The following is a 55,560-nucleotide window of genomic DNA, read 5'->3' as shown; positions in this document are numbered from 1 at the left end:
AGCCCCCAGCTACTTCCAGAGCGTAGGCGGCCATTTCTTCGATGGCCTCGGCTTTGGGCTGCAGGGGCAGCTCCAGCAATTCGCTCTCGTTGACTTCTACAGAAATGAGCGTGCTGGTGCCCCGGGCCGGCTTTTCCCGAATGACAATGGTAAAGTCGCCAATGTCGGGGGGCGCTTCCCACTTGGTGAAGAACTCGTCGTAAAAGTCATGACCGACTTTGGTAATAGTCTGGTCCATTACCAGCCCTTCAATTTCAGTAGGCCGGAACTGTCGGCGCTGCTGATTCTGGGCGGAGTCGGTGGTAGCTTTCAGCAGCAGTTGCAGGGCCTCTTCCAGCTTCTTGGCGGAAAGCGGAGCGGCTTCCGATTCTTTGGGGGCTTTGGGCTTGCCGGCGGGCTTGGGAGAAGTCTGGGCCTGCGCGGCCGGGACCACCAGGCACAGCAAGAGCCAGCAGCTTAACCCCATCAACCACGGACGCCACCAAAAGATGAGCTTGGGTGGCGCGCTGGCCTGGCCAGATTTGGGAGCGGTTGCCATAGGAATATGCGGTAAACACGAGGGACGCTACACAACCAAGAGGCCACGTTGCGAACGAAAAGAAGAGGAATGGGAGGCCAAGTAGCCACCCAAAGGTCTGCTACCAGTTTAACGGCATAAATATAATTATTTAGAAAAATAATGCAAGTAATCAAGCCGTATATATAACATACTATATTTCAAACATAACTTATCTGTCTCATCTGCCTCTCCTTGCCAACAGAAACGCCCTGCTAGGCGCTAGCAGGGCGTTAGGGCATCAGGCGCAGGCCCGCATTATACTACCACATGCGGAACAAATTCGGAAAGGTTGGTAATGAAGCCGGCTTCCCGGCGGAACCCCAGGGCGCACCCACTGCCGGCCCAGAAGACGCCCGCCTGGTACAGCCGCCCAGCGGCATCGGTGGGCAGCTCCGCGAAGCGTTGGTAGATGACGGGCTGGTCAGCATAGTCGCCGGGTGCGGGGGCCACTGTGCCAGGGGCGCCGCCCAGTTCGGTTACATCCTGCCCTTCGCGGCCCAGTACCGGCTTGCGCACTTGGCGGCCCAGCAATTCAGTTCGGGACGTTTCCAGCAGCAAGGGGTGGTAGGGGAAGCATTGCCAGAGCCAGGCCAGCACGGCTTTACTCTGAAAAAGAAGCGTGTACGCGGGGTTGGCAATAACGACGTCGCGGCTACGGAGCAAGCTGGTCAGGTCGCGGGTGAGGTCGGGCTCTTCTTCGGCCAGCAATTCCCAGGGCACCAGCTTAAACACGAAATTGAAGCGCTGCCACTCCGCCGGACCAGTCTGGGCCCAGGCCCCCCGGTCTTCACCCTGCACCGCTACCTGCATGGCATCAACCGGGCAGATGTGCACGTGCGTGAAGCCAGCTTCCAGCGCGGCCTCGGCTACCACCGCGCAGTTGGTAGCATCCTCGGCGCTGTCGGGCAGGTGTAGGAGTAAAAGGCCAGGCTCCAGATCAGAGTTGAGTTCCAGCCACTGGGCAAGCTGAGCCTGCACCCCTTCGAACAGACCGTTGGCTTGGCGTTCCTCTTCGCTTAGGCCTGCTGCTACGAGGCTGGCCCATTGCACCACCGCCGTTTCGGGCAGGCTGGTGGCTGTGTCGGCGTTGAACTCCAGCAGCTTGGGGCCGTCGGGCGTTTGCACCAGATCGAAGCGGCCATACAAGTGCCAGTGGCGCTCATCGTTCCAGGAGTGGCGCACGGCTTCCCACAACAGCTCCGGAATGGCCAGCTCGCGCAGCAGCGTGTCCGGAATGGGGTCCGGAATGCTTTGCACCAGCAGGTTGTAGAGCGTATCGGCGGCCTGCAGCAGTTCGTCGGCGGCGGCTTCGGGCAGCTGCACGGCCTCGCGGGCTACGTAGTTCTGGCAGGCTTCTTCCACAGCCCACTCCCAGCCCAGGGCCCGCACGGCGGGCTCTACATTTCCGGTAAGGGGCAGCAACTGAATTTGCTGTTTCATTTCTTTTCGTCGATCAAAGGCTGGCACTAGCTTGTATACTGCCGAGCGTTACAGGTAGCAGGGGCAGACCGCAAGGCTGGGCCTGCCTACCCTCCAAACCCGCGGAAACCGCCCCGGCTCCCGAAGCCTGAGCTGCGGCTGGAACTGGGGGCACTGCTCCGGATGCCGCTGCGCCCATAGCCGGTACTGCGCGTAACGGTGGTGCTGGGCCGGATGCCCGAGGAGCCACTGGCGGTGCGGCTGCCGGAAAAGCCCCGCCCGAAAAAGCTGCGGCCCCGGTCCCGCTCATCCGCTACCCGGGCGCGCCAGCCGTTGTTTTGCTGCACCAGGCCGGGGTTGGCATAGGCTCCTACATTGGGCGTCAGGAAGCGGCCGGCCATGTAGCCGATGCCACCCCACATCAGTATATCCATCATGCTAGTGCCACCCACGCGGTTTTCGGGATTTACGCGCGTGTATTCCTGCATCTGGCGCTGCAGGGCCTGGCCCTGCAGGGTGTCCACCTTGCCATCAAAATGATGGAGCACGGCGGCCACCTCCTCTTTACCGGCCGGCCGCTCAGCGGTGATTTTCCACTCGCCGGGCTTTACTTCGGTCATTTCCGTGATAACGCCTTCCGAGTACGAATCGGCCGCGTTTCCCCAGTCGCCCTGGGTGGTTTCGGCCTGGTCCGAGGAGTTGCCGGAACAGGCGGGCAGCAATAGGCCCAGGCTGGTAGCGGCAGCCACCAGCAGCACGTTGCGCCGCCAGTCGCCGAGGGAGTAGTAGGGTTTGTTCATGGCTGAGAAGCTGGGAATATAATGCGTGTGAGCAGGAAACGGGAATTAAAACGCCCGGCTATACGGGTACTTACTCCCACAGGGGGTAGTGTTCCAGGTGTACTTCCTGCCCGAAAAAGATACGGGTACTGTCCTCGAAAGAACGGGTAAAATCGGACACGTAAAAATGATGAACGGGCGTCGTCCCGCCGGGCGCCGCAGCCAGGTTATGCTCGGCCAGGTAGCGCTGCACGTGCAGCGCCACCACGTCGGAGGCGTCCAGCACTTCCGTCTGGCCCTGGTAGAACTCGGCAATTTGCCGCTTGATGAGCGGATAATGCGTGCAGCCCAGCACCAGCGCGTCAATGCCCTCCAGCACCGGGTTGGTCAGGTAGGCTTGGATAATATTGTCGCTGATGTTGTTCTCGAAAAAGCCTTCCTCAATCATGGGAGCCAGCAGCGGGGTAGCCAGGCTCTGCAGTTGCACCCCGGCATCCAGGTCGTCTATCTTCTTCCGGTAGACGTTGCTATTCACGGTTTGCTTAGTACCGATGAGGCCCACCGTCCGCCCGGCGTACTGCTGCCCCACGTGCGCCACAATGGGGTCGATGACGTTGAGCACCCGGGCCTTGGAGCCCACGTACTCGCGCACCAGCTCGTAAGCCGCTGCCGAGGCCGAGTTGCAGGCAATTAGAATGACTTTGCACTGCTGCTTGAGCAACAGGTCGCAGATTTTAACCGAATACGCCTGGATGGCAGCGGTGCTTTTGTCGCCGTAGGGCAGGTGGGCCGTGTCGCCGAAGTAAATCAGGCGCTCATGGGGTAGCACCCGGTTAACGGCCCGGGCCACGGTGAGGCCGCCGATGCCGCTGTCGAAAACCCCGATGGGGCGCGCGGTGAGGTCAGGGGAAGTTGATGCCATAGCCCGGCGAAGGTACGAGGGTTCGGGGGCTCGTGCACGGGGGCGGGCTCCCGAAAAACTCGGGCCGCGGCTTATAATATTACATTATAACGCCTGGATGGCACTATTACAGTGCTAACAACTTCCTATATTTCCTGCCTTCACTTGTCCTACCCTAAGCTATGAGCAGAATTCTGGAAGAAATTGACCAAGCCCTGGCCACCTTCGACTCCAGCCACGGCCACCCGGTTGCCATTGAACTGGGAGAGCGGAAATACACCCAACTGGTTCTCGACGTAGCGCACCTGCACACCGACGGCGGTTCGCTTACTCACAACACCGGCCGACCTCTGGCCTACCGTGGGCTGGAAATCCTGCGCGATGACACCCACCGCGACCGGGTCCGGGTGATATAAACGGCGAGTGTGGCCGCGGCCTGCACGTGGCGGACGTAGAAACCACACTTGCTCCCTCAGCCCAGCGCCTAGCTGGGCCGCTTTGGTCCCGGCTTCTACTGTAGCCAGGCTGCTTGTCCGACTTAGCTTCTATGCCCAAATTCTTTGCTCCTACCTGCCCTGTTAGGAGTTGGCTGCTTTGGCCGGGGCTGCCCCTGGCTTTAATCTTAGCATTTCGCCTGTGGGCTCTACAAGCCGGCGGCGCTCTGTCTTTTCCCGATGAGGAAAGGCACCTGAAATCTATTGAGGCTGTGCGGGCCCTGCTGGCGGGCAATCCGGAGCAGGCCAGCCTTCACCTAGCGAACACCCAGGGCCGCCCCGCCGATGCGCTGCTGCGCCTGCCCGTGGCCGCCGCGCAGGTAGCCCTGGAACGCACCGGGCAGCTGCCGGTCACCTCCCCGGATTCTTTGCTCCTGCCCCAGCTGATGAACTGGCTGGTGCTGCTCCTGAATATGGTGTTGCTATGGCGGCTGGCCCGGCGCTGGCTGCCCACCTCCGGGGCGGCTACGGTGCTGCTAGTATACTCCGCGCTTGGCAGCACGAACCTGTATGTACGCCACTTGCTCCCCTATGATACGGCCCTGGGGGTAACGCTGTTGGCGCTGGTGCTGCTTTCCGGGCCCGGGGCCCTGCAGCGGGGCCCCGGGCACAATGGTTTGTGGGCGGGGGCACTGGGGCTGCTGGCCTTTGGTATTTACCCTGGCTACTATATGGCTCCCTTGCTGCCGGCAACGTTACTAGCCCTTACAACTTCTCGGGGCCAGTGGCGTAACGCCGCGGTGGGCTTGGGCGCGGGGGCCGTAGGGGTTATCCTTCCGCTGGAATTGCTGACCCGCTATGGGCATATTTCCTACCTGCGGACCTTGCAGCACCTGTCGGCAACCGTTACCCAGGGCGAATTTGCCGAGAGCTTTTCATTTGTCCCGCGCTACCTCTGGGAAGTAGAGGGTGCTAGTGGCATTCTGCTGCTGCTCGGGTTACTGCCCGGCGTGGTAGCCCTGCTAACCCGCCACGCGGCACCAGTTGCGCGGGTTGTCGCGCTGATTCCGGTAGCGGCCTGGCTGCTGCACGCCAGCCTGGGGTACTTTGCGCACCATCTGGTTTTTTACGGCCGCCTGGTGCATTTCTTTCTGCCCTTTCTGGCCTTGTACACCGGCACAGCCTTGCACCTGCTGCGCCCCCGGTGGCTCTACCTTACGGCCACGGCGGTAGTAGGTAGCGTGGCACTGATAGGGCTGCTCCGCTTCGCCCCAGCTTACCTGGCCCTGGCTTACCCGCGCGACGTGCTGGCCGCGCATCCCGCCACCAGTACCGCCCCGCTACGGTACCTGAACGAGGGAGGACTCAACGCTACGCTCAACTACCGGGTGCCCCCGCGGCAGCCGGCCACTTCTACAACCGCGCCCTCTGATGCACTGGTGCTGCTCAACTGCACTTTTCTCTACCCTCTGCTGCGCGCCGGCTGCCACCCTATCAGTCCGCCTGCGGGCTACCGCCTCACCTTCGACGGGCCGCATTTCCTCACCCTACCTGCCTACGGTTTCGAAGGCTTCACGCCGCCTATGCGTACCCGGCTCCGGCAGTGCCGCTTCCGGTGCCGGGTATATGAAAAGGGGATTCAGTGAATAGACGATACGCCGTTCTGAGTGGAGCAAAGGGTGCTACTAGGTAAAAAAGAGGTCTGCTGCCTTAACTCGCGTTACTACTACAGACACGCTCCTTCGGTTGCCACCCACGGCGCAACCTGAACGTCAAACCAAGTATTTCACCAAATCACTGAACCACCAACTCGTACCTTTGTGGTATGAATCTGCTTTCTGCTGAGAATCTTTCGAAAAATTACGCCGACCGGTGGCTGTTCCGGGAGTTAAACTTCGGGCTGCAACAGGGGCAGCGCGTAGCGCTGGTGGGCATCAACGGCTCGGGCAAAACCACCTTGCTGCGCATTCTGGCCGGGTTGGAACCGCCGGACACGGGCGAGGTGAGCGTGCGCAAAGACATCCGGGTGTCCTTCCTGGGGCAGCAGCCGGTGTTCGATGAGTCGCTGAACGTGGAGCAAACCATCTTCGCCAGCCAAAACGATACCCTGGCCGCCATCCGCGACTACGAGCACGTCGTCAATGACCCCAACCACTCCCCCGCCGACTTGCAGCGGGTAATGGAGCTGATGGACACGTATAATGCCTGGGACTACGACGCACAGGTAAAACAAATTCTGGGGCGCCTGGGCATTCTGGGCGACTTACTGGAGCGGCCCGTAAGCAAGCTTTCGGGCGGGCAGCGCAAGCGCGTGGCTCTGGCCCGCGTGCTCATTGAGGAGCCTGATGTGCTCATCCTCGACGAGCCTACCAACCACCTGGACCTGGCTACCATTGAGTGGCTGGAAAACCGGCTGGCCTCCCCTACCCTCACCCTGCTGATGGTAACCCACGACCGGTATTTCCTGGACAAGGTAGCCAACGAAATTGTGGAGCTGGACCAGGGCCGCGTGCACCGCTACCAGGGCAACTACTCCTACTTCGTGGAAAAGAAATCGGAGCGGGAGCAAATGGAAACCGCCGAGGTGGAAAAGGCCCGCAACCTGCTGCGCAAAGAGCTGGAGTGGATGCGCCGTCAGCCCCAGGCCCGCGGCACCAAGCAAAAAGCCCGCATCGACGCTTTCTACGAAACCCAGGAGAAAGCCAAGGGCCGCGTAAAAGGCCCGGAAATGGAGCTGTCGGTGAAAACCACGCGCCAGGGTGGCAAAATCATCGAGGTAGAGCACCTGCACAAGCAGTTTGGCGGCAAGGTGGTGCTGGATGATTTCAGCTACGTGTTCAAGAAAAAGGACCGCATCGGGCTGGTAGGCCCCAACGGTGCCGGCAAATCCACGCTGCTGAACATGCTCACGGGTAAGCTCGCGCCCGACTCGGGGGTAGTAGATGCCGGCCAGACCACCGTGTTCGGTTACTACACCCAAACGGAGCTGGACTTCGATCCTTCGCAGCGCGTGATTGACATTGTGAAGGAGGTAGCGGAGGTAGTAGAAATGGCCGATGGCAGCCAAGTGACGGCCTCGCAGTTTCTGCAGCACTTCCAGTTTCCGCCGGCTCAGCAGTACACGCTGGTCAGCAAGCTCAGCGGGGGCGAGAAGCGCCGCCTGCAGCTGCTGCGCGTGCTTATCAAGAATCCGAACTTCCTGATTCTTGACGAACCGACCAACGACCTCGACATCATCACGCTCAACATTCTGGAAGACTTCCTGCTCAATTTCCAGGGCTGCCTGATTATCGTGTCGCACGACCGGTACTTTATGGATGCGCTGGTGGAGCAGGTGTTTGCGCTGGAACCGGGTGGTAAAATCCGGCAGTTCCCCGGCAACTACACCGACTACCGCGAGTGGCAGAAGGAGCAGGACGCCGAAACAGCTGCCCGTCCGCCCAAAGGCACGGTATCGGCGGCGCCGGTGGCCGCACCGCCTACCCCCGCAGCGGCGCCCAACCCGGCCAAGCGCAAGGCTACCTTCGCGGAAAAGAAAGAATACGAAACCCTGGAAAAGGAGCTAGAGCAGCTGGAAACCCTCAAGCAGCAGCTTATCGAGAAGCTCAACTCCGGCACCGGCTCCCACCAGGAGCTAGCCGACTGGGCCGCCCAGCTCAAGCGCACCGACCAGGACCTGGATACCAAAGGGGAACGGTGGCTGGAACTGGCTGAGTTTGTGTAGCGCCACGTAAACCTGATTACTCCATACCGAATGCCCGGCAGAAGCTATGCTTTTGTCGGGCATTCGGGCGTTACGGCCGGGTAGTATCCTGCTTGTCCTCTAACTTAATGCAGCCGAGCAGGTTTAGCGGCTGTCTGTTTCTTCCACCTCTACTATTTCCTACCCATGAAATCAATTCGCACGTTCTCTTTGCTGGCTTTCGTGAGTTTGCTAGGGGCGCACGCCGGCTTTACCCAGGGCAACCCGGCTACCCCTCCGAAACCCCAGAGCCCGGCCCAAAAGAGCTTACTGACCCAAGACGACCCATCCAAGCGCCCCAGCCCGCCCGCTACGGCTACCGGCAAAATTGGCAAGGCCACCGTAACCGTAGCCTACAGCAGCCCCTCCGTGAAGGGCCGCACCATTTGGGGCTCGCCGCTGGTACCCTACGGGCAAGTGTGGCGCGCAGGAGCCAACGAGGCCACTACCTTTACCACCGACCAGCCTCTAACCGTGGAAGGCAAGACCCTACCCGCTGGCACCTACAGCCTGTTCACCATCCCGACGGAAAAGCAGTGGACGGTCATCTTCAACAAAACCGCCCAGCAGTGGGGCGCCTATAAGTACGACCAGCAGCAGGATGCCCTGCGCGTAACCGCTACCCCCCGCAAAGCCGCCAACCTGCAGGAAAAGCTGGTGTACGACGTAACGCCTCAGGGCCTGGTGCTGCGCTGGGAAAACTTGGAGCTACCCGTGGCTATGAAATAAGCGCTTGTATACAGAAAACAGCCCCTTTTTGCTCCAGCCGAAAGGGGCTGTTTCGTGATATATAGCCTGATGCCCGGCACTGACGACTTTGCTACACCAGCGGTTAATTCACGCTAAGGAGCCGTTAAAGCAAGTGTAACTCTCGGCAAAAGAGGTCTGTTAGCCGGCTCCCGGAGCAGTTTCGTGTTTATCTAGAAGCCATACTGCTGCTGGCTACCCGGAAGGCTCCGTCTGAAGATAAAACTCCCCGATAGCATCACGACGCAGCTCCAGCACCCGCCTTATAGCGCTTATCGGAATAGCCCCGAAGATGTGCGCAAAGGTTTCCTGCCGCTCCTCTCGCCAAACCAGCGCCATCTCTACTCCGGCCTCACGGAGGAGCGCCGGGTCAATTTCCAGTGCCAGTAGCTCAGGCTCGTCGGGAAAATACAGGTTAGCTGTCGTCAGTACTTGGCGCCAGGGCGACGCATGGATAAACCCGGTTACTAACAAGTCAGGACTGGCGAAGAATCCGGCGTGCTGTGCAGTCAGCCAAGTTTTGGCTTCAGTAAGGCGGTAATGAAATTGCACGTTGATAAAACAGCAATAGGACTAGCAGTAGTACTGCTCATCGCTAGTACGCAAACCACTACTATCCTGTTATTATAAGCTCATCAGCTAGGTGATTGCTTTTTCCTGCGTACTATCCCGCGGTGCCTTGTTTCTGGCCTACCTTGCCCTGGCAGCGGGAAACTACGTTGTCGGGCCTAAATTGCGCTTCAGCTTGAAGAAGCTGCTTTCCACCGCCTGGCTTGGGATTAGTGCTTGCCGGCTACGAGAAAGGCTTGGGCACGACCCAGGTAACTAGCGCTTGACAGTAGCCTGGGTGAAATCAAACTGCACCGGGCGCTCATCGAAAAACACGACCATCCGCAGCCGCTGGGCATAGTCTTTACGCGGGAAATATACCTGCCCTACTACCCGCTGACCGGGCTCCAGGGTGGTTTTGCGCAATACCACGGCTTCCATATTCACCTGCTGACTGTAGAGATGATCGGCTTGCTGGGCGTGTTGCTCGCGCTGCTCCTCGAAGTACGCATTGTCGCTCTGGTGGCGGTAGTCGCGCTCAGCAATTTGCTCGGCGGTTTCCTTCTTTTTGATGCTGGCTACGTCTTCGGCTATGTGCGAGGCACTGGTCAGGATTTCAAACCAGCTCACGTTGGTAGCTTTGGCGGCCTGCTTGTCGAGCTTGGCAGCCAGCTGCCGCAGCTGCACTTCCGGGTCGAGGGAGGGCACACGACTCTCGAAGATGCCTTTTGCTAGTTGCTTCTCGGCCACCGTATCAGTGGGCAGCAGCAGGTAGTAAAATGTTTCGGGGGCTACCTGTATCGGCCGGTCGGAGTAGTTGCTGATTTCCGTCTCGAACACCAGCTCCGCTGGTTCATACCGAATAAAGCCCACGCGTACCTGCACACTGTCGGGGTGATGAGTCAGGCTGGTAGGGTGGCCGTTTACCCACGGGCCATCGGGCCGGGCGGGGGTCAGACTCAGAAAGGAACTGGCCGTGCAGGCAGTCAGGCTAGCGCCCAGCAAGGCAGGTAGCACAAGGCGGGTAAGGGTAGATAGCATAGCTATTCAAGTAGATAAGAGCAAGGGCCAAGACACCAGTAAGCCAGCTAACCTGCCAATGATTAGACTGAAACTATATAGTAATTTTAGCAAGCAACAATAATTCCAATTCTTACCCCAGCAAGTCCGGCGGCAGGCGAAACTCACCCGCGGAGTCGGCTCCAAACGGCCAGACCCGCCGAATAGCCCGCAGTGGCACCGGGCCAAAAACGTGGGCAAAAAGCTGTTGCCGGCCCGGAACCCACGCCCGCTCCACGCGCACTCCGGCAGTGGTCAGGGCTTCTTCATCCCACTCCAGCAGCCACAAACCCGTCCGCCCAGGGTAGTACCGCCGGGCCGTTTCCAGCAGTTGGTGTTGCTCTGAGCTATGGATGAAGCCCTCCACTACCAGGTCGGGGCTGGCGAAAACGCCGGTTTGTTGGGCTTGCTGCCAGTCGGCAGGCTCGGCAATGCGGTAGAGCATAGTGGTCATCGGCCAGAAAAAAGCAGGCCGTTTGGCATCACGCACAGGTGATACCAAACGGCCTGCTTATAGGGAGATACGTCGGCAGTTAAGCTTTCCAAACCTCCTGCTGCACGGCTTTGCCCACCGTGAGCACCAGGCGCGTGGGGTTGGGCACCAGCGTCAGGCGGGCTTCTTTGCCGGAGTATTTCTCGGAGTCAATCCAGACGCCTTCTTTCGGCGAGGGTTTGCCGCTGGTGTTGAGCGGGAGGTAGGCGGTAGGCAGGAGCACGTCGGTGTCGGAGCCTAGCTCATCGTGCACTTTCTCCAGGGCCGCCTCCAGGAAGGAGCCATATTCCTCGTTGAAATCGTCTTCCAGGTCGTGCAGCTCTTCCTCTACGTCATCGTAGCGGGCATCATCATAGGTGAGGGTCTGCAACTCGGCTTTCTTCTCGATGAGGGCCACGAGGGCGCGGTTTAGCTCTTCCGAATTCATAAGCGTAAAGCAATGGGTTATGGCTACAAAGGTGAAGAGGATTTAGCAGTTTCGTATGCCTTTCCCGCCTTTTCATCCAATTCTACGAAGAATGGTCCATCTGTGTCTAAGGCACCTGGTTCAGCTGCGGTTTTGGAAAGGCGGCGTGCACTTTCGGATGCGGGCTTCCGGTCCTGCACCGGGGTAGCGCCAGGCCCGGAGCGTAGCGCTAAGTAGGCAGGAAATGATTTAACCTAAACCTGTATTTTTACCCAGGCAATCCACTTACCCCACCCTACCCCCTCCGCCCATGGAAACCATGACCTCACCGGCCGTACAGGCCCAACCCGCCCAGGACTTCCTGCCCCTCAACGGCACCGACTACATCGAATTTTACGTGGGCAACGCCAAGCAGTCGGCCTACTACTACCAGGCCGCGTTTGGCTTTGAGCTGGTGGCCTACGCCGGCCCCGAGACCGGCGTGCGCGACCTGGCCAGCTACGTGCTGCAGCAAAACAAAATCCGCTTCGTGCTGACCACTTCCCTGCTGCCCGACTCCGACATCACGCGCCACGTAGCCCAGCACGGCGACGGGGTGAAGGTAATGGCTCTGTGGGTAGACGACGCCCGTAAGTCCTTCGAGGAAACCACCAAGCGCGGTGCCAAGCCCGCCTTCGAGCCCTATACCATCGAGGACGAAAACGGCTCGGTAACCATGGCTGGTATTTACACCTACGGCGAAACCATCCACACCTTCGTGGAGCGCAGCCAGTACACTGGCCCCTTCCTACCCGGCTTCGTGGCCAAAACCAGCAACATTCCGCAGGGCGCACCCGTGGGCCTACAGTACGTGGACCACTGCGTGGGCAACGTGGGCTGGGGCGAAATGAACCAGTGGGTAAAGTTCTACGAGGACGTGATGGGCTTTAAGCTGCTCATCACCTTCGATGACGACGACATCAGCACGGAGTATTCGGCCCTGATGAGCAAGGTGGTATCCAATGGCAACGGCTTCGTGAAGTTCCCCATCAACGAGCCAGCCGAGGGCAAGAAAAAGTCGCAGATTGAGGAGTACCTCGACTTCTACCACTCGCCCGGCGTGCAGCACATGGCCCTCATCACCCACGACATCCGCACGACGGTGACCGAGCTACGCCGTCGCGGCGTGGAGTTCCTGACCGTACCCAACACCTACTACGAGGACCTTCTAGACCGCGTGGGCCACATCGATGAGGACCTGGAAAGCATCAAGGAGCTGAACCTGCTCGTGGACCGCGACGAGGAAGGCTACCTGCTACAGATCTTCACCAAGCCCGTAGAAGACCGCCCCACTGTGTTCTATGAAATCATTCAGCGCAAAGGCGCCAAGAGCTTCGGCAAAGGCAACTTCAAGGCGCTCTTCGAAGCCATTGAGCGGGAGCAGGCCCTACGCGGCAACCTGTAAACCGCTGGTTTAGCCAAAAACAGAAAGCCCCGACGCTGCTACCAGCGTCGGGGCTTTCTGTTTCTACCCAGACCGTCATGTCGAGCTTGTCGAGACATCTCGCGTGCTGATGTTGGATTATCAACGATTCGAGCGAGATGTCTCGACAAGCTCGACATGACGGTCTAGGAAAAGCCCGCGGGATTCTTCTGTCCCGCCTCTGTATGACGTTCCCGCTGCCCTACCCCTACTTCAGCGGCGCGGTGGTTAGGGGCGTGACGGGGGTAGTGGCGGGGCGGCGGCCCTGGTAATCGGGCATGGAAACGTTGGGCAGGCGCGGCAGCACGTAGCGGGCAAAGTAGTCGGCTTCATTCAGCAGAGGATAGCCGGAGAAGATGAAGGCCCGGAAGCCCATGTCCATGTAGCGCTGCAGCTTTTCTACAATCTGGTCGGGGTTGCCGACCAGGGCCCCGCCGGCCCCGGAGCGGGCCTTGCCGATATCGGTCCAGAGCAGGGGCTCCACGAAGCCTTCCATATCGGCGTGCTCGCGCAGCTGGTTCTGGCGGTGCACCCCCAACGACCACGAGTCCTGGGCGCGGCTCTTGATTTCAGCACCCTTCACTGGGTCAAACTTCGACATGAGCTTTTTGGCGTAGGCCCGGGCCTCATCCTCGGTTTCGCGCACGATGACGTGAATGCGCAGGCCAAAATCAATCTGGCGGCCGTGGCGGGCGGCACGGGCGCTTAGGTCCTGCATGGTTTCGTAGAGCATTTCCTCGGTTTCGGGCCACATCAGGAACATGTCGCAGTACTGGGCACATACCTCCCGGGCTCCCTCTGAGGTGCCGCCGAAGTAGAGCAGCGGGCCGCCGTTTTGCTGGTAGGGCTTAGCCGGGTCAGAGGGCATATCGAACTGGTACAGCTCGCCCTTGTGCACAATGCGCTCCTGGGTCCAGGCCTGGCGCAGAATTTCGATGGTTTCGGCGCAGCGCTGGTAGCGCAGGGCCGGGTCCTCGCGCAGGCCGGGCAGGTCGGAGTTGATGATGTTGATGGTCAGACGGCCCTCCAGCATGTGGTCGAGGGAAGCCAGGGCCCGGGCCAGCATGGGCGGGTGAATTTCGCCGGTCCGGATGGCCGTAAGCAGGTTAATGCGCGAAGTTTGAGGGGCAATGCCCGCGGCAAACGTCATGACATCCTGCCCCACCGTATAGGAGGTAGGCAGCAGAATATTGGAGTAGCCCAGCTGCTCCGATTTCAGCACAATGTCGCGGCAGTGGGCCCAGGAGCTGCGGTACGCGCCATCGAGTACACTCAGGTACTGGGTGTCGCCGCCGCAGAGGTCATCAAACCAAGATATTTCAGCCACTCGCTCCGGGGTCCGGATGGGTACCGTGGTGATGGGTAGGGAAAGAGGCATTATGTGTAGGTAGGGCTGATGTTTTAAAGAAGAGTACCGACAAACCGTCGTTAAGCGGTGCCGCTAGTAACCGTAAAAATCGTTGTCATGCTGAGCGGAGCCGAAGCATCTCTACCGCTTCGTTGTGATTCACTAGCCCAGGGTTTAAACCCTGGGCGATGGAGCGGGTATCGTTGCTACCCTGGTTGAGTAGTCAGAGGTAGAGATGCTTCGACTTCGCTCAGCATAACAACGGGTTTGGTTGAAATCAATGGGTAGCAATCCAATCAGTCAATTGACGCTTTGCTTTTCCGGGACAGAAAGTATAACCCCAGCCCGACTACCGCGGCAATGCCTACGTCGCGGGCTTCGGTGGCGGCGCTGTTGGAGAGTAGCCAGAGGCAGAGCAGCACGCAGAGCACGGCTACCACTACCCCACCCCACACCTGGAAGGGCGCGGGCTGCTCCGGGTTCCGGCGGCGCAACACGGGTAGGGCAGCGCAGGTCAGGGCGAAGTAGGCCAGGCGGATAATGGTGCTCAGGGTCAGGGCATAGATGAACGTGCCCGACACGGCCAGCACCAGCTTCAGGGCCGCCGATACCAGCAGGGCTACGTAGGGCGTGTGGTAGCGCGGGTGCAGGCGGCCAAACACGGCCGGAATCTGGCCCTGCTCGGCTAAGGCAAACAAAAGGCGTGGGCCGGTCAGCATGAGGGCGTTCAGGGTGCCCAGGGCCGTGAGCAGGGCCGCCACCGCAATAAAGGCTCCGCCGGCCGGCCCCAGAAACTGCTGGCTGGCATCGGCCAGAGGACGCTCCGAAGAAGCTAAGCCTGGCAGCGTGCCAATGCACACGACCTGCACCAGCACGAACAATCCCGCTACCGTGGCAATGGCCGTAAACAAGGCAAACGGCACCGTGCGTTGGGGCTGCTGAATCTCGCCGGCCGGAATGGCAGCTACATCAAAGCCCGAAAAGGTGAAGATGAGCAGCAGCGCGGCACTGGAAAAGCTGACGTAAGTAGGCGGCACGACAAATGAAAACGCCTGCCAATCGACGAAGAACAGCCCTACCCCCGTAAACAGACCCAACACCACCAGCTTGCTCACGGTAAACAGGTTGTTCACGAGCGAAGCCGTGCGCACGCCTACCCAGTTGATGGCGGTAAGCCCTACAATCAGCCCGGCCATCAAGGCAAATCGGGGCAGCCCTGCTCCTACCGCCGGCCAAAAGTAGGCGGCATAGCTCACCAGCAAGTTGCAGATGGAGGCAAAGCTGGCCAGCCGCGAAATCCACAACAGCCACCCGACTTCAAACCCCACCAGCGGCCCGAAGGCCTCGCGGGCATACAGGTAGGGCCCGCCGGTGCCATTGAACCGGCTGCTGACCTCGGCGAAGCACAGAATGATAAGCGTGACGATGGCCGCACTCACGCCGTAAGCTACCAAGCTATAAGCGCCTACCAGGGCGTAGAGCTTGGAAGGCAGTCCCAGAATGCCGGCCCCAATGGTGATGTTGATGATGAGGGCGACAAAATCCCAGCGGCGAATGCCGCGCACCAGGCCCGCGGGCGAGGTAGCCAGAGTAGAAGAAGTCATGCAGCGCAGAAAAGCGGAAGGAAACGGGCGGCGGGTAGCCGCGGGCACAGGGTGTCAGCAGGTCGCGGTGGGGCGACAACAACACGGGCGGTTTCCTATCAGCTTCGCTGGCATCATGCAATACAAATAGCTCCCGGGCGGGAACAGCGGCGGCAAAGATACTCCTTCGGCTTTCCTGGGCAAGACATGGCCTTGGCGCCTCAGGCAGGGGTAGGCGCCGCTTGATTATGACAGTGGCCGGATAGTTTCCCTACCCCTTGGCTTGCCCACAAACCCGCGTCTCACCTTGCTCAGGTTCAACTATTTCTAGGCAGGAATCAACTAGCAGCTCCTGCGTGCTTTATGCGGGAAGTTTAATCCTCTATGTGAAACACCACGGGAAACCTGTTTTCTTTACTCCCGTTATTCGAATCCTACCGTTCAAACCTTCCCGCGTATGGCCCTGACGCCTGACATTCACGAGAAAATCAATACCTGGCTTACGGGTAGCTACGACGCCGAAACTCAGTCGGCCATTCGCCAGATGCTGGCGGAAAATCAGGAGGATTTCCTTTCCGACGCTTTCTACCGCAACCTGGAGTTTGGTACCGGCGGTCTGCGCGGCATTATGGGCCCCGGCTCCAACCGCATGAACCGCTACACCCTGGGCATGGCGACCCAGGGCCTGAGCAACTACCTGCTCCAGAACTTCCCCGGCCAGGAAATTAAGGTGGCCGTTGCCCACGACTCGCGCAACAACAGCCCCGAGTTTGCCCGCATTGCCGCCGACATCTTCTCGGCCAACGGCATTACGGTGTACCTGTTCGAAGCCCTGCGCCCTACCCCTGAGTTGTCGTTTGCCATTCGCCAGCTGGGCTGCCAGAGCGGCTGCGTGGTTACGGCCTCGCACAACCCCAAGGAGTACAATGGCTTTAAGGTGTACTGGAACGACGGTGCCCAGGTAGTAGCCCCGCACGATAAGAACATCATCCGGGAGGTGGAAGCCATCCAGTCGGTAAGTGAGGTGAAGTTCCAGCCGGAGCCTTCGCGCATTCATCTGATTGGGGCCGAACTAGACGCCGCCTACCTCGCCAAGGTGAAGGAACTGAGCATCAACCCCGCCGCCATCCAGCGCCAGCACGATCTGAAGATTGTGTACACGCCCCTGCATGGCACGGGTATTACGCTGGTGCCTAAGGCGCTGGCCCAACTCGGCTTCACCAACGTGCACGTAGTGGAGGCCCAGGCCACGCCCGATGGTAACTTCCCCACGGTACAGTCGCCGAACCCCGAAGAGAAAGTAGCCATGCAGATGGCCCTGGACCAGGCCAAAGCCCTCGACGCCGACCTCGTGCTGGCCACCGACCCCGACTCGGACCGCGTGGGTATTGCCGTGAAAGACAACAAAGGCGAGTGGGTGCTGGTAAACGGCAACCAAACCGCCGCGCTGCTGACGCACTACCTCCTCTCGGCCCGCAAACAGGCCGGCAAGATGACCGAGCAGGACTTCATCGTGTACACCATCGTGACCAGCGAAGTACTGGGCGACATTGCCCGCGCCAACAACGTGAAGGCCTACCAGACGCTGACGGGCTTCAAGTACATTGCCGGCATCATCCGGGAGCTGGAAGGCCAGCAGAACTACATCGGGGGCGGCGAGGAAAGCTACGGCTACATGATTGGCTCCTTCGTGCGCGACAAGGACGCTATTTCGGCCTGCGCCCTGCTGGCCGAAATGGCCGCCGTTGCCAAGGACCACGGCCACACCTTGTATGAGGAAATGGTGCACATGTACGCCACCTATGGCTTCTACAAGGAGCACCTGATTTCGCTGACCAAGAAGGGCCAGCGCGGCGCCGAAGAAATTCAGGAAATGATGGCCGGGCTGCGCGCCAACCCGCCCCGCACCATTGCCGGCCAGCCCGTAGTGGAGCTGCGTGACTACAAAACCGGCCGCATCCGCGACCTGCGCACCAACCTGGAATCGGAAACCGGCCTGGAAAGCTCCAACGTGCTCCAGTTCATCCTGGAAGACGGCAGCAAAATCTCGGCCCGCCCCAGCGGCACCGAGCCCAAAATCAAGTTCTACTTCAGCGTCCGCCAGCCCCTGGCCTCCGTTGTTGACTTTGACCTGGCCAACCGCCTCGCCGGCGAGAAAATCCAGGCCATCATTGATGATATGCAACTGAAATAAGCCACTTGCTTTTGGTTACTTTGTACCGCTTCACCTAATAACAAGGTGGAGCGGTATTTTTTTAGGTTTTAGCTAACCGTGGTGTGTATTCGTTTTCTACTGTTATAAGTAAGCCTAATCCGTTCTATTGGCTTTACACATGTGGATTGGTAGCTGGCTTTGTCTGGTTGGAACTGAACGTTATAGCGGTTTTACTGCTGACCAGTTGGACGATAATCTCTATGAGCAAAACCGTGCTAGAAGTCTGTATTTCAACGCGGCGCTACCGTTCAGGCCTGCATATACTGGGTATACAGATGGGTAAATGGCAAGAGCTTCCACCACAGGCGGAGCGTGTAGTAATTCGCTATTACTCTGAGTATCATATATCCGGCACTGATAATGGTGGTGAAGAAGCATACCCTCATGCGGAGTACATTGTGCTCCTTTCACAACCCAATACTACAGCTGGCTTTATTATTTATCGGGATTCTAACTACGCACGCGCACAGGACATTGCGTGGCAGCTAGGTGATGTCATGGACCTAGAAGTAATAGAGTTTGACCGTTATAAGCAAAAACAAACGTTGCGGCAAGCTCAGGAACTAACAGCCTAGCTTGTTTCTGTAAGCTTCCGTCGGAAGGTACCTTGTACCTTTCTTTCCTTCAATAAGTGTAATTACACGGCTATCTTCAGTCTCATCCAACGAACCGATTTTATACTCTATTGACCTTCTTTTTCGGCTTTTTCTCGCCACTCGCGGCCAAGGCTTGCCTGGGTAGGTGCTCATCCTCGCCGTCGATATGCTATAAGGCACGGTGATTAAGCAGTAGAATGAGCAGCAAATTGCCTTGTGCACTTCCGGAAGCGAAGCTTGGCAGCTGCTCCGGGCCGGGCTGGTGCGCGGTTACCAGGCCATACGGTGGTGCTAACCTGGAAAGCACGACTGGCAACAGGCCCCAACGTAGCGCACTTTAGCTGCCGCCAGGATGGGGCAGCCTCTACTCCTTTTCCTAAGGAAACAGGCTTACTACTTTTGCCTCCCGGTGCCGATACGCTGTACGAACTCACGGCCAATAACCAGCACGTACTGCTGAATCGCCACCTCCGTGGGTGCGCTACACTAGGCCATACTAGTTACCGCATACTGCAGCTGAGCTTCACGGAGCGCAACGTCCGTCAAGGGCTAATGGATTATAATTAGTGCATGAACCCACAGGGGCAGCCCAACCTACCAACACTTGTGTACGTGGGTATGCATGTAGTGGACGAGCAACTGGCCTAGATTGGTTTCGCAAATAGGCCTTCCTACTCGCGGCCTCGTTCGTTCTTGGTGCCGAGGATAAACAGAATCAAGAGCAGGAAGGCCGCTACCCCCAGGCTGTACCAGGTTACCATAGGTAGGCCGCGGTGGTAGGGCATGGAGGCAGGATAATGGCCCAGTAAACTCAGCCCGGCAAACACAATCATGGCTACGGCTACGGCCGCCAGAATGCTCCGGCTGACCAGCTGATCGGCCTTGCGCAGGAGTAGCTGGTAGCCGCTCAGCTCCACGCGCACCCGCAGCTCGCCGCGGGAGATTTTGCGCATGATCTGCCGCACGTCGGTGGGTAGGGTCTGGAGCAGGGCCAGCAGCTGGGTACCAGTGTAAAGGGCTTCGTTCTGGATGTTCTCGGCCGAATACTGCTCGGCAATGATGCGCGCCCCGTAGGGCCGTACGAACTCGAAGGTATTGAAGCGCGGATGCAGCACCTTGCCAATGCCTTCCAGAATCACGAGGGCCCGCAGAATCAGGAATACGGCACCGGGCACCTGCAGCTTATAGCGGTAAATAACGCCCTGCAGCGCATCAGCCAAATCCGACATGCTCATTTCCTTGACATCGAGGGTAGCGAAATCCTCGATGAGCTGGGCCAGGTCGGCCTCGAAGGCGCGCATGTCCGGTATTTCCGAGGTCAGGGCCAGGCGGCGGAAGTTCAGGGCCATGCCGCGCGCGTCCTGCCGGGCCATGCCAATGAACACTCCGGCAAAGGCGTACTTCTGCTGCTTGGTCAGCCGGCCTACCATCCCGAAGTCGATGAGCACCAGCGTGCCGTCGGGGCGCACCAGCACGTTGCCGGGGTGCGGGTCGGCGTGGAAGGCCCCGAACTCGAAAATCTGGGTCAGGTAGATGTCCATGCCGGTTTCCGCTACCTGCTCGGGGCTCAGGCCCCACTCCAGCAGCTGCACCTTGTCGGTGATTTTGCAGCCGCTGACAAACTCAATCACCAGAATCCGGTTGGTGCTCAGCTCCCGGTAAGGCCGCGGGATATAGAAGGTCTCGTAGCTTTCGTAGAGCTTACGAAACTGCTCCATGCTGCGGGCCTCCGAGGTATAGTCCAACTCCTTGGTCATGCTCCGCTCGAAGGCATCCACAATATCCTGGGGGTTGCTCAGGCCCTGCCGGCGCAGGAAGGGTGCCGTCAGGCGTACCAACTCGTGGAGCAGGCTCAGGTCGGTGCGCACTTTCTCCTGCACATCGGGCCGCTGTACTTTCACCACTACCTTCTCACCCGAGAGCAACCGCGCGCCGTGCACCTGCCCAATGCTGGCCGAGCCGAGGGGTACTTCGTCAAACTCTGCAAACACCTCTTCCAGGGGGCAGCCCAGCTCCTGCTCAATAATCTGGCGGGCCTGCGCCACCGGAAACGGCGGCACGTTGCTCTGCAGCTTCTCAAACTCGTCAATCAGGGGCTGCGGCAGTAAGTCGGCGCGGTTGCTCAGGGCCTGGGCCAGCTTGATGAAGGTAGGCCCCAGCTCCTCAATAATCATCCGGATGCGCTGCCAGCGCGTGGTTTCGAACACGGCGGGCTCCCCATCGGCCCGCGCCCGTCGCCGGCTCTGGGGCACCAGCCGACGCAGGGCAGTGCTCGTCACCACATCCTCGAAACCATAGCGAATAAGGACCTCGGCTACCTGCCGAATGCGCGCAAGGTTGGATATGGTGTTTTTAAACATGGGTAGGCAACGAAGCTACTTGGGACGGAGGGTGGGCCGGCTTCCCAGCTAGTGTGGTAGGCAGGCAGGCTTCCAAGTTCATACTTTTAGCGCACACCGCAGCGAAAACCCCGGCCGCGCACTAACGCAACCGGGGTTTGGGGTAGCTGAGGGGGTAGCACTTACCGAAGCGCCCTCTACGAGAGCTGGCTGCCGGTGCTGGACGTGTTGTCGTTGGGCGAAATGGCCTTCTTAGCCGCTATTTTGTTGGCTTTCTCTTCCGGGCTTTCCGGGGCGCTGGCTTTTTTGGATTTGCTGGTAGTGTTGCCTGATTTGGTGGTCGTGGCTTTTACGGCAGCGGCGGTTTTGGCTGCTGAGGAAGTGCCTTTCACCGAAGTGGAACTTACCTTGGCTGCGGCCGGAGAGGTAGTGCTTTCTTCCTCAGCAGTCGAGTTGCCTCTTACTGTGCGCTTTAGCTCTTCTACCTCGGCGTTGGTAGCCAGGCCGGCCCCTTTCAGCAGACGGGAAGCCAGGCCCTGCACCTGCTTTTCCAGCTCCTTGCGCTTGGTATCCGTGTTTTTCTTGAGGTCGTCCATGATGCGGGCGCCCTCCTGCTCCGAGAGCTTGCTTTCCTGCACCAGTTTATCAATGGTGCTCTGAACCCGCTCGGTGGTGAGCGAGGCCAGGCCCACGCCAGCGTTGATGAACTTCTTAAACAGATCTTCCATGAGGCGGAGTAGTTAGAAAGTGGGTGAGAATGAAAGAAAGAATGGACACACGGAGAAGGTACTTCCGGCCCGAATGAAGGCGCGGCGCACTACCCCTCTACACTACGCAAAGGCAGCTGCAGAGCTAAGCATATAGCTGCTTTTCAGGCACCTGCCATACCGAAACCGTGCCGGCACGCACCGGAAGCTGCCGGGAGCAAGTACGCGTTATGCAGGCGCTGGCTTAGCCCATACCTGCGTGGTAAACTCGGCTACCCGGCGCAGTGCTACCCGTGCTTCGGGCAGGAAGCGCCAGAACAGATGCCACCAATGCACTAGCCCCTCAAAGAGCTGCAGCGTTACGGGCGTACCAGCCTGCCGCGCTTTCTGCACAAACTCTACCACATCATCGCCCAGCACCTCCGCGTCCGATACCTGAATCAGCAACGGGGGCAGGCCCTGCAGATCTGCCCACACCGGCGACACCAACGGAGCGGAAAGCGGCGTTTCGGCAGCGTAAAGCGGAGCCCAGTTACGAATTTCCAGGGCCTCCAGCACCCGGCTTTCCTCCTGGCATACACGCCGTAGCTGGGCCGCAGGCAGCACAAGGTTGGTCCAGGGCGACAAGCCTACGGCAGCCGCGGGCAGTGCTTCGCCGGCGTCGCGCAGGGCTACCAGCAGGGCCAACGCCAAGCCGCCGCCGGCCGAGTCGCCGGCCACCACAATATCGGGGCCGCTGTAGCCCTGGCGTAGTAGCCAGCGGTAGGCCAGCAAAGCATCGTCGAGGGCGGCGGGAAACGGGTACTCGGGGGCTTTGCGGTAGGCAATGGTGAGGGCCGCTACCCCGCATTGCTGAGCTAAGGCTCCTACCAGTGCCCGGTGCGTGTTCAGGGAGCCCAGCACGTAGCCGCCGCCGTGCAGGTAAAGCAGCACCCGTCCGGGGGTGGCGCCAGCGGGCCGAATCCATTCGGCGGCCATGCCTTCTACCGTAACGTCTTCCAGAAACACGTTCCAGGGCATCAGCTGCCCCACCGAAGCCACTTCCAGGGCCAGCCGCATGGCCGCCAGTCCGGGCCGGTGCCGGGCCAGCGGGCCGGTTGCGGCGCTTAGAAATTGCTTGAGCAGAACGTGCTGGGTAGACGGCATCTGAGGTAAAGTAGGAAGTAAGAATCAGGAAAAGAGCATTACTGCATCATAGCAATTTACTTTCTGCCAGATATTTACAAGCAGGAAGCGCCGGTATCAGCAGCGCATTCCTCCTCGCTTGATTCCTTATTCCTGCTTGTTTATCCGGTGCCCTTTGTAGCCGCGAATGGCAATAGGAATCCAGCCTAATACGGGAATAAAGAAGGTGAGGGTGAACGGATTGCGCCATATCATGCGCCAGTAGGCGCCGGGGCTGCGCAAATTCAGGTCGAAGTCGCGGCGGCCGTTATGAACGTACTGCCGCTCAAACTCGCGAAACAGGGCCGGCCAGGCCCAGGGCAGGAAGAACGGGAAGTAGCGCCAGTTTTCCTTGATGCGCTGCCACAACTCCCGCCACTGGTAAGGCCGCTGCCCATAGTGCTGCACGGCGGCGTCCAGCTCCTGCTGCATCTTCTCCCGAATCTGCCCCGACAAGGCTTCGTACTCGGGGCGGGTAAGCTCGGCGGGGGTTTTAGAGGTCAGCTCGTAGGGCCGGATGCGGCGGCCCAGCACAAAGGTGAGTTTGGCCGGAAACGCCATGTAGAAAAACCAGGGCTGCAACAGCACCATCAGCAAAATGGGCCCCACCGGAATAAAGGGAATGCCAATTTTCTTGCTCAAGCGGTTTACCCAGTCCCAGCTATAGGCGTAGGGGTTCAGGTACTCGCCGTTGATGGTGTAAAACGGAATAATATCGGTGCGGTGCTCAATGCCCAAGCGCACAATGCTGGTAGCCAGGCGCTGCAGCTGGTACTTCCGGTTGAACCCCTTCCCGATGCCAGCTACCCCCTCCGGGTACAGCATCAGGTTGTGGTCCTGGTAGTACATCATCGTCTCGAAGTTGAGGGTAGTAGCATCCACGCAGCCGCATTTCTTCCAGAAGTTTTTCACCAGAAACGGGTTCATCAGCACCGACTGGGAAAGCATAGGCGCCGACAGGGGGCGCGGCAGGTGGTGCAGGCTGGGCAGGCGCCGCCACAAGTGCGAAAGGGCCACCATGGCATCCCAGGGGAAGGCCATACCCGAGTGGTTCGAGGCGAACAGCAGGGGCCGGTCGGGGCGGTTGCGCTGGGGAAAATCATCGAAGCCTACGAGCTCCGAGCGAAACCACACCCGGTCCAGCAACTGCAAAATGTTGCGGTCCAGGGTTTCGACGAAGTTCGGATCGAAGTAGTCGTAATAGATATGCTGATTCGCCTGAAGGTGGGGCGGCACCTGAAACTGCGCAGCAGACGAAGGCAAAGCCATGCGGGAAGGGTGGGCGGGCAAGGAAAAGCAGCCGCGGAAAAGCGGCGGGGTTTCTAAGGTAGAGATTTTACCGATGTAGCCGCGGGGCCTGCCTTCGGCGCAGCGGTAGCCTATTTACGCAAAAGCCCGGCAAAAAGGCCACTGCTTCCCGTGGCAGCTACTTCTCATATTTGGCGCTTTAGCCGCAGGGTAGTCGTGAACAGCTCACTGGTAGCCGCTCGCCGCACAATAAAGAGCAGCTGCCGCCCATCGGCCGAGTGCAGCAGGCGGCTAAGCTGGGTTAAGGTGAGCATTTCCGCGGGCATTAGGTTCACCGACAGTATTTCGTCGCCGGGTTGAATGCCGGCGGCGGCGGCCGGCCCAGCGGCTTCTACCCGCAGCACCTTAAACTGGCGAAGTTTGGGACCAGTGGCCAGTACCTCAAATCCGCACATATCATGCTCGAACGGGTCGTGGAAGGTTTCATTGGGCCGCAGCAGCAGCTGGTTGTGCGCATAGTCGATGACAACGGTGAAGCGCTTGAGCAGCTCAAAGCCCAGGTTACCGTTGCGGGGCACATCCACGCGCAGGGCTACGTCGGCAGCATCGGGAAAAGACGTGAGCAGGGCAGGCACGCGGTAGCGCCCCAGCTCCAGGGCCGAGACCCGCCCCAGATAGCCGTTAATGTTCCCATTAAGCCCCCGCCCCAATTGGGTCCGCAGCCGGTGCTGGGGCACTTGCAGGCGGGCATCGGAGGTAGTTTCCAGGGACAGGGCGTGACCAGCGCCGGTATCCAGCACAAGCTTGACGGGCAGGCGGAGCGTATCGTTGAGCTGCACGGGCACGGTCAGGTAGGATTTGCGGCCTTCCATATCCAGCGGAATACGGGCCCAGCGCCGGCCGGCCGGTGGCCGGTAGGTGGCGGGGGCGCGCAGGGTCAGCATTTCGGACACCGGATTTACTTCCACCACGAAGCTTCGGAACACATCGGCCCCCAGCAGCCCGTGCACCGGGGCCCCCACGTAGCCGGACAAGTTCAGCACATCGTCGGAGAGCATAAGAAAGGGCAAAGCGGGTGCTTCCACGCCATCAGCGAGGCGTACGGCCACGGCCGGAATCTGGAACGCCTCCAGCGGGTTTTCCTCCCCGGCTCCCGCCACCAGAAAACGCCCGCCCACCGTCAGGTTCAACTCCTGCCGCAGCCGCGGGTCCGTAATCAGGGAGGTGTTGATGCCCGTATCGAGGATGAAGGTGAAGGGCCCTTTGCCGTTCAGCCACGTCTTTACCAGAATAAGATTGCGCTGCAAGAAGAACGGCACCTTTGCCTGCCGGGCAGCGCCCCGCACGAAGCGAAATGCGGCGGGCTGGGCCGCTGCCGGCACGGCGGCTACGCCCGTGAGCAGCCCCCCCAACAACATAGCTATGCCTACCGCCCAAGCGCGGCTCGAAACCAGCAGAATAACGCACAAGTGCCGAAGCATAACGGTGGGAAACTAGGTCTGGTAAGATAACCAAAAATCCTATTCCGCGCACGTGCCAGGCGTAGCTTCGCGCCCTGCACCAAATCATGCATCAGGCTGCTCCCATGTCCCTTCCGGCAGGTAGTGCAAATGTCCCTGCCGGATAAAGAGTGGCGCCGCCACATTGTTATGATACAACTGTCCCGTACCCAGCCCCTGTGGAAAACCTGGCTGGGCGCAGGAGCCGGCCAGCTGGCTGATGGCGTTCAGGCCCACGTTGGACTCCAGGGCCGATGTAAGCCACCAGCCCAGGCCGCGAGCCTCGGCCCGGGCTACCCATGCCAGGCTGGCCGCCAGCCCGCCCACTAGCGTAGGCTTCAGAATCAGGTAGGCGGGGGCCGTCTGGTCTAGCAGCGCCTGCTGCTGCTCAGGGTCGGTTACCCCAATCAGCTCCTCATCGAGGGCTACGGGCACGGGCGAGTGCCGGCACACCTCGCGCATAGCTGCCCACTGCCCGGCCCGGATGGGCTGCTCGATAGAGTGCAGCTCATAGTGGGCCAACTGCTCCAGCTTGGCCAGGGCCTCGTTGGGGTGGAAGGCGCCGTTGGCATCCACGCGCAGGGTGAGGCGGTCCGGGCCGGCCACAGCCCGAATTTCACGTAGCAGCGCCAGCTCCGTGGCAAAGTCGAGCCCCCCAATTTTGAGCTTCAGGCACGAGTATCCTTCGCCCAGCTTCTTCTCAATCTGCTCCCGCATGAAAGCCGCTTCGCCCATCCAGATTAAGCCATTGATGGGCAAGCCAGCCTCCCCGCGGCTAAACGCAGTATCGTAGAGGCAGTGCCGCCCGCCGCGCCGCAGGTCCAGGGCGGCCGTTTCCAGGGCAAAGCGCAGTGCCGGCCACTCGGGCCCAACTAGCTCAATAGCTTCCTCGGGCAGCAGCTCGCGGAGCTGGCGGCGGTTGAACTCCCGCACGAACCCTTCCAAGGTAACCGCAAAATCCGGCCGGTAGTCGGGACTGAGGCCCGCCAGCGGGGCCGCTTCGCCTACCCCTTCCCGGTGCGGCGAGGCGGAGTCGTGCAGGTGCAGGTAATGAGCAACGTGCTCGGTAAGAGCCCCGCGGGAAGTGCGGGCGGGAAAGTTGAAGTGCAGAACGCGGCGGGAAAGGCGGAGTTGGAGCATGGGCGGATACGCGGGGGCTGAGACGGCAGAACCGCCTCCAATATACGAGCGGGCCCCGGCCGGGGCCCGAAAAGCAAGCGCCGCTCCTACCCCGGAAACCCGAGGCGGGAGCGGCGCCGCGCAGACGACGGAACGGGCAGTACCCGTTCCGTCGTCCACCTCAGCGGGTAGCTTATTCGGCGGCAGTGCCCTGCGTGCCGCGTCCGCGGCTGGCCTGGCCCCCCTTGCGGCCGGCAGCCCGGGCTTCTTCTGAGGTAAAGCGGTGGCCTCGGCCGCTCTGGTGCGAGGCGCGGCCACCTTCGCTGGCAATGCGGCGCTGGGTGGCGGGGTCCATGGCGGCGAAACCGCGCGGACGCTTGGTTACGGGCGTTTCGGCCGGGGCAGTGCGGTTGGCGGATTTGGTGTTCATAGCTCGTAGGGTTGGTAAGTGGAGTAATCCTCCGGTCGGTAACTGGGTTGTCTAACGATGGAGAGTAACCGAAGATGCCCTTGCCAAGCTCAATAACCTACTTTCAAGGGCAAAATACCGCTTTGTACTGAGGAGCTGATCGTACTTATACGCACGGGCTACGTCAAACACGTACCGCCGAGCTTAAGTACTAGCCAAGCAAAACTACCAACCCGGTTTATCGTTTACCTTACGTGCGTTTAGCTGCCGTTACTGCCCTATGAACTCAAGTCCAGCCTCCGTATTACCCTCACCAGACTACCAGCTGTCGGCCGCGGAGCGCTTCCGGGCTGTGCGGCAGCAAACGGAGGCGCTGTGCCGCCCTTTGCTGGCCGAGGACACGGTGGTGCAGCCTGTTATTGATGTGAGCCCGCCCAAGTGGCACCTGGCCCATACCACGTGGTTTTTCGAAACCTTCCTGCTCGGGCCCTACCTGCCTGGCTACACGGTCTATCACCCCGACTACGCCTTTCTATTCAATTCCTACTACAACTCCCTGGGTTCCCGCGTGAACCGCGCCGACCGGGGCACGCTCTCCCGCCCGCCCGTGCAGGAGGTGTATGCCTACCGCGCGTTTGTGGATGAGCAGATGACCCGGCTGCTGGCCTTGCAGGATACCCTACCCCCGGCTTTCCAGGAGGTGTTTGAGTTGGGGCTGCAGCACGAGCAGCAGCACCAGGAACTACTGGTCACGGACATCAAGTACATTCTGAGCACCAGCCCGCTGGCCCCGGCCTACCAGCCCGCACCGGCCCTTGCGGAGGCTGCGGCCGTGGCGCCGCCGGCAAGCTGGCTGCCGGTGCCGGGCGGGGTGTACCGCATTGGCTTTCAAGAAGAAGGCTTTTGCTTTGATAATGAGCAGGCCCCGCACGACACGTACGTAGCAGATTTCGAGCTGCAGAACCGCTTAGTAACCAATGCTGAGTATCTGGAGTTTATGGAAGCCGGCGGCTACCGCGACTTTCGCTACTGGCTGGGCGAGGGCTGGGACCTGGTGCAGCAGCAGGGCTGGGAGGCGCCTCTGTACTGGGTGCTGCAGAGCGGGGCCTGGCACCGCTTCACCCACCACGGCCTGGTGCCCGTTGACCTTGCCGCCCCCGTTACCCACGTAAGTTTCTACGAGGCCGATGCCTACGCCCACTGGCGGGGGTGCCGCCTACCCACGGAGCAAGAATGGGAAGTTGCCGCCCGCCGCTTCCGGCCAGTTCTCACTGGCACCTTCCTGGAAAGCCGCCGCTACGACCCGCAGCCCCTTTCCCCCGACGCCCCCGCTGACCAGTGCCACCAGCTGCTGGGCGACGCCTGGGAATGGACGTATTCGGCCTACCACCCCTACCCCGGCTACCAGCGGGCGGCCGGGGCCCTGGGCGAGTACAACGGCAAGTTCATGGTAAGTCAGCTGGTGCTGCGCGGGGGCTCCTGCGCGACGCCCCAAAGTCATATCCGCCTTACCTACCGCAATTTCTTCCACCCCGATAAACGCTGGCAGTTCACGGGTATTCGCCTGGCTCGCTGAGCGTACGTTCTTTGCCGCTTCTCTCCGACCTCCCGCTGGCGGCCGCCCCACCGGTCCGCTCCGGCAGTTCTCTCGCCTATTTCTATGTCCTCTCCCTCCGCCCCTACTCCCGGATCTTGGCCTGCCCCGGCGGCCGTGGCTTCTGCCGAGCCGCCCCACACGCCTATGCCTACTGCCCCGGCAGCTGCTCCCGGCTTGGCCCAACACGTACAGGAAGGCCTGAGCCGGCCCTTTAAAACGCTGTCATCCATGTATTTCTATGATGACGAGGGCAGCCGTTTATTCCAGCAGATTATGGCTCTGCCGGAGTACTACCCCACCCGCACGGAGTTTAACCTGCTGACCCGGCACCGGGAGGCTATTGGCCGCGCCCTGCGGCCCCAAAACCCTGCCGAACCGTTTTTCCTGCTGGAGCTGGGCGCCGGCGACGGGCTGAAAACCAAGATTCTGCTCCGGCACCTGCTGGAAACTGACGTTCGGTTTACGTACGTGCCCGTCGACATTTCCGAGGCCGCGCTACAGGGACTGGCGGGGAGTTTGCGCGCGGAGCTGCCGGCCCTGCAGGTAGAACCCGTAGTAGCCGATTACGGCGACGCCCTGCGCCTGATGGCCAGCCGCCCGGGCCGCAAGGTGGTGCTGTTTCTGGGCTCTAACATCGGCAACTTTCTGCCCCCGGACCGCCAGGAGTTTTTGCAGCATCTGGTTTTGCCCCTCACCCCCGACGACCGGCTGCTGATTGGGTTTGATTTGCAGAAAGATCCGCGCCTGATCCGGGCGGCGTACGATGACAGGCAAGGCGTCACGGCCCGCTTTAACTTGAACCTGCTGCACCGCCTCAACCAGGAGCTGGGTGCCACCTTCGACCTGGCCCACTGGCAGCACTACACCGATTACGACCCACTGAGTGGGGCGGTGCGTTCCTTTCTGGTGAGCACCCGGGCCCAAACCGTGCACTTTGCCGCCCTAGACTGGCAGGTGGAGTTTGCGGCTTGGGAAATGATTCATACCGAAAACTCCTACAAGTTTACCCGGCCGGGCATTGCGGCAACGGTTCAGGCCAGCGGCCTAGTGGTAGAGGAATTCTTTACCGATGAGCAGGAGTACTTTGCGGATGTAATTCTGCGACCTGAAGCCTAGCCTTGCGGCTGTCGGCGCGCCTTTACTGCACTTCACTGCCACCTGCTCATGTCGTTTCCTGATTCCGCGGCCCCTATTAGCCTGGCTTCGGGCTACGGCTCCTTTTTGCCACCGCCCGAAGCCGTAGCCGCGGCAAGCCGCCTGCTTGAGGCGGGCACACTGCCGCTTTCTGACACTGCCGGGCTCCTGCCCCTGCGCCACGCCGTAGCCACTTCCTGCCAGCAAGCTGGTTCCGCCGTGCAGCCCGATAACGTGGTGGTAACGGCCGGCACCAAAGCGGCGCTGTTTGCCCTGCTCCGGACTGTGCTGCGCCCCGGCGACGAAGTGCTGCTGCCCACACCCAACTGGTTTGGGTTTGGGGAGTTGGTAGCCCGGGCCGGCGGCACACTCCGCCCCCTACCCCTGCACCCCGAGGACAACTATGCCCTTCCGCCCGAGCTGCTGCAGGCCGCCCTTACCCCCCGAACCCGGGTAGTGCTGTTCTCGAACCCCAACAACCCCACGGGCCGCGTGTACTCGCGGGCAGAAGTGGCGGCCTGGCTGGCCGTTACCCGGGAGTTTCCGGAGGTGTTCGTGCTCAGCGACGAAATTTATGACCGCATTGCCTTTGGTGCGTCGCCTGTGCCATCTCTGCTCAGCTTTCCCGATCCGCACGGCCGGCACCTGGTCGTCAATGGGTTCAGCAAGTCTCTGGCCCTGATTGGCTGGGGCGTTGGGTACCTGGTGGCTCCCTTGCCGCAGGCCCGGGCCGCGGCGGCTTGGCAACACGCTACCGCCGGTGCGGTGCCGGCTCCGGCGCAGCACGCGGCCTTGGTTGCTACCGAGCAGGCCCCTCAGATTGCCGCCGGACTGCTGGCGCAGTTGCACGATACCCGCCAGCTTATGCTGCAAGAGTTGACTGCCCTGCCCCGGGTGCCCGCCCTGCAGCCCGAGGCCACGTACTACGCCTTCCCCGACCTGCGCGCCTACCTGCAGCCCACGCTACCGCCTGCCGAGGCCTCAGCGGAGCTGGTAGCCCGCCTGCACGCGGCCGGGGTAACGGTAGTAGATGGGGGAGCCTGCGGAGCGCCGGGCTTTGCGCGCCTCTCCTATGCCCTACCCGAGCCGCAGCTACGGGAAGCGCTGCAGCGACTGCGCGCCGGGCTCGGTAAGCCACGTGCCGCCGGATAGAGGACCCTAATCCAGGGAGCGGAGGCCGTCCCGAGGAGGCCCGGTTGCCACCGCAGCCGGGTGTTGTACCTTTGTGGTTCTTCTCTGTACCTGCCGTATGTCCCGCTCCTCGCTTCGCGCCCACCTGCTACCCACCCTCGACTTAGCTTACCCCGTGATGTTCAGTCAGCTTGGGCATGTGCTGGTAAACGTCTGCGACAGCATGATTGTGGGCCAGACCGGCAAGGTAGCGCTGGCCGCCGTGTCCTTGAGCGTGAGCGTGACGACGGTTGTGATGGTGCTGGGCATGGGCCTGACTATGGGCATCACGCCGCTGGTGGCCGCCGCCGATGGCCGCCGCGACGTGCCCGCGCTGGGCCGCCTGCTGGTGAACGGCGTGTGGCTGAGTGCCGGGGCCGGGGTAGTGCTGGCCTTGTGCGGGCTGGTGGTGCCACCGCTGTTACCCTACCTGAACCAACCCGCCGAGGTAGTAGCGTTAGCAGCCCCTTGGGTGCGGGTGATGTTTTTGTCCCTGTTGCCGCTGATGCTGTTTCAGGGCTTTAAGCAATTTGCCGAGGGCCTAGGCCTTACCCGCCAGGCCATGCTGCTTTCCGTGCAAGCCAACGTGCTCAACGCCGTGCTCTGCTACGGGCTGGTATTTGGCAGGCTGGGGCTGCCAGAGTTGGGCATGATGGGGGCGGCCTGGGCCACCCTCGTAGCCCGGGTGCTTATGGCCGGGCTCATGGCCGGCTACGTGCTGCGTGCCCGGCGCCTGCTTCCCTACCGGGAAGCTGCGGCCCGTACCCTGCGCCCCGACGCTCCTGGCCTCCGCCGCCTTACAGGGCTGGGCGCGCCCATTGGCGTGCAAATGATGTTTGAAATGGGAGCCTTCAGCTTCTCGGCCATCATGATTGGCTGGCTCGGCGCTACCGACCTGGCCGCCCACCAGATTGCCATCAACGTAGCCTCGGTAACCTATATGGCCGCCAGTGGCATTGCGGCGGCGGCCACTATCCGGGTGGGCAAGCACCGGGGGCTGCAAGACGCCCACGGCGCGCGCCAGGCCGGCCTGGCCGCCTACCTGCTCACGTTCCTGTTTATGAGCCTGATGGGGGTGCTGCTTGTGCTGGGTCGGCATACTATTCCGCTCTACTACAACCACGACCCCGCCGTGGTGGCCCAAGCGGCGTCCCTGCTGCTGATTGCGGCAGCATTTCAGGTTTCCGACGGGCTGCAGGTTGTCGGGCTGGGGGCGCTCCGGGGCCTGGAAGACGTAAAGGTGCCCTCCGTAGTGGCCCTGCTGGCCTACTGGGCGGCCGCTCTGCCCCTGGGCTACGTCCTGGGCTTTCACTTAGGCTGGGGGGCCACCGGCGTGTGGGTAGGCTTGCTCACGGGTCTGACGCTGGTGGCGGGTGTACTGCTGCTGCGCTTCCGGCGCCGGCCTGTACTAACTGCCGCACCCGTGAACGAAGCCACCCTCGCCGCGCGTTAAGCAGGACCTCTCTCTACGAGAACGTTGAGCTTCTGCTTCCGGCTGTAGTACAATATTATTGGCTTAGCTGTCGTTGTAGGGTGTATTTGTCTCTTGCCCAGTCCTATTCAGCAGCCCATGCTTCTGTTCTTTTCATTTCCTTGGTTACTAGGGGTATTCTCGTCCGTTGCCCAGGGGCCGGCGGTAGCCGCACCTCCCTCTGAAGCGGCTAAGCTGGAATGGCGCGCCAACCGCCCCCTCACGTGGGAAGACTTCAAGAGCCGGCCCATGTCCGACCGACTGGCCGCCCTGACTTCCTCGAGCATTGACGCCAAGGTAGGCTGCGTTGATTACGTGTTTTCGGCCCAGGTGAAGGCCGTATTCGTGCCTACGGAGTCGTGGGTGCGGGACCCCAAGCGCGCCACGCCTACCCTGCTGCGCCACGAGCAGGTGCACTTCGACCTAACGGAGGTGCATGCTCGCCTGCTGCGCCAGAAGCTCAGCCTCGTGAAGCTCGACTGCGAGAAGCTGCAGCCGGCCTTCAATAACATCACTAAAATGGCTTTCCTGACCTGGCAGCGCGAAGAAGCCCGCTACGACCAGGAAACCAACCACGGCCTCAACCAGCCTCGCCAGCAGGCCTGGGAGCAACAGGTGCAGCAGCGCCTACAGCAACTTGATGCCTTTGCCCTCAAATAGCGCAGCGGCGGAGTAGTGCTTGGAGCGCTTTCTTAGCGTAAGTTGCGCCACCAGAAAACCCACTAAACCGCCCGATTACTATTTCACCGCATGATGCTCACTTGGGAAGAATTTGAACGTGTAGATATGCGCGTGGGGACCATTGTGGAAGCACGCGAGTTTCCGCAGGCGCGGCGGCCCGCCTATCAGCTGCTGATTGACCTAGGCCCGGAAATTGGCCGTAAAAAGTCAAGCGCCCAGATTACCCACCACTACCAACCCGCCGAGCTGATTGGCCGGCAGGTGCTATGCGTAGTTAATTTTCCGCCCAAGCAAATCGGTCCGTTCCGCTCGGAAGTGCTGGTTACCGGTGCCGCCGATGCTGCTGGCCACATTGTGTTGGCCACAGTGGCCGGCCCCCTACCCAATGGCAGCCGCCTAGTTTAGCAGCGGGGCGCGCGGCGGGGCGGTCGGGCTACTGGCTTGCTGGCGAACTTCGCGCAGAGCCAGGCTGTCCACCACCACGGCGTAAATCTCGTCCAGGTCTTTGTTGTGCACGGCGTAGTAGCGGTAGCTTTGGGTGAAGGCCGAGTCGTTAACTTCGTAGCGCCAGTAGAGGCTTTTCTGAGCTTCCCGGAACAGGGCCCGGGCCGAATCGGTGGGCAGGCCGGCGCCATCAGTGCGGGCCTCCAGCGTGTGCAGCTCCACCAGCAGCCGGATCATCTTGTCGCGCGGAATGAGTTGGCGGGGAGGCGCTACCTCCTCCGGCTTCTGGCAGGCGGCTAGGCTCAGGGCCAGGGTGCCCACCCACATCATTACTCGAAACGAATAGTTTTTCACGGCAGCAAAGTTAGCAGGAACCCGTAGTTTAGTTGAAATGAAACCCGCCGATTCGCCGTTCCAGCACCTCGTCCGCAAGCTTCGGCAGATGGAAATCCGTATCCTCAAGGCGGTAGACGCCCAGCTGCAGGGCGATTTTCACTCCGTCTTTAAAGGTACGGGGCTGGAGTTTGATGATGTACGGCTGTATCAGTACGGGGATGAGGTGCGGGCCATCGACTGGGCCGTATCCAGCAAGGGCCACGGTACCTTCGTAAAAACCTACAAGGAAGAACGTGAGCAGCAGGTATTGCTGTTGCTCGATGTGAGTGCCTCCCAGCAGGTAGGGGCGGCCAGCCGCCGCAAGATTGACGTGGGCCGCGAAATCTGCGGGGTGCTGGCGCTGGCCGCCGCCCGCCAAGACGCGCAGCTGGGCATCCTGGCCTTCTCCGACCAAAAGGAACTCTACCTGGCCCCTGGCAAAGGCATCCGCCACGCCTACGCCCTCATCAAGCGCCTGTTTGAGCTGACGCCCCACAGCCGGCATACGGGCGTGTCGGCGGGCATCAAGCAAGCCCTGGGGCTACTCAAGCGCCGTACCATTGTGCTGCTGATTTCCGACTTTATTGACGCTGACTATGAGCGGGAACTGACCATGCTGGCCCGCAAGCACGATTTGGTAGTGCTGCAGCTGCTGGACCAGCGGGAGCGGGAGTTCCCCCCCCTGGGCATTATCCCGCTGCATGACCAAGAGTCGGGGCGCACAGTATGGGTGAATACGTCGTCGGCCGCGTTCCGGGCCCGCTACCGGGCCACCTACGAGCAGAACCGGGAGCAGATTGGGCAGATTTGCCGCCGCCACCGGACTGAGTACCTCTCCATTGCCACCGATACGGATTTTGTACCCCAGCTGGTCAATCTGTTCCGGCGGCGTAACCAGCGCGGGGGCCGTGGGTAAAGCAGCAGGTTTTTCTAGATGGCTGCGCGCTGCTGGCCGCGGAGTTCTGCTGCTGCTCCTGTTTGCGGCCGGGGCAGCCGCCCAGACTCCTGCCGGAGCCAGCAGCGGCGGCAACGACGGGCCTATGGGTCGGTTCCGGCGGTCTGCCGTGCGGGTAGGTGAGCTTGTTGAGTATGAGTTGAGCTACCGGCACGCGCCGGAATTGGAAGTCATCTTCCCCGATTCGGCCGCCGACTTCACACCTTTCGAATACGTGGGGCGCCGCTACTACCCTACCCGCACCCGGCAAGGTCGCAGCCTGGACCGCGCCGTGTACCGCTTGCGCACCTTCGCCCTGGACTCGGTGCAGCACCTGGTGCTCCCCGTAACCGTGCTCAGCGGCCACGACACCCTGCTGCTGCCTACCTCTGCCGCGGCGGTGCGCCTGATCCGGACGGCTCCCACCACCCTGGATGGCAACCCGCCGGTGCTGCGGCAGAATCTGCAGGTGCTACCCGTTGAGCCCCAATTCAACTATCCGTACTGGCTGGCCGGGCTGGGGGTAGCGCTGGCACTGGTGGGTGGGGTAGTACTGGGCTTCCGGCGCGGCCTGCGGCAGCGCTACCGCCGTTACCGCCTTCGGAAAAACCACGCCTATTTCCTGGCCCAGTATGCCCGCCACGTAGAGCGCTTCACCTTGTCCCGCTCGCCAACCAACATGGAGCGCGCCATCACGCTCTGGAAAAACTACCTCTCCACTCTCGAAGACAACAATATCACCAGCCTGACAACCCGCGAAATTGTGGTGCACTACCAGCGCGACGCCGACGTGAGCCTGGCCCTGCGCCTGGCCGACCGGGTTATCTACGGTAAGCAGTTCTCGGAAGACGACACCGAAACCGACCTGGCTTTCGAGCTGTTGCGGCGATTTGCCGAGCGCCAGTACATGCAGAGTGTACGCGGGTCGGGTGAGGCCACCGCCCTGGCGGCGCCGGCGGTGGCCTCGTAGCAGCGGGCGGGTTTCTCATTTCTTTTGCCCCTACTTTTGCCCCATGCCGCAGCTTTGGCCCGATGTAGTAGCTCCCCTGCTGGATAGCGTCCGCTATGCCACCCTGGCCAGCTATACCTGGGAGCAGCCCCGTCTGTTGCTGTTGCTGCCGCTGGTGCCGCTACTGTTTGTGCTGCGTTGGGTGTTGGCGCGGCGGCGGCGGGCGCGCCTGGGCGTAGCCTTTGTGGCCGGGCAGCTCCCGCGCGACTGGAGCACGGTGTTGCGCTTTCTGCCCGATGTGGTGCTGGCTTTAAGCTTAGGCTTCGGAATTGTGGCCCTGGCCCGTCCCCAGCGCACGGATGAGCGCGTCGTGCAGAGCGGCGAAGGCATTGACATCCTGCTGGTGCTGGACGTTTCGGGCTCCATGGAGCTGCAGGATTTGCGCCCTAACCGCCTGGAAGCCGCCAAGCGCCTCGCCCGCGAGTTTATTGATAGCCGCCAGGGCGACCGAATCGGGCTGGTGGCCTTTGCGGGCGACGCCTACTCCTTGGCTCCCCTCACCACTGACTACGACCTGCTGCGCGACAATCTGCAAGGCTTGCGCCTGGGCATGATTGCCAACGACGGCACCGCCATTGGCACCGCCCTGGGGGTAGCCACCAACCGCCTACGCGACTCCCGCTCCCGCTCGAAAGTGTGCATTCTGCTTTCCGATGGCGAGAATACTGCCGGTTCCCTCGACCCGCTCACGGCCGCCCAGCTGGCGCATGCCTACGGGCTCAAGATCTATACCATTGGGCTGGGGCAGGATGGTATTGTACCGTACGGCACCGATGAAACAGGCCGCCCCACCTACGTTAGCACCCGCCTCGATGAATCGACCATGCGGCAGATAGCCCAGGCTGGTGAGGGGCGTTTTTTCCGGGCCACGGATAACGTAGGCCTCCGCCAAACCTTCGCCCAGATTAACCGCTACGAGAAATCCGAAATAAAGCAGACCCGCTACCGTAACACCCGCGACTACTACCGCATGTACCTGTACTGGTCCCTGGGGCTGTGGCTCGTGTGGCTGGGGCTGAAAAACACGTTTCTATCCAACGCGCTGGAAGACTAAGGCTGCGCGGCAGAAGCTACCCTGCTGTAGTGCTCGGGCTGGCTTCCATCCGTAGCATTGCTTACCTGCCTACCCCACATAAATTGTTCAACCCAAGTAACTGAGTGGAGGCTTTGGGGTTGCTAGAGTAGCTTTGCCGTTAACCCACTTTAGTCCATCCCTGATTCCGCCCGCTTTGCCAAGTTGCGAAATCAGGTTAATCAGCGTAAATCAGTGATTTCTGAAAACCTGCACCGCATTCAGCAACAGCTTACTGGCTCGGCGGCACGGCTGGTAGCCGTCACGAAAACCCACCCTGTTGAGCGCCTGCGCGAGGCCTACGACGCCGGGGCCCGAATCTTTGGTGAAAACCGGGTACAGGAAATGGCCGCCAAGCAGCCTGAGTTACCGGCTGATATTGAGTGGCACCTTATTGGGCACTTGCAGACCAACAAGGTTAAGTACATTGCTCCCTTCGTACATACCATCCAAAGCATTGATAGCCTGAAGCTACTGCTGGAGATTGAGCGCCAAGCCGCCAAGCATAACCGCGTGATTGAAGGGCTACTGCAGTTTCATATTGCGGCCGAGGAAACCAAAACCGGCCTTACCTTGCCCGAAGCAGAGGACATACTGCGCTCAGAGGAATTCCGGGGCCTGCGCCACGTACGCCTGGCGGGCGTGATGGGCATTGCCACCAACACCCCCGAGGAAGACCAGTTGCGCCGGGAGTTTCGGCAGCTACGCGGTTATTTCGACAAGCTGAAAGCCTTGTACTTCGCTCAGGATGAAGCCTTCCGCGAAATCTCCATGGGCATGAGCTCCGACTATGAGCTGGCCCTGCGAGAAGGCAGCACGCTGATTCGGGTGGGCAGCGCTATTTTTGGCGCTCGGTAACGGTACGGGTCATGGGCTAGCAGGCACGGTTTATTCGGTAGCCCTGCTTTCCCAGCCCGGTTGACACACCCGCCGCAACCGCAGTCTGATACCTCATCATCAACGACACTACCATGACAGCTCGACTTATCATCCAATTGGCAGCTTTGCTGGGCGGCCTGGGCGTGGGCATTGGAGCCTTCGGGGCTCACGGCCTGCGCGGCATGCTGGAGGCTTCTGGCCGCTTCGAAACTTTTGAAACGGCTGTGCGCTACCAGTTTTATCATGCCTTAGCCTTGCTGGCCATTGGCATTTTGCTGCACGTAAAGCCGGAGCTGCAGAGTCTGAGCACTACGGCCTGGCTTTGGCTAGGGGGAGTAGTTGTTTTCAGCGGCTCGCTATACGTGCTCTGTCTTACCGGCATCACTAAGTTAGGCGCAATTACTCCTATTGGCGGGGTGCTGCTCATTGCCGGCTGGATTACCTTGCTCCTGGCTGCCCGTCAGGTTTAGGTTACTAGGTAGACAACAAAAAGGGCTTGCCATTGCTGGCAAGCCCTTTTTTGCTTCAGCGAAACTACCGTTTAGGAAGCTTTTTTCTTGGCTTTGATCTTGTTGTCGCCAATCTTGGTTTTCTGCTTGGCGTCTTTGGTGTCGGTAGGAGCCGAAACGTCGGTCGAAGCCGGAGCGGCCGTCATGGCGGCGTTAGCTTCTTTCACATCGCCAACCAGCGAAACCATAGCGTTACCGCCCGCCGAGTTCGACTCAATGGTCAGCACTTTGTTTTGCATGCCCATTTTGCCGGCCGAGTTGAATTTGGCCGTAATTATGCCGGTTTTGCCGGGCATTACGGGTTCACGGGTCCAGTCGGGGGTAGTGCAACCGCAGCTCACCCCAATGTTGGAAATCACCAAGGGCTGGGTGCCCACGTTCTTGAACTTAAACGTGTGCTCAACTACGTCGCCGGTTTTGATGGAGCCGAAGTCATACTTCATTTCATCAAACTGGATTTGCGGGCCCGCTACTTTAGTCTGGGCATTAGCCGGTTTAACGGCTGCTGTCTGTGCCTGAGCGGCTACGCCCATCACGGACAGGGAAAGAGCCAGAAGAAGTGCTTTTTTCATCGGTTGAACTGCTTGAATGCGTTGGAAGTAAGCAAAATTACAAGTTTCGGGGGCCGGGCCAAGTTACGTGCCAGTTTTCCACGGCGCGGGCGAAGTCGACGTGAAGAACAACGTTAGTCAGACAATGTTCCGTTCTTTTCCGGCCAGCTTTTTTAGCGTGCTCTCTACCTCTGCCTGCCTGATCGTAAGCGCCTTACAAACAAACCAGCAACGAAATCCTCTTCCGTTCTCTACCCCCTGCCGAAGCCCTACAAGTGCTTCAGCCACCTCAGCGGCGGGAAGGCTAGGCGTCTTTAGTCCTCCGTTTCGTCGCCGAGGAGCTTTTTGTTGAAGTTTAGCAGGAAAAGCTTTTCGGAGGAGCGGGTAACGGCCGTGTACAGCCAGCGGGCAAACTCGCTGTTCACCATATCTTCCTTCAGGTAGCCATGGTCCACGAATACTGCTTGCCACTGCCCGCCCTGGGCTTTGTGGCAGGTAAGGGCGTAGGCAAATTTTACCTGCAAGGCATTCAGAAAAGGGTCTTTGCGCAGAGCGGCGGTGCGCTCCTTTTTGGTTTCGAGGTGGGCATAATCGGCACTTACCGCATCATACAGGGCCTTGTTCTGGTCGGCGGGCAGGGCAGGGCTTTCGGTGTGCAGGGTATCGAGCAGCAGCTTGATTTCCATGTCGGGCTCGTCGGGGTAGTCTACCAGGCGCACCCGGGCATCGGCGAAGCGGAAGCCAAACTCCTCGGTGCGCCGAATGATTTTTACTACCTGCACAAAGTCGCCGTTGGCCAGGAAGCCGATTTCTGAATCCTTGGGCAGCCAGTAGTAGTTGTTGCGCACCACCATGAGGTAGTCGCCCGACTCAATTTCGTCCTCGGCCTCGAAGAGGATGCGCCGGATGTACTGGTTGTACTGGTTGGCGTTCTTGTTGGAGCGGCAAATGATGGTGCTATTCTCGTGGCCAAAGTTCTTGTAGGCCCAGCGCAGCCCATCCTCGAGCTTGTCGCCGTTCATGGCGAAAATATCGGGGTAGCCTTTCGTGAAAAAGGTAATCTGGGGGTGCTCCTCCCGTAGTTCTTCGCGCAGCACGGTGGCGTTCATCAGAATGCCCGACTCCTCGGCCTGGCGCATCACCTGGCGCAGCTCCACCGAGGCCACCTCCGCGCGGAAACGGTGGCGCAGCAGCTCGGGGTCGAGGGCGGGGCTGAGCAGCTGCCCTACCGGCGGCAGCTGGGCCGTGTCGCCGATGAGTAGCAGGCGGTTCGACGGCTTCTCGAACACGTAGTTCATCAGGTCGTCGAGGAGGCCGTTTTCACCGAAGGCTTTTTCATCGGAAATCATGGATGCCTCATCCACGATGAAGAGCGTGTCTTGGGCCCGGTTGGGCTGGCGCTGAAACGAGAGGCCCTGGGCGGGTGTGCCGCTGGTTTGGCGGTATATTTTCTTGTGGATGGTGCTGGCGGCTACCCCCGAGTAGGTGCTCATTACCTTGGCCGCGCGGCCGGTAGGCGCCATCAGCACGTATTTGCGGCCCATCCGGTGCAACCACTGCACCAGGGCGCTGACCACGGTGGTTTTGCCCGTACCGGCGTACCCTCGGAGTACAAAGGCCTTGCGGCCGGGTAGGGCGTCGCTGAGGAATCCATCCATCTGCCGAAACAGGGTGGCCTGGTCCTGGGTGGGTTCGTGGGGAAAAAAGTCGCGGACGGAGGGGGTTCTAACGGAAAGCATAGCGGTGTATTCGGGTAACAAAGCTACGCCGGTTTAAGCTCCCATAGGGCGGTAGGTCATTTGCTGGAAATAGGCCTCCAGGAAACGTGTTATGGCCACTGCCAAAAACGCTGTGTGCTTCTGGGCGCCAGTTCTATTTCACAGGCTATACATTCTTGCTACCCGTAGCCGAAGGCGAAACCAGCGGCATTTTACCGTCTCTGGCTTCAGCGCTACCCTACTGGCAAGATGATGATGAACTCAGCGCCCTGGCCCGCTTCAGATTCCACCCGGATGGTGCCGCCGTGGCTTCTGACGATGTCGTAGCTGAGGGAGAGGCCCAGGCCGGTGCCTTCGCCGGTGGGCTTGGTGGTGAAGAAGGGTTCAAAGGCTTTTTCCCGCACTTCGGGCGTCATGCCGATGCCGTTATCCTGCACCCGCACTTCCACGGTGCCCGTTACCAGCTGCGTACGCACCTGTACCTGGGGCACGTAGGTGTCGTCGGCGGTGTGCTTGCGCTGGGCCACGGCGTAGAAGGCATTGGTAAACAGGTTCAGCAGCACCCGGCCCAGGTCGGAGGGCACTACCGATACGGTGGGTAACTCCGGGGCCAACGCCGTTACGACTCCCGTTTGCTGGGCTTGCTCTCCTAACTCCTGACTTTGGCGGGCCAGTTGCAGGTACTCCAGAACCAGGGCATTCAGATCAGTAGGGGCCCGCTCCCCGGTACCGGAGCGGGAGTGCTCCAGCATATCCTTGATGATAGCGGAGGCCCGGATACCGTGCTGACTGATTTCCTGCAGGTTCTGGCGCAAGCCCACTAGAATTTCCTGCTCAAGCCCCGCCTGCTTCTTAGGGTCGTGCATGTTGTCAACCAGGGCGGTGCTGACTTCGGCGAATTTCTTCATGAAGTTGAGCGGGTTCTGCAGCTCATGGGCTATGCCGGCGGATACTTCGCCCACAAAGGCCCACTTTTCCGACTGCACCAACTGGTTCTGCGTCGCGCGGAGTTGCGCCAAGGTGTGCTTATTGATTTGCAGCTGCCGAAACACGACGCCACCAAGGCAGGAAACCAGCACAATGGCTGCCCCGGCCACCCCCAGCAGCTTACTCCGCTGGCGCAGCCGTAAGTCTTGCACTACCTTCTCCTGCCGGAGCCGGGCAATCTGCTCGTTTTGGGCCTGCGCAAGCCGTTCTCCTTCGTACTGGGCAAGCAGGCTGCTTCCCTGGGCCCGGTTCAGGGTATCTAGCAGGTTGAAATACGCCCGGGTATAGCGGCGCATCGACTCTGCATCGTTCCGCTTATCCTGAAAGCGAATTATTTGTTGCAGATACTTCGGGCGCAGGAGCTGGAAGTTGATGGCCGTAGCCTGTTGGTAGGCTTTCTGCCAATATGCGTTGGCCTGGTCGTACTCGTGGCGAGCGGTGTAGTACTGGGCCCAGGCGACATCCAGGGCAAACTCGCCCGGGCGGGCGCTAATGGGCATGTGCAGCGAGTCGGCCAACTGCTGCGCCCGCGTGAGCAGCGGCAGCACAGCCTCTGTTCGCTGCATCTCCAATAACACCAGGCTTTTTAATACCAGCGCATAAGCCGTAAACTGCTCCCGATCTACGGAGTCCTGGCGCGCTGTCTGCAGAGTAGCTTCGGCATGTTGCAACGCTTCCGGTAGCCGCCCTTGTTGCAGGTATAGTTTTGAGAGGGCCTGCTGGGCAAACATGGGCTGTAAGCCGCCCATTTTGTACCGCTCATTTAGCGTAACTGCCTGCTGCAAATACTCCAGGCCCTTGTTGGGGTTTCCCCAATCAGCGTAGGTAGTACCGGCTACCATCAGCTCCTTGCTGTAGTAAATGCGGTTGAATTTTTTAAATAAATCGGCCGCGTGCAGATAATGGCTAATGGCCTGGTTGTAGTCTCCCCGGTGCCGGTAAGAGCCGCCCAGCACCAAGTGGCACGCTGCCTCATTCTCCATCACCCCATGCACCCGGTACTGCAGCAGCTTGCGCTGAAAGTAGGCCATGCGCAGGTCCGATCCGCGCAGCTCATTGTACAGCGGGGCCAGATCGACAAGCAATTGGGGAACGGGGTGCTGCGCCGCATCAAACAGGTCGATGGCCTGGTGCAGCGCCGCTAGTGCCTGGGAGTGGTTTTTTGCCTGTACCCACAAGGCCAAGCCTGCCCGCAGTTCCTGGTACGGTGCTTCGTCGAACTGCTGGGTTCGGGCGTTGAGGGTAAGTAACTCGTTAAGCAAGGGCAGCGCCTGCTGCCGGCGCCGCGGCTCCGTTAGCTCCCCCACATCCAGCATGTGGCGGATGGTGCGCACCCGCGCGGTATCGGTAGTCTGACGGCGTAATACCTGCGCTAAGGAATCGTAGTTGGCCACCCAATACCGGTGTTGCGCTACCAACGGGCTACCTAGCAGTACGAAGCACAGCGCAATAATCCATTTCATATAACAAGCGGCACTATGGCCCGGAAAGAAAACCCGGACTTCCTGCCAAGTTGGGAAGAAAACGGCAGAACCCGCTCGCAATACCTATCCGGCAAGGCGTAATCAGTACCCTCTGCTATTGCTGAGGTATTAGCCCTGCCTAACCGGGGGCTCTACTACAGCCATGGTAGCAGTGGCTTTGGCAATCAGCTTCTCATCGCACCATACCTCGGCCTCGCAGAAGTGGAGGCGGCGCCCGGCTTTTAGCACCCAGCCCACTGCCCGCAGCTTTTGGCCTACGCCAGGGTGTAAGTAGCTGGTTTTCAACTCTACCGTTACTACGCCCGTACCATCGGGCACCAGAGTTACGGCGGCAAAGCCAGCAGCTAAGTCAGCCATGGTAGCTACCAGCCCGCCGTGGGCAAAGCCGCTATGCTGCTGGTGGTGCTGCTGAAGGGGCAGCTCGGCTTCTACCCTACCTTCCTCAATGCGGGTAAGGTCGGCGCCAATATGGTGCATGAAGTGCTGACGGGTGAGCTTGCGGCGGATGCGGGTTTCGAGTGATTCAGTAGTCATAGAGCCGCAAAGGTTGTGTATCTTTTGGAAGTTTCCCGGCCGCTGGGCTTGGCGGCAGCACGCCTACCCTCTTTTCCGCTTGCGCATCATGGAACATCTGGACTACCTCCTGGCCGGGGCGTTGGGCCTGGCACTGGCTGCATGCAGTGGTTTTCGCGTATTTGTGCCCTTACTAGCCGCTTCCCTGGCTTACCGAACGGGCTACCTGGTTCCGGCCGCGGGCTTTGCCTGGTTGGGCACCTGGCCGGCGGTTGCGGTTCTGGGCACGGCCACAGTAGCCGAAATTCTGGGCTACTACATCCCTGTCGTGGATAATTTGTTGGACACCATTACGGGTCCGGCAGCTTTCATTGCGGGCACCATTCTGATGACTTCTACCCTGCCCGACCTGCCGCCTATGCTGCGGTGGGGGCTGGGAATACTGGCGGGCGGAGGCACGGCGGGCATCATTCAAACGGGCACCTCACTGCTACGAGCCGGCTCTACGGTTACTACTGCCGGCCTAGGTAACCCCGTGCTGGCTACCCTCGAAAACCTGCTGGCTATTGTGGGCACCGTGCTGGGGTTGCTGCTGCCGCTGCTGATGGCAGTAGTGGCACTAGGTAGCGTGGTGTGGGTGCTGGCGCGGCTGCGGCGGTGGCGGCAACGGCGTACCGCCCGGCAGGGGCTGGTGCCGCCCCGGCCGGCTTAACTCTTCTGCGTGTGCTCATACTAAAAGAGTTTTGGCAGCAGTTAGTCAGCCACCACTCCTGGTTTCTTCGTAAGCTTGCGTTTTGGCGCTTGCAAGGCCAGAGGCTGAGCTTTTCCTATGACTGACTTTACTGCTGCTGTTCCTTCCGCCGCATTGCTGGAATCTTACGCCGGGGTAGCCCGCGTGCGCGTGTGCGGCTTGCTGGTGCACGAGGGCGCTTTGCTGCTCACCGCGCACCGCGGGTTGCTCCCTAATCATCTGCCGTTCTGGTCGCCGCCGGGCGGAGGCTGGCAATTTGGGGAAACCCTGCACGAATGTTTGCGGCGGGAGTTTGCCGAAGAAACGGGCCTGACTATCAGCGTTGGCCGCTTTTTGCATCTGCACGAATTTCGTAGTCCTGGGCTGCAGGCGTTGGAGCTGTTCTTCGAAGTACGGCCTACGGACCCAGCGGCTACCCCCCGCCTGGGCCTCGACCCCGAGCATAGCGCCGCCGACCAGCTTCTTACCCACCTGGAGTTCGTGATGCCGCGCCAATTGGGCCAATTGCTGCCCTCTCAGGTACACCCCGTGCTGCGTGATATCATCAGCACCGACGACGTGTTTATTCCCCAGGTACGATTTCAGTAGCTTGGGCCGCACGAAGCAACGGCTGCAACCGTGCAGCCGCGGCGGCCCGTCGTCCGGCCGCTACTGCCAGGGTTTTGGCTGGAATCCGACGGGGCTTTTGCGGAGTCGGGCGGCGGCTCCGTACCTTTAGCAGGTCTTTGCTTTTGTTTGTTGCCGTGCCTACCCTCTCCGCTACTGCTATGTCCACTTCCGTCTCGCCGCTTCCGGCGGCCCTGCACCGCCTGCACGACGAAACCCTGGACCTGGATACTCCTTCGGCTTATAATCTGTATCTGACGGCAGGTCCGGCGGGCGTGCGCGTGGGCGTAGCCGATGTGCGACGCAACAAGTTCGTGGCCCTGGAAGACTACTCCCCCGGGGAGGGAGCCACCTTGCTGGCGGCTCAGGTACAGGCCCTGGCCGCCGAACACGAGCTGGTGGGCCGCACCGGCTGGAACCGCGTACGGCTGGCCGTGCAGAACCGCCACTTCACGCTGCTACCCGCTTCCCTGTTTCGCGCTGGCGACGAGGCCGCTTACCTGCGCCTGCACCACGCTACCGACCCGCAACGCGAAGTAGTGCGCCACTACACCCACTCCGGCTCCGAAATCACCAGCATCTTCGCCGCCGAGCGGGAGCTGGTTCAGTGGTTTCAGACAACCTATCCCGAGGGCCAGCTCGTGCACCACACCAGCCCCCTGCTCGAAGGCATTGCCCACCAGAACGAGCAGGCAGGTACCCGGCGCATCTACCTGAGCCTGGGCCACCAGGAAGTAACCCTACTGGCCATGCGCGACAAGCAGCCGGAGTTTTGCAACGTCTTTCCGTTCAGCACGCCCGAAGACCTGATTTACTACACCATTCTGGTGATGCAGGAGCTACAGCTCAACCCCGACCAGGATGTGGTAACTGTGTGGGGTGATTTAACCCACGATTCGGAGCTGTTCACGATTCTGCGCAAATACATCCGCAACATCCGCTTCGGCAACCGCCCCTACGACCTGGGCTACAGCTACCGCCTTAACGATGTATTTGAGTACCGTTACTTCGAGCTGTACGCCCTGCACCTGTGCTAAGCACACAGGCAGGCCTCTTCGCTTCCTGCATACTCCCGGGGTAGCGTAGCTGGTGTGCGACGCGTGTTTTTATCCTTTGCCTCCTACCTACTTACCGCCTGCTATGAGAATAGCTTTATTTCCCGGCTCTTTCGACCCGTTCACCAACGGCCACTTAGACGTAGTACGGCGCGGCGCGGCGCTGTTTGATGAGGTAATCATTGCCATTGGTAACAACAGCAGCAAGCAGCGCTACCTACCCGTGGAGCAAATGATTGTCCTGATCGAAGGTATATTTCAGGACGAACCGCGCGTTTCGGTACGGGCCTACAAGGGCCTGACCGCTGATTTTGCGCGCGAAGTGGGGGCACGGTTTCTACTGCGCGGCCTGCGCAACACTACCGATTTTGAATACGAGAATACCATTGCTCAAGCAAACCGCCACGTAAACCCCGAGCTAGAAACGGTGTTCCTCATTACCTCCCCCGCCCTGGCCGCCATCAGTAGCACCATCATCCGCGAGATTCACCGCTTCGGGGGCAACGTTGATGATTTTGTACCTTTTCCACTACCCCCGGCCCCGCCCGCGTAACATCGGGCAGAACTGCTTACAGCCAAGTCTTGTGCTGGGGCCAGGCGGCACCACGGGTCACTTCCGGGCTACCACCCGCATACCGATCAGCTCACGGTTGTTCTGCGGGTTGGCCACGGGTAGCACAATGTAGTCGGTGGCGGTGAGGCTGAGGTTGCCGTTTTGCAGAATCTCGTCTTCATCAGTGCCCACCAGCACCAAGTCGCGCACCTTACGGGTGCGGGCATTGAAGGTAGCTACGAGAGTAACACCCTGACGCTCAAAGGTGTTAATCCAGTCTTCACCCTTGGTAGCCTTCATCTGCTCAGCCGTGGGTTCAGCACCCACTTTTTGGTCACGGGCTTCCCGAGGGGTACCCAGCACCCGGCGCACTTGGTCGATGTTGCGGCCTACCAGGGCGGGTACGTCAATGGCCACCGCCGGGGCGGCGCCTACCGTGCCTGGGGCAGGGCTAGTGGTTTCCGAAACGGTTTGGGAACCGGAGCAGGAAGTCAGGCCGGCGAGCAGCACCAGCAGCAGAGGCAGGTAGCAGAAGGCGCGCATAACAGAGAACTTGGTAGAGGTTATCCTTTGGCCGGCTCCTGATCGGCAGGGGCTTGCCCGGCGGTTTCGCTCAGGTAGTGGCGCACAACTAGGGTAATGCTGGCGTATGATTGGTCGAGAACGGCCAGCGCCTCGCGGGGCGTCATCCAGCGCACCTCTTCAATGTACTCTTCGGCCTGGGGCTTCATGAGCGAGTCGTCGAGGCAGCGCATGATGTACCAGTTCGTCTTTTTCAGGATTTTGTTGCCGTTATAGGCATAGGAGTGCCAAGTACTGGGCAGCTTCTCCCCAATTTCCACCTTGATGTTGCACTCCTCCTCTACTTCGCGCAGGGCACCCAACATTGGATCCTCCTCTTTTTTCAGCTTGCCCTTGGGCAAATCCCACTTGCCAAGGCGGTAAATCATCAGGATCTTTCCTTCCTTTACCACAAGCCCGCCAGCAGCCTTCACAATCTTGAACTGATCCTTGAGGTGCAGAATAAGCCGCTTTTTCTTGCGCGCCAGCAGCGTCAGGGAAGTCAGCTTCTTCAGCTTTTTTACTTCCATCAGACGCAGCAGCCGGTCCACGAACACGTCCGTTACGTCGCGCACCAGCACATCCCCTATCAGGTCCTTGGAGATGAACTCATCTTCCGGATTCAGAATCAGGTCGTACTTGTGCTTGTATATCTTCTCGCTGTTCTTCTTAATAATCAGCGGAATATCGTTGATGAAAACGTTCATCGCGGGGTAATCTGGAGAGGAGCAGAAAGGGGACTCAGGCGGGGTGCTGCAAAACACAGCATATTTCTCCGGAAACGAAAGGCCCGGGGGTCGGCCAAGATACGGGATGTCAGCGGTTGTGTTGTACGGAAGAGGTGGGGAAGTGATGAAACAGCCCGGAAAGGAAGCGCCGAAACGTATCATTTCCTCCTTTCCTACCTTCGCCAGCTATGAAGAAAATTGGCCTCCTTTCCGACACGCACAGTTACCTTGATGACCGAATTCTGCACCACCTGCAGGGGTGCGACGAAATCTGGCACGCCGGCGACTTTGGCACGGCCGAAGTAGCCGAAACCCTGGCCACGGTGGCCCCCTTGCGCGGCGTGTACGGCAACATTGATGGGCAGGACGTGCGCCGTATTCAACCGCTAGTGCAGAACTTCGAGTTAGAAGGCTTGCATGTACTGATGACGCATATTGGCGGCTACCCTGGTCATTACAGCCCTGCTGCTCGGCCACTGGTGCAGCAAGAGCGCCCGGGCCTCTTCATCAGCGGGCACTCCCACATTCTGAAAGTAATGCCCGACCCGAAGCTGGGGTTACTTCACCTCAACCCCGGCGCGGCTGGCCGCCACGGCTTTCATAAAGTCCGCACGTTGCTACGCTTCGAAATAGCCCAGGGCAAAGTACAGCAGCTGCAGGCTATTGAGCTAGGGCCAAAATAGAAGCGCTGACTATCAGACACCGAGACTTAGAAATCAGAAAGCGCCTCTTCCCGAAGGAAAAGGCGCTTTGGAAGAATCTGGATGAAACCCACCGACACCGGGGTAGGTGCACCAGACACGAAATCTGGCTACTTACGCAGCAGCTTCGGTCGTGGCTTCGCTCTTGGTGAAGCGGGCTTTCAGCTCGTCGAGGTCCACGTTCTTCAGAACGGGGGTGAGGAGCAGTTGCTTAATAACGCGCTGCTTGTTGTTAGCGCGGGCAATGTTCTTGCGGTGCTTCCGCTTCAGACGGGTAACGCTCATTTTTCCGGGTCGGTTTAGGTCTTCTAGTAAATTGAGGGGCAAAAGTAACGACTAAATTTGAAACCGGGAAACCTTTCCCGCTTTTCCATATCCTAACCAGATGACTGATTCCGTAATTGACCTGCGCTCCGATACCGTGACGCGCCCTACTCCGGCCATGCTGGAGGCGATGTTTCAGGCCCGCGTGGGCGATGATGTATACGAGGAAGACCCAACCGTGCGCGCCCTGGAGCAGGAAGCGGCTGCTCGTTTCGGACTGGAGGCGGGCTTGTTCTGTCCTTCCGGAACCATGACCAACCAGATTGCCATCAAGGCCCACACCGAGCCCCTTTCGGAAGTAATCTGTGAGCAGAACTCGCACATTTACCTCTGGGAGGTAGGCGGCATTGCGTTCCACTCGGGCGCCTCCGTGGCCCTGCTGCCCGGTAACCGCGGCCGCCTGACCGCGGCGCAGGTGGAGGCAGCTATTCGGCCCGTAAACGTGCACTACCCCACTACCAGCCTTATTTCGCTGGAAAACACCCACAACCGCGGCGGCGGCAGCTGCTACGAGCTAAGCGAGTTGGAAGCCATTGCGGAGGTAGCCCGCCGCCATAAGATTGCGCTGCACCTGGATGGGGCCCGCATTTTTAATGCGCTGGTAGCCACCGGCCAGCCGGCCCACGAGTACGGCCGCATCTTCGATACTATTTCGGTGTGCCTGAGCAAAGGCCTGGGGACGCCGGTTGGGTCGGTTCTGCTGGGTAGCAAGCAGTTCATCCAGAAAACCAAGCGCATCCGGAAGGTGATGGGGGGCGGCATGCGCCAAGCCGGTTATTTGGCCGCCGCGGGCCTCTACGCCCTCGAAAACAACGTGGAGCGCCTGGCCGACGACCACCGCCGGGCCCAGCAGCTGGGAGCTACCCTGGCAGCCCAGAGCTACGTAGCGGAGGTAATGCCCGTGGAAACCAACCTGGTGATTTTCCGCCTGCAAGAGGCCACGCCGGCCGAACAGTTCCTGGCTCAGCTAGAGCAACAAGGCATCCGGGCGGCTTCTTTCGGTCCCCAAATGATTCGCTTCGTTACCCACCTGGACATTGACGATGCCATGATCAGCCGCGTGGAACAGGCCCTGGCCGCCCTGTAGTCTATTTTCCCCGGCTAAGGTTTTAGAAGCCAGAACGCGGATCAGGAACCTGAGGCCCTTAACCCCAGGCTCCTGATCCGCGTTCTGGCTTAAAGTCTTTTCCACCGTACATCTTGCCGCTATTGATGGAGTTATACAACACCTTTGCCTTACTACTGGCCGCCGCTGCCATTTTTGGCTACATCAATCATCGGTTCCTACGTCTGCCTGGCACCATTGGCCTCATGATCCTGGCGCTGGTTTCCTCACTGGCAATAGTAGGCTTGGGGCGGCTGGGAGTTTCGTGGGTGCTGACGGTAAGCCAGCTTGTGCGGACTATTGATTTCCACACGGTTTTACTGCAGGTCATGCTGAGCTTCCTGCTATTTGCGGGCGCCATTCACGTTGATGTGCGGGCCCTGGGCCAGGAACGCGGCGCTGTTGCGGCGCTGGCCATAGCCGGAACCCTGCTCTCGACGGTGCTGGTAGCAACCGCCCTGTACTGGCTGCTGCCGCTGGTGGGCCTGCAGGCTCACTTCATCTACTGTTTGCTGTTCGGCGCTCTTATTTCGCCTACCGACCCCATTGCAGTACTCGGTATTCTAAAGGATGCCCGCATAGCTCCCCACTTGGAAATCAGGATTGTGGGTGAGTCGCTGTTCAACGATGGCATTGCGGTAGTAGTGTTCGTGAGCCTGTTTCAGATTGCGCAGTACGGAGCCGAGCAGGCCACGCCGGGCGTCATCGGAGCCCTATTTCTGCGCGAAGCAGTGGGCGGGGTGCTGCTAGGCGTGGGGCTAGGCTACCTCACGTTTTGGGCCCTGCGCAGCATTGATAACTACAAGGTAGAAGTGCTGCTGACGCTGGCCTTAGTAATGGGCACTACTGCTCTGGCCACATACCTGCACACGTCGGGGCCGCTGGCAGTGGTAGCCGCCGGACTGATTGTAGGTGACAAAGGACGCACCCTGGGCATGTCGGATCTGACCCGCGAATACCTGGATAAATTCTGGGAAGTGCTGGACGAGATTCTGAATGCCGTGCTTTTCGTGCTGATCGGCCTCGAAATGCTGGTGCTCGATATTAACGGCACTATTCTGTTAGTTGGGGCCGTAGCCATTGGGGTCGTGCTGCTGGCCCGGCTGATTTCCGTTGCGCTGCCCCTGGGCCTGCTCAGCCGCCGCTATAGCTTCGACCGCCCTACCCTGCATGTACTTACCTGGGGCGGCCTGCGGGGTGGAATTTCAGTAGCCTTGGCGCTGTCATTGCCAGAATCTATGCCGCGCGACCTGATTGTGGGCGTTACCTACGTCGTTGTGATTTTTAGTATCATCGTTCAAGGACTTACTATTGGCCCACTGGTCAAAAAGCTAGGGCTTAGTATTCCGGCAAGCCCCGAGCCGGCGCACTCGTAAATTGCCTACCCCTACGCCCGGTCTGCTACCCTCCCCTCTCCTATGAATCATAACCTCTTTCTTGTTGGTGATGTGCACGGCTGCTACCATACGTTTCGGGAGCTACTAGGGCACTGGCGACCCGACGAGGAACTGCTGGTACAAACCGGCGACCTGGTAGACCGCGGCCGTTTCGGGCCCGAGTGCGTGCAGCTGGCCATGGAGCTAGAGCAGCAGTATCCGGGGCGCACGGTGTTTCTGCTGGGCAACCACGAGTATGAAATGCAGAAACATTTCGGGCCCCGGGGGCCCAATCCGGCCTGGTTGGGCTGGGGAGGCCGGGCCACGGTGCAACAGTACCAGGGCCGGGCCGATATGCTACAGCACCACCTGGCCTGGCTTGCCCACCGCCCGTTTACCTGGGAAAACAACTATGTGCTGGTTAGCCACGCCGGCTTTGCCGATACCGACGCTCCTCTGGATGCCGAGAATATGGATGGGGTACTATGGCGGCGGGGTCCGTTGCAGAACATGGGCCGCCGGCAGGTGGTAGGCCACACCCCTACCCCGGAAGGCACCCCTACCTTCGACGCCGCAGCCAATGTGCTCAACATTGACACGGGCGCCTGCTTTGGCCAAAACCTAACCGGCATGCGGCTGTCGTTCACGGGCGAGCTGCTGGGCCAGATTCTGATTCCGACTTCCCTGCTCGATATTGTGCTGGCCTAACGTTCCTCTGCTTCATGCCTGCTCCTACCTCTTCCGCTACCGCCACCCCCGCCCTACTGCACCTCTCCCAGGCCGATGCGGTGCTGGCCCGCATCATCCGTCAGGGCCAGCCCATTCAGCCCTCTGCCCACGAAGACCTGTACCTGGCCCTGCTGCGCGCCATTGTCAGTCAGCAGATTTCGACGAAAGCCGCCGCGGCCATCTGGCGTAAGGTACAAGGCCTGTTTGCGCCCGATGGCTACCCCGAGCCGGCCGCCCTCCTGCAGCTCTCCGATGAGGAACTGCGGGCAGCCGGTATTTCGCGGCAGAAAGCGGGCTACCTGCGCGTCATTGCCGATTTTGCTCAGCGCGGGCAGCTCGACCACGCCCACCTAAGTCAGCTTACAGAAGAAGCGTTTACCCGCCACCTCACCCAGATCAAGGGGGTAGGCCGCTGGACGGCGCAAATGCTGCAGATGTTCGCCCTGGACCAACCCGATGTGTTTCCCGAGGGTGACTTAGGAATTCAGAACGCCATGCGCCGCCACTATGGCCTGCAGGAAACCGGCCGCGCTCTGCTCCAGCGCATGACGGAGCTGGCCGAACCCTGGCGCCCGTATCGCACGCTGGCCAGCAAATACCTCTGGCAGTCGTTGAACAACGAGCCGGGGTAGTAAGCGCCTATTCCTCCGTTTTGCCGGCTGCTTCGTTGCGCCGGGCGTCGCGCATGGCCAATCCGATGGCAACAAACGTGGACAACAGCGGCACGAAAAACCCGAACAGCAGCCAGGGCCAGAACCGCCGCCCATACATATGGGCAATGTACACAGTCATCACCGCCGACAGCGGGCAGATAAACAGGAAGGGAAACAGAATATCGACGATGGTCACGCGGCCAAAAGAGCTAACTACTGAAAAAGAAAGATTACCGCACTTTGCCGCGCTTTACCAGGTAGGCATACAGCACTTTGTCGAACGGCTCCCGGATGTCGACGGGTACGAAATCGATTTTATATTGCCCACAGCGCAGGGCTAGCTCGTGCTCATACTGGCGCATGGCGGCGCGGTACTGCTCGCGCACCTGGGCCGGCTGGAGCTTCACGGTTTGACCCGTTTCCAAATCCTCGAACAGGTAAGGACGGTCCTGAAAGTTAAACTCGGCTTCCGTAGCCCGGTCGATGACGTGAAAAAGCAGCACTTCGTGGTGCTGGTGGCGCAGGTGCTGCAGGGCCGCCAAGGTTTGGGTTTGCTCCTCGGCAGAGCGGCCCAGCATATCGGAAAACAGCACCACCAATGAGCGTTTCGGGATTTGCTGGGCAATGGTATGAATTACACCCGACACATCCGTCCGCGTCCGGCCAGGGGTAGCGGGGCGCTCCAGCAGTTGCTGCATCGTGAGCAGCAAAGTGTGGCGGTGGGTGCTGGTAGAGCGAACCGGCGTTTGCAGCTCAACCTCATCAGCAAAGGTCACCAGCCCTACGGCGTCGCGCTGCTTTTGCAAGAGGGTAGTAATAGCCGCCGCGCACAGTACCGAAAACCGCAGCTTATCGTGCGAAGGCAGGGGGTAGTACATGCTGGGGCTCACGTCGAGCAGCAGGTGGCAGCGCAGGTTGGTTTCCTCCTCGTAGCGCTTCACAAACAACTTATCCGTGCGGGCGAAAACTTTCCAATCGAGGTGGCGGGTGCTTTCGCCAGGGTTATACAGCCGATGCTCCGAAAACTCCACCGAAAATCCGTGGTAGGGCGACTGGTGGAGCCCTGTGATAAAGCCCTCAACCAGCTGGCGAGCCAGAAACTCCAGGTTTTCGAACGAGCGAATAGCGGCTAAGTCGAGGGGGTGGGCCATAACAGAAAGCAAAAGCGGCAGAAAGCAAAGCCAAGGTACGAGGAAAGGTAGCCTGGCTGCTAATTGGTTGCCAACAGCGGCCCGCTGTTGCAGGTTCGTTCGGGGGTAGCCGGGCGTCGCCGGAGCCCGAGGCTGCTCGCGGGAGAAGCCAGCAACCAGCCCGGGCTGTTCAGGCAGGGCGGGCCCGGGTAGCCGCAGCAGGGTGGAATTATCTATATATATACTTTAGAATATTAATCTTGCTTTTATACCAGCCAACTCGTGCAGGCGAATAAGGGCAGTTTACGCTTGTAGTTTCGGCAATAAGGCGGGTTTGCCGATTTTAGGACCGGAAAATGAAAAAGCCAGACTTCAAATTTTTATATATGGTTGAAAGCACGTATTTTGCGCTGAACTTCAATCATCTTGGAATAACAAAAATTTACCGGAAGGAACTGTGGAAGACCGTCACGACCAGGAAGAAATTTACTCCCAGCGCATTAAAGCCGGCAAGCGCACGTACTTTTTTGACGTGAAAGCGACCCGCGGTCAGGATTATTATCTGACTATTACGGAAAGCAAACGTCGCCTACGCGACGACGATACCTTCTCGTACGAGAAGCACAAGATTTTCCTCTACAAGGAGGATTTTCTCAAGTTTGTGGACGCCCTGCAGGATGCCGTTGATTACGTGCGCGAAGAGTTGCTGACGCCCGAAGAGGTAGCTGAGCTGGACCGCCCGCGCCCGGCCTACGATGAGCGGGAAGGCGGCTACACCCGCACCGACGACAATTACTAACCCTACCCCCGGAAGCCTAGCGAAACACTTGTTACACCTCTGATTTTTCTGCTTCCCTTTACACGGCGCGCCTGGCTTTGACCCAGGCGCGCCGTTTTGGCTTTGTAGTACGGTCCGCCATGTGCGCTATTGATCAGCCGTGCTTTCCCCGAAAAAGCCCCGTACCTTTGCGCCACGAATTGCGCCTTGGGCCCAACTCACCTTTTCACTAACTTTCTATTTCACTGTCATATGGGTCTCCGCTGCGGTATCGTCGGCCTGCCGAACGTGGGCAAATCCACGCTGTTCAACGCTCTTTCCAATGCCAAGGCCGAGTCGGCCAACTACCCCTTCTGCACCATCGAGCCGAACGTGGGCGTAATTACGGTGCCCGATGAGCGCCTCCAGATTCTGGAGCAGCTGGTAAACCCCAAGCGGGTGCTGCCTACCATCATTGAGTTCGTGGACATTGCCGGCCTGGTGAAAGGGGCCTCCAAGGGCGAAGGTTTGGGCAACAAGTTTCTGGCTAACATCCGGGAGGTTGACGCCATCATCCACGTAGTACGCTGCTTCGACGACCCCAACATCGTGCACGTAGCCGGCGGCGTGGACCCCGTCTTCGACAAGGATGTTATCGACACGGAACTGCAGATCAAGGATCTGGAGAGCATCGACAAGAAGCTGGCGAAGGCTGAGCGCTCGGCCAAAAGCGGTGATGCCGTAGCCAAGAAAGAGGTAGCGGCCCTGCAACGTTTCAAGGAGGCGCTGGAAGCCGGCCAGAATGCCCGCGCCGTGCAGGCTACCCCCGAGGAGCTGGAAGCCGTAGCCGATCTGCAGCTGCTCACCATCAAGCCGGTTATCTACGTAGCCAACGTAGACGAGGCCAGCATTCAGGGCGGTAACGCGCACACGGCAGCCCTGCAGGCCCACGTAGCCCAGGAAGGCGCCGAAGTGGTGCTGGTGTCAGCCGCCATTGAGTCGCAGATTGCCGAGATGGAAGACCCCGAGGAAAAGGAGATGTTCCTGGCCGAGTATGGCCTCACCGAGTCGGGCCTGAACCGCCTGATCCGGGCCTCCTACTCCCTGCTCAACCTGATTACCTACTTCACGGCCGGCGTGCAGGAAGTACGCGCCTGGACCATCCACAAGGGCGACAAAGCGCCCCAGGCCGCGGGCGTCATCCACTCCGACTTCGAGAAGGGCTT

Annotated in this window: 56 protein-coding genes (2 of these 56 only partly in view); 29 read left to right on the top strand and 27 right to left on the bottom strand. The window is 60.1% G+C overall.

What is annotated here, in order from left to right:
* The 4 genes from K3G63_RS01025 to murI form a co-directional block, all read right to left on the bottom strand.
* Positions 1–538: the 5' portion of a curli production assembly/transport protein CsgE gene (locus K3G63_RS01025; RefSeq protein WP_220612243.1), read on the bottom strand. The gene continues 71 nt to the left of window position 1, outside the view; the window shows 538 of its 609 coding nt (coding positions 1–538); the start codon lies at positions 536–538; its stop codon lies beyond the left edge, outside the window.
* 276 nt (positions 539–814) lie between these two features.
* Positions 815–1,999, bottom strand: coding sequence for a glutathionylspermidine synthase family protein (locus tag K3G63_RS01020; RefSeq protein WP_220612242.1), 1,185 nt, complete (start codon positions 1,997–1,999; stop codon positions 815–817).
* 86 nt (positions 2,000–2,085) lie between these two features.
* Complete coding sequence (locus K3G63_RS01015) at positions 2,086–2,778, bottom strand: hypothetical protein (RefSeq protein WP_220612241.1); 693 nt, start codon at positions 2,776–2,778, stop codon at positions 2,086–2,088.
* 70 nt (positions 2,779–2,848) lie between these two features.
* The gene (murI, locus tag K3G63_RS01010; RefSeq protein WP_220612240.1) at positions 2,849–3,679 is read right to left on the bottom strand and encodes a glutamate racemase; all 831 of its coding nucleotides are present in this window, start codon (positions 3,677–3,679) and stop codon (positions 2,849–2,851) included.
* Positions 3,680–3,840: 161 nt separating this feature from the next.
* On the opposite strand from murI, the gene K3G63_RS01005 reads away from it, so the two are divergent.
* The 4 genes from K3G63_RS01005 to K3G63_RS00990 all read left to right on the top strand — a co-directional run bounded on the left by K3G63_RS01005 (position 3,841) and on the right by K3G63_RS00990 (position 8,563).
* On the top strand, positions 3,841–4,074 hold the full coding sequence (locus K3G63_RS01005) for a hypothetical protein (RefSeq protein ID WP_220612239.1): 234 nt from the start codon (positions 3,841–3,843) through the stop codon (positions 4,072–4,074).
* A gap of 131 nt (positions 4,075–4,205) precedes the next feature.
* Complete coding sequence (locus K3G63_RS01000) at positions 4,206–5,738, top strand: hypothetical protein (protein WP_220612238.1); 1,533 nt, start codon at positions 4,206–4,208, stop codon at positions 5,736–5,738.
* Positions 5,739–5,917: 179 nt separating this feature from the next.
* A complete protein-coding gene (locus K3G63_RS00995) occupies positions 5,918–7,816 on the top strand; it encodes an ABC-F family ATP-binding cassette domain-containing protein (RefSeq protein WP_110977989.1) in 1,899 nt (632 codons plus the stop codon).
* 165 nt (positions 7,817–7,981) lie between these two features.
* Complete coding sequence (locus K3G63_RS00990) at positions 7,982–8,563, top strand: DUF2911 domain-containing protein (protein ID WP_220612237.1); 582 nt, start codon at positions 7,982–7,984, stop codon at positions 8,561–8,563.
* A gap of 213 nt (positions 8,564–8,776) precedes the next feature.
* Here K3G63_RS00990 and K3G63_RS00985 read toward each other — a convergent pair whose 3' ends face one another.
* From K3G63_RS00985 to K3G63_RS00970, 4 genes are all read right to left on the bottom strand, one after another.
* On the bottom strand, positions 8,777–9,133 hold the full coding sequence (locus tag K3G63_RS00985; RefSeq protein WP_220612236.1) for a DUF952 domain-containing protein: 357 nt from the start codon (positions 9,131–9,133) through the stop codon (positions 8,777–8,779).
* Positions 9,134–9,406: 273 nt separating this feature from the next.
* The gene (locus K3G63_RS00980; protein WP_220612235.1) at positions 9,407–10,171 is read right to left on the bottom strand and encodes a hypothetical protein; all 765 of its coding nucleotides are present in this window, start codon (positions 10,169–10,171) and stop codon (positions 9,407–9,409) included.
* Between the two features lie 112 nt (positions 10,172–10,283).
* Entirely contained in the window at positions 10,284–10,643 is a 360-nt protein-coding gene (locus K3G63_RS00975; RefSeq protein WP_220612234.1) for a DUF952 domain-containing protein, read from the bottom strand.
* Positions 10,644–10,722: 79 nt separating this feature from the next.
* Positions 10,723–11,109: a hypothetical protein gene (locus K3G63_RS00970; protein WP_220612233.1), complete on the bottom strand. Its 387-nt coding sequence runs from the start codon at positions 11,107–11,109 to the stop codon at positions 10,723–10,725.
* Positions 11,110–11,398: 289 nt separating this feature from the next.
* Between K3G63_RS00970 and hppD the strand changes: the two genes are divergently transcribed.
* The gene (gene hppD, locus K3G63_RS00965; protein ID WP_220612232.1) at positions 11,399–12,532 is read left to right on the top strand and encodes a 4-hydroxyphenylpyruvate dioxygenase; all 1,134 of its coding nucleotides are present in this window, start codon (positions 11,399–11,401) and stop codon (positions 12,530–12,532) included.
* 226 nt (positions 12,533–12,758) lie between these two features.
* Here the strand turns inward: hppD and K3G63_RS00960 are convergent, their stop codons facing one another.
* Together K3G63_RS00960 and K3G63_RS00955 are read right to left on the bottom strand one after the other, a co-directional pair.
* The gene (locus tag K3G63_RS00960; protein ID WP_220612231.1) at positions 12,759–13,928 is read right to left on the bottom strand and encodes an LLM class flavin-dependent oxidoreductase; all 1,170 of its coding nucleotides are present in this window, start codon (positions 13,926–13,928) and stop codon (positions 12,759–12,761) included.
* Between the two features lie 266 nt (positions 13,929–14,194).
* Positions 14,195–15,502, bottom strand: a complete 1,308-nt coding sequence (locus K3G63_RS00955) for an APC family permease (RefSeq protein WP_220612230.1) — start codon at positions 15,500–15,502, stop codon at positions 14,195–14,197.
* 436 nt (positions 15,503–15,938) lie between these two features.
* Between K3G63_RS00955 and K3G63_RS00950 the strand changes: the two genes are divergently transcribed.
* Entirely contained in the window at positions 15,939–17,675 is a 1,737-nt protein-coding gene (locus K3G63_RS00950; RefSeq protein ID WP_220612229.1) for a phospho-sugar mutase, read from the top strand.
* Positions 17,676–17,758: 83 nt separating this feature from the next.
* A complete protein-coding gene (locus K3G63_RS00945) occupies positions 17,759–18,271 on the top strand; it encodes a hypothetical protein (protein WP_220612228.1) in 513 nt (170 codons plus the stop codon).
* Between the two features lie 692 nt (positions 18,272–18,963).
* Here the strand turns inward: K3G63_RS00945 and K3G63_RS00940 are convergent.
* The 7 genes from K3G63_RS00940 to K3G63_RS00910 all read right to left on the bottom strand — a co-directional run bounded on the left by K3G63_RS00940 (position 18,964) and on the right by K3G63_RS00910 (position 26,798).
* Positions 18,964–20,652 (bottom strand): AarF/ABC1/UbiB kinase family protein, encoded by a 1,689-nt coding sequence (locus K3G63_RS00940; RefSeq protein WP_220612227.1) that lies wholly within the window; start codon positions 20,650–20,652, stop codon positions 18,964–18,966.
* Between the two features lie 176 nt (positions 20,653–20,828).
* On the bottom strand, positions 20,829–21,359 hold the full coding sequence (locus tag K3G63_RS00935; protein ID WP_220612226.1) for a phasin family protein: 531 nt from the start codon (positions 21,357–21,359) through the stop codon (positions 20,829–20,831).
* Between the two features lie 207 nt (positions 21,360–21,566).
* A complete protein-coding gene (locus K3G63_RS00930) occupies positions 21,567–22,484 on the bottom strand; it encodes an alpha/beta hydrolase (protein ID WP_220612225.1) in 918 nt (305 codons plus the stop codon).
* 126 nt (positions 22,485–22,610) lie between these two features.
* Positions 22,611–23,771 carry a hypothetical protein gene (locus tag K3G63_RS00925; protein WP_220612224.1) on the bottom strand — a complete coding sequence of 387 codons (1,161 nt, stop codon included), beginning with the start codon at positions 23,769–23,771 and terminating at the stop codon, positions 22,611–22,613.
* 164 nt (positions 23,772–23,935) lie between these two features.
* The gene (locus tag K3G63_RS00920; protein ID WP_220612223.1) at positions 23,936–25,231 is read right to left on the bottom strand and encodes an aspartyl protease family protein; all 1,296 of its coding nucleotides are present in this window, start codon (positions 25,229–25,231) and stop codon (positions 23,936–23,938) included.
* 84 nt (positions 25,232–25,315) lie between these two features.
* On the bottom strand, positions 25,316–26,389 hold the full coding sequence (locus tag K3G63_RS00915) for an o-succinylbenzoate synthase (RefSeq protein ID WP_220612222.1): 1,074 nt from the start codon (positions 26,387–26,389) through the stop codon (positions 25,316–25,318).
* A 172-nt stretch (positions 26,390–26,561) separates the two neighbouring features.
* A complete protein-coding gene (locus K3G63_RS00910; RefSeq protein WP_220613841.1) occupies positions 26,562–26,798 on the bottom strand; it encodes a KGG domain-containing protein in 237 nt (78 codons plus the stop codon).
* A gap of 259 nt (positions 26,799–27,057) precedes the next feature.
* On the opposite strand from K3G63_RS00910, the gene egtB reads away from it, so the two are divergent.
* The 6 genes from egtB (at position 27,058) to K3G63_RS00880 (ending at position 33,235) form a co-directional block, all read left to right on the top strand.
* Positions 27,058–28,353: an ergothioneine biosynthesis protein EgtB gene (gene egtB / locus K3G63_RS00905; RefSeq protein ID WP_220612221.1), complete on the top strand. Its 1,296-nt coding sequence runs from the start codon at positions 27,058–27,060 to the stop codon at positions 28,351–28,353.
* 84 nt (positions 28,354–28,437) lie between these two features.
* Positions 28,438–29,490, top strand: a complete 1,053-nt coding sequence (gene egtD, locus K3G63_RS00900; protein ID WP_259404225.1) for an L-histidine N(alpha)-methyltransferase — start codon at positions 28,438–28,440, stop codon at positions 29,488–29,490.
* A 48-nt stretch (positions 29,491–29,538) separates the two neighbouring features.
* Positions 29,539–30,660: a pyridoxal phosphate-dependent aminotransferase gene (locus tag K3G63_RS00895; protein ID WP_220612220.1), complete on the top strand. Its 1,122-nt coding sequence runs from the start codon at positions 29,539–29,541 to the stop codon at positions 30,658–30,660.
* A gap of 97 nt (positions 30,661–30,757) precedes the next feature.
* Complete coding sequence (locus tag K3G63_RS00890) at positions 30,758–32,131, top strand: MATE family efflux transporter (protein WP_220612219.1); 1,374 nt, start codon at positions 30,758–30,760, stop codon at positions 32,129–32,131.
* A gap of 117 nt (positions 32,132–32,248) precedes the next feature.
* Complete coding sequence (locus K3G63_RS00885; protein ID WP_220612218.1) at positions 32,249–32,809, top strand: DUF922 domain-containing protein; 561 nt, start codon at positions 32,249–32,251, stop codon at positions 32,807–32,809.
* Between the two features lie 93 nt (positions 32,810–32,902).
* Positions 32,903–33,235: a tRNA-binding protein gene (locus K3G63_RS00880; protein WP_220613839.1), complete on the top strand. Its 333-nt coding sequence runs from the start codon at positions 32,903–32,905 to the stop codon at positions 33,233–33,235.
* On the opposite strand, the gene K3G63_RS00875 is transcribed toward K3G63_RS00880, so the two are convergent.
* Positions 33,227–33,628, bottom strand: a complete 402-nt coding sequence (locus tag K3G63_RS00875; protein ID WP_220612217.1) for a DUF4296 domain-containing protein — start codon at positions 33,626–33,628, stop codon at positions 33,227–33,229. The two genes, K3G63_RS00880 and K3G63_RS00875, sit on opposite strands and share 9 nt — an antisense overlap.
* A 37-nt stretch (positions 33,629–33,665) precedes the next feature.
* On the opposite strand from K3G63_RS00875, the gene K3G63_RS00870 reads away from it, so the two are divergent.
* The 5 genes from K3G63_RS00870 to K3G63_RS00850 all read left to right on the top strand — a co-directional run bounded on the left by K3G63_RS00870 (position 33,666) and on the right by K3G63_RS00850 (position 38,013).
* Positions 33,666–34,565 (top strand): DUF58 domain-containing protein, encoded by a 900-nt coding sequence (locus K3G63_RS00870; protein ID WP_220612216.1) that lies wholly within the window; start codon positions 33,666–33,668, stop codon positions 34,563–34,565.
* Positions 34,558–35,553, top strand: coding sequence for a hypothetical protein (locus tag K3G63_RS00865; RefSeq protein ID WP_220612215.1), 996 nt, complete (start codon positions 34,558–34,560; stop codon positions 35,551–35,553). The genes K3G63_RS00870 and K3G63_RS00865 overlap by 8 nt, the downstream gene beginning before the upstream one ends.
* A gap of 43 nt (positions 35,554–35,596) precedes the next feature.
* Entirely contained in the window at positions 35,597–36,646 is a 1,050-nt protein-coding gene (locus tag K3G63_RS00860) for a VWA domain-containing protein (protein ID WP_220612214.1), read from the top strand.
* 156 nt (positions 36,647–36,802) lie between these two features.
* Complete coding sequence (locus K3G63_RS00855; RefSeq protein ID WP_409070863.1) at positions 36,803–37,522, top strand: YggS family pyridoxal phosphate-dependent enzyme; 720 nt, start codon at positions 36,803–36,805, stop codon at positions 37,520–37,522.
* 113 nt (positions 37,523–37,635) lie between these two features.
* Positions 37,636–38,013, top strand: coding sequence for a DUF423 domain-containing protein (locus K3G63_RS00850; RefSeq protein ID WP_220612212.1), 378 nt, complete (start codon positions 37,636–37,638; stop codon positions 38,011–38,013).
* A 71-nt stretch (positions 38,014–38,084) separates the two neighbouring features.
* Here K3G63_RS00850 and K3G63_RS00845 read toward each other — a convergent pair whose 3' ends face one another.
* From K3G63_RS00845 to K3G63_RS00830, 4 genes are all read right to left on the bottom strand, one after another.
* Positions 38,085–38,624 (bottom strand): DUF1573 domain-containing protein, encoded by a 540-nt coding sequence (locus K3G63_RS00845; RefSeq protein WP_220612211.1) that lies wholly within the window; start codon positions 38,622–38,624, stop codon positions 38,085–38,087.
* A gap of 293 nt (positions 38,625–38,917) precedes the next feature.
* Positions 38,918–40,342 carry an ATP-dependent RecD-like DNA helicase gene (locus K3G63_RS00840; protein WP_220612210.1) on the bottom strand — a complete coding sequence of 475 codons (1,425 nt, stop codon included), beginning with the start codon at positions 40,340–40,342 and terminating at the stop codon, positions 38,918–38,920.
* 212 nt (positions 40,343–40,554) lie between these two features.
* Positions 40,555–42,771 carry an ATP-binding protein gene (locus K3G63_RS00835; RefSeq protein ID WP_220612209.1) on the bottom strand — a complete coding sequence of 739 codons (2,217 nt, stop codon included), beginning with the start codon at positions 42,769–42,771 and terminating at the stop codon, positions 40,555–40,557.
* 129 nt (positions 42,772–42,900) lie between these two features.
* Positions 42,901–43,326, bottom strand: a complete 426-nt coding sequence (locus tag K3G63_RS00830) for a PaaI family thioesterase (RefSeq protein WP_220612208.1) — start codon at positions 43,324–43,326, stop codon at positions 42,901–42,903.
* 88 nt (positions 43,327–43,414) lie between these two features.
* On the opposite strand from K3G63_RS00830, the gene K3G63_RS00825 reads away from it, so the two are divergent.
* The 4 genes from K3G63_RS00825 (at position 43,415) to coaD (ending at position 46,270) form a co-directional block, all read left to right on the top strand.
* Positions 43,415–44,017 (top strand): DUF4126 domain-containing protein, encoded by a 603-nt coding sequence (locus K3G63_RS00825; RefSeq protein ID WP_220612207.1) that lies wholly within the window; start codon positions 43,415–43,417, stop codon positions 44,015–44,017.
* Positions 44,018–44,134: 117 nt separating this feature from the next.
* Positions 44,135–44,644 (top strand): NUDIX domain-containing protein, encoded by a 510-nt coding sequence (locus K3G63_RS00820; protein ID WP_220612206.1) that lies wholly within the window; start codon positions 44,135–44,137, stop codon positions 44,642–44,644.
* 179 nt (positions 44,645–44,823) lie between these two features.
* A complete protein-coding gene (locus tag K3G63_RS00815) occupies positions 44,824–45,699 on the top strand; it encodes a DUF3822 family protein (RefSeq protein WP_220612205.1) in 876 nt (291 codons plus the stop codon).
* A gap of 103 nt (positions 45,700–45,802) precedes the next feature.
* Entirely contained in the window at positions 45,803–46,270 is a 468-nt protein-coding gene (gene coaD, locus K3G63_RS00810) for a pantetheine-phosphate adenylyltransferase (protein ID WP_220612204.1), read from the top strand.
* Positions 46,271–46,327: 57 nt separating this feature from the next.
* Here the strand turns inward: coaD and K3G63_RS00805 are convergent, their stop codons facing one another.
* On the bottom strand, positions 46,328–46,813 hold the full coding sequence (locus tag K3G63_RS00805) for a hypothetical protein (RefSeq protein WP_220612203.1): 486 nt from the start codon (positions 46,811–46,813) through the stop codon (positions 46,328–46,330).
* 20 nt (positions 46,814–46,833) lie between these two features.
* On the bottom strand, positions 46,834–47,538 hold the full coding sequence (locus tag K3G63_RS00800; protein ID WP_220612202.1) for an NUDIX hydrolase: 705 nt from the start codon (positions 47,536–47,538) through the stop codon (positions 46,834–46,836).
* 209 nt (positions 47,539–47,747) lie between these two features.
* On the opposite strand from K3G63_RS00800, the gene K3G63_RS00795 reads away from it, so the two are divergent.
* Positions 47,748–48,242, top strand: coding sequence for a metallophosphoesterase (locus K3G63_RS00795; RefSeq protein ID WP_220612201.1), 495 nt, complete (start codon positions 47,748–47,750; stop codon positions 48,240–48,242).
* Between the two features lie 132 nt (positions 48,243–48,374).
* On the opposite strand, the gene K3G63_RS00790 is transcribed toward K3G63_RS00795, so the two are convergent.
* Positions 48,375–48,545, bottom strand: coding sequence for a hypothetical protein (locus K3G63_RS00790; RefSeq protein WP_220612200.1), 171 nt, complete (start codon positions 48,543–48,545; stop codon positions 48,375–48,377).
* A gap of 100 nt (positions 48,546–48,645) precedes the next feature.
* Between K3G63_RS00790 and K3G63_RS00785 the strand changes: the two genes are divergently transcribed.
* The 4 genes from K3G63_RS00785 (at position 48,646) to K3G63_RS00770 (ending at position 52,426) form a co-directional block, all read left to right on the top strand.
* Entirely contained in the window at positions 48,646–49,671 is a 1,026-nt protein-coding gene (locus tag K3G63_RS00785) for a low specificity L-threonine aldolase (protein WP_220612199.1), read from the top strand.
* Between the two features lie 125 nt (positions 49,672–49,796).
* On the top strand, positions 49,797–51,065 hold the full coding sequence (locus K3G63_RS00780) for a sodium:proton antiporter (protein WP_220612198.1): 1,269 nt from the start codon (positions 49,797–49,799) through the stop codon (positions 51,063–51,065).
* 42 nt (positions 51,066–51,107) lie between these two features.
* Complete coding sequence (locus K3G63_RS00775; RefSeq protein WP_220612197.1) at positions 51,108–51,773, top strand: metallophosphoesterase family protein; 666 nt, start codon at positions 51,108–51,110, stop codon at positions 51,771–51,773.
* 14 nt (positions 51,774–51,787) lie between these two features.
* A complete protein-coding gene (locus K3G63_RS00770) occupies positions 51,788–52,426 on the top strand; it encodes a DNA-3-methyladenine glycosylase (protein WP_220612196.1) in 639 nt (212 codons plus the stop codon).
* A gap of 7 nt (positions 52,427–52,433) precedes the next feature.
* Here the strand turns inward: K3G63_RS00770 and K3G63_RS00765 are convergent, their stop codons facing one another.
* Both K3G63_RS00765 and K3G63_RS00760 read right to left on the bottom strand, forming a co-directional pair.
* Complete coding sequence (locus K3G63_RS00765; protein ID WP_220612195.1) at positions 52,434–52,643, bottom strand: hypothetical protein; 210 nt, start codon at positions 52,641–52,643, stop codon at positions 52,434–52,436.
* Positions 52,644–52,677: 34 nt separating this feature from the next.
* Positions 52,678–53,598 (bottom strand): DUF58 domain-containing protein, encoded by a 921-nt coding sequence (locus tag K3G63_RS00760; protein WP_220612194.1) that lies wholly within the window; start codon positions 53,596–53,598, stop codon positions 52,678–52,680.
* 436 nt (positions 53,599–54,034) lie between these two features.
* Between K3G63_RS00760 and K3G63_RS00755 the strand changes: the two genes are divergently transcribed.
* Entirely contained in the window at positions 54,035–54,376 is a 342-nt protein-coding gene (locus tag K3G63_RS00755) for a DUF3276 family protein (RefSeq protein WP_125430909.1), read from the top strand.
* A gap of 231 nt (positions 54,377–54,607) precedes the next feature.
* Positions 54,608–55,560 carry the 5' portion of a redox-regulated ATPase YchF gene (gene ychF, locus K3G63_RS00750; RefSeq protein WP_220612193.1) on the top strand. 145 nt of this gene lie beyond the right edge of the window, so the window shows 953 of its 1,098 coding nt (coding positions 1–953); its start codon is at positions 54,608–54,610; its stop codon lies off the right edge, out of view.

Source organism: Hymenobacter sp. HSC-4F20, assembly GCF_019599275.1.
Classification (GTDB): Bacteria; Bacteroidota; Bacteroidia; order Cytophagales; family Hymenobacteraceae; genus Hymenobacter.
The sequence above is the reverse complement of the archived record's forward strand: the minus strand, read 5'-3'. Positions and strand labels throughout refer to the sequence as shown.

What these genes read in the sequence shown, in the direction of transcription:
- K3G63_RS00820 (WP_220612206.1), top strand. Translation starts at nt 44,135, where the DNA reads ATGACTGACTTTACTGCTGCTGTTCCTTCCGCCGCATTGCTGGAATCT.
- hppD (WP_220612232.1), top strand. Translation starts at nt 11,399, where the DNA reads ATGGAAACCATGACCTCACCGGCCGTACAGGCCCAACCCGCCCAGGAC.
- K3G63_RS00890 (WP_220612219.1), top strand. Translation starts at nt 30,758, where the DNA reads ATGTCCCGCTCCTCGCTTCGCGCCCACCTGCTACCCACCCTCGACTTA.
- K3G63_RS00920 (WP_220612223.1), bottom strand. Translation starts at nt 25,231, where the DNA reads ATGCTTCGGCACTTGTGCGTTATTCTGCTGGTTTCGAGCCGCGCTTGG.
- K3G63_RS00815 (WP_220612205.1), top strand. Translation starts at nt 44,824, where the DNA reads ATGTCCACTTCCGTCTCGCCGCTTCCGGCGGCCCTGCACCGCCTGCAC.
- K3G63_RS00805 (WP_220612203.1), bottom strand. Translation starts at nt 46,813, where the DNA reads ATGCGCGCCTTCTGCTACCTGCCTCTGCTGCTGGTGCTGCTCGCCGGC.
- K3G63_RS00970 (WP_220612233.1), bottom strand. Translation starts at nt 11,109, where the DNA reads ATGAATTCGGAAGAGCTAAACCGCGCCCTCGTGGCCCTCATCGAGAAG.
- K3G63_RS00995 (WP_110977989.1), top strand. Translation starts at nt 5,918, where the DNA reads ATGAATCTGCTTTCTGCTGAGAATCTTTCGAAAAATTACGCCGACCGG.
- K3G63_RS01015 (WP_220612241.1), bottom strand. Translation starts at nt 2,778, where the DNA reads ATGAACAAACCCTACTACTCCCTCGGCGACTGGCGGCGCAACGTGCTG.
- K3G63_RS00785 (WP_220612199.1), top strand. Translation starts at nt 48,646, where the DNA reads ATGACTGATTCCGTAATTGACCTGCGCTCCGATACCGTGACGCGCCCT.
- K3G63_RS00860 (WP_220612214.1), top strand. Translation starts at nt 35,597, where the DNA reads ATGCCGCAGCTTTGGCCCGATGTAGTAGCTCCCCTGCTGGATAGCGTC.
- K3G63_RS00940 (WP_220612227.1), bottom strand. Translation starts at nt 20,652, where the DNA reads ATGTTTAAAAACACCATATCCAACCTTGCGCGCATTCGGCAGGTAGCC.
- K3G63_RS00795 (WP_220612201.1), top strand. Translation starts at nt 47,748, where the DNA reads ATGAAGAAAATTGGCCTCCTTTCCGACACGCACAGTTACCTTGATGAC.
- K3G63_RS00990 (WP_220612237.1), top strand. Translation starts at nt 7,982, where the DNA reads ATGAAATCAATTCGCACGTTCTCTTTGCTGGCTTTCGTGAGTTTGCTA.
- K3G63_RS01020 (WP_220612242.1), bottom strand. Translation starts at nt 1,999, where the DNA reads ATGAAACAGCAAATTCAGTTGCTGCCCCTTACCGGAAATGTAGAGCCC.
- K3G63_RS00880 (WP_220613839.1), top strand. Translation starts at nt 32,903, where the DNA reads ATGCTCACTTGGGAAGAATTTGAACGTGTAGATATGCGCGTGGGGACC.
- K3G63_RS00850 (WP_220612212.1), top strand. Translation starts at nt 37,636, where the DNA reads ATGACAGCTCGACTTATCATCCAATTGGCAGCTTTGCTGGGCGGCCTG.
- K3G63_RS00800 (WP_220612202.1), bottom strand. Translation starts at nt 47,538, where the DNA reads ATGAACGTTTTCATCAACGATATTCCGCTGATTATTAAGAAGAACAGC.
- K3G63_RS00925 (WP_220612224.1), bottom strand. Translation starts at nt 23,771, where the DNA reads ATGGCTTTGCCTTCGTCTGCTGCGCAGTTTCAGGTGCCGCCCCACCTT.
- K3G63_RS00780 (WP_220612198.1), top strand. Translation starts at nt 49,797, where the DNA reads ATGGAGTTATACAACACCTTTGCCTTACTACTGGCCGCCGCTGCCATT.
- K3G63_RS00775 (WP_220612197.1), top strand. Translation starts at nt 51,108, where the DNA reads ATGAATCATAACCTCTTTCTTGTTGGTGATGTGCACGGCTGCTACCAT.
- K3G63_RS00770 (WP_220612196.1), top strand. Translation starts at nt 51,788, where the DNA reads ATGCCTGCTCCTACCTCTTCCGCTACCGCCACCCCCGCCCTACTGCAC.
- egtB (WP_220612221.1), top strand. Translation starts at nt 27,058, where the DNA reads ATGAACTCAAGTCCAGCCTCCGTATTACCCTCACCAGACTACCAGCTG.
- K3G63_RS00960 (WP_220612231.1), bottom strand. Translation starts at nt 13,928, where the DNA reads ATGCCTCTTTCCCTACCCATCACCACGGTACCCATCCGGACCCCGGAG.
- K3G63_RS00870 (WP_220612216.1), top strand. Translation starts at nt 33,666, where the DNA reads ATGAAACCCGCCGATTCGCCGTTCCAGCACCTCGTCCGCAAGCTTCGG.
- K3G63_RS00830 (WP_220612208.1), bottom strand. Translation starts at nt 43,326, where the DNA reads ATGACTACTGAATCACTCGAAACCCGCATCCGCCGCAAGCTCACCCGT.
- K3G63_RS00825 (WP_220612207.1), top strand. Translation starts at nt 43,415, where the DNA reads ATGGAACATCTGGACTACCTCCTGGCCGGGGCGTTGGGCCTGGCACTG.
- K3G63_RS00950 (WP_220612229.1), top strand. Translation starts at nt 15,939, where the DNA reads ATGGCCCTGACGCCTGACATTCACGAGAAAATCAATACCTGGCTTACG.
- K3G63_RS00760 (WP_220612194.1), bottom strand. Translation starts at nt 53,598, where the DNA reads ATGGCCCACCCCCTCGACTTAGCCGCTATTCGCTCGTTCGAAAACCTG.
- K3G63_RS00935 (WP_220612226.1), bottom strand. Translation starts at nt 21,359, where the DNA reads ATGGAAGATCTGTTTAAGAAGTTCATCAACGCTGGCGTGGGCCTGGCC.
- egtD (WP_259404225.1), top strand. Translation starts at nt 28,438, where the DNA reads ATGTCCTCTCCCTCCGCCCCTACTCCCGGATCTTGGCCTGCCCCGGCG.
- K3G63_RS00835 (WP_220612209.1), bottom strand. Translation starts at nt 42,771, where the DNA reads ATGAAATGGATTATTGCGCTGTGCTTCGTACTGCTAGGTAGCCCGTTG.
- K3G63_RS00915 (WP_220612222.1), bottom strand. Translation starts at nt 26,389, where the DNA reads ATGCTCCAACTCCGCCTTTCCCGCCGCGTTCTGCACTTCAACTTTCCC.
- K3G63_RS00980 (WP_220612235.1), bottom strand. Translation starts at nt 10,171, where the DNA reads ATGCTATCTACCCTTACCCGCCTTGTGCTACCTGCCTTGCTGGGCGCT.
- K3G63_RS01000 (WP_220612238.1), top strand. Translation starts at nt 4,206, where the DNA reads ATGCCCAAATTCTTTGCTCCTACCTGCCCTGTTAGGAGTTGGCTGCTT.
- K3G63_RS00975 (WP_220612234.1), bottom strand. Translation starts at nt 10,643, where the DNA reads ATGACCACTATGCTCTACCGCATTGCCGAGCCTGCCGACTGGCAGCAA.
- murI (WP_220612240.1), bottom strand. Translation starts at nt 3,679, where the DNA reads ATGGCATCAACTTCCCCTGACCTCACCGCGCGCCCCATCGGGGTTTTC.
- K3G63_RS00895 (WP_220612220.1), top strand. Translation starts at nt 29,539, where the DNA reads ATGTCGTTTCCTGATTCCGCGGCCCCTATTAGCCTGGCTTCGGGCTAC.
- K3G63_RS00910 (WP_220613841.1), bottom strand. Translation starts at nt 26,798, where the DNA reads ATGAACACCAAATCCGCCAACCGCACTGCCCCGGCCGAAACGCCCGTA.
- coaD (WP_220612204.1), top strand. Translation starts at nt 45,803, where the DNA reads ATGAGAATAGCTTTATTTCCCGGCTCTTTCGACCCGTTCACCAACGGC.
- K3G63_RS00885 (WP_220612218.1), top strand. Translation starts at nt 32,249, where the DNA reads ATGCTTCTGTTCTTTTCATTTCCTTGGTTACTAGGGGTATTCTCGTCC.
- K3G63_RS00790 (WP_220612200.1), bottom strand. Translation starts at nt 48,545, where the DNA reads ATGAGCGTTACCCGTCTGAAGCGGAAGCACCGCAAGAACATTGCCCGC.
- K3G63_RS00955 (WP_220612230.1), bottom strand. Translation starts at nt 15,502, where the DNA reads ATGACTTCTTCTACTCTGGCTACCTCGCCCGCGGGCCTGGTGCGCGGC.
- K3G63_RS00845 (WP_220612211.1), bottom strand. Translation starts at nt 38,624, where the DNA reads ATGAAAAAAGCACTTCTTCTGGCTCTTTCCCTGTCCGTGATGGGCGTA.
- K3G63_RS01005 (WP_220612239.1), top strand. Translation starts at nt 3,841, where the DNA reads ATGAGCAGAATTCTGGAAGAAATTGACCAAGCCCTGGCCACCTTCGAC.
- K3G63_RS00930 (WP_220612225.1), bottom strand. Translation starts at nt 22,484, where the DNA reads ATGCCGTCTACCCAGCACGTTCTGCTCAAGCAATTTCTAAGCGCCGCA.
- K3G63_RS00840 (WP_220612210.1), bottom strand. Translation starts at nt 40,342, where the DNA reads ATGCTTTCCGTTAGAACCCCCTCCGTCCGCGACTTTTTTCCCCACGAA.